This window comes from Streptomyces axinellae (assembly GCF_039532135.1).
Taxonomy (GTDB): Bacteria; Actinomycetota; Actinomycetes; order Streptomycetales; family Streptomycetaceae; genus Streptomyces; species Streptomyces axinellae.
The window spans coordinates 1-55726 of record NZ_BAAARJ010000028.1 but is presented as its reverse complement, the minus strand read 5'-3'; the positions used below and the strand labels follow the sequence as shown (position 1 = coordinate 55726).

Annotated in this window: 50 protein-coding genes and 1 pseudogene (1 of these 51 cut by a window edge); 20 read left to right on the top strand and 31 right to left on the bottom strand. The window is 72.6% G+C overall.

The window, feature by feature from the left end:
- From ABD339_RS30505 to ABD339_RS30490, 4 genes are all read left to right on the top strand, one after another.
- A protein-coding gene (locus ABD339_RS30505; RefSeq protein WP_344570395.1) for an ABC transporter permease crosses the window boundary here: on the top strand, positions 1-886 show its 3' portion. Its footprint begins 425 nt before the window's first position; the window shows 886 of its 1311 coding nt (coding positions 426-1311); the start codon falls outside the window, past its left edge; its stop codon occupies positions 884-886.
- Between the two features lie 14 nt (positions 887-900).
- The gene (locus ABD339_RS30500) at positions 901-1320 is read left to right on the top strand and encodes a cytidine deaminase (protein ID WP_344570407.1); all 420 of its coding nucleotides are present in this window, start codon (positions 901-903) and stop codon (positions 1318-1320) included.
- A 294-nt stretch (positions 1321-1614) separates the two neighbouring features.
- A complete protein-coding gene (locus ABD339_RS30495; protein ID WP_344570394.1) occupies positions 1615-2889 on the top strand; it encodes a thymidine phosphorylase in 1275 nt (424 codons plus the stop codon).
- Between the two features lie 244 nt (positions 2890-3133).
- Complete coding sequence (locus ABD339_RS30490; RefSeq protein WP_344570393.1) at positions 3134-3526, top strand: hypothetical protein; 393 nt, start codon at positions 3134-3136, stop codon at positions 3524-3526.
- 1305 nt (positions 3527-4831) lie between these two features.
- Here the strand turns inward: ABD339_RS30490 and ABD339_RS30485 are convergent.
- Positions 4832-5023, bottom strand: coding sequence for a hypothetical protein (locus ABD339_RS30485; protein ID WP_344570392.1), 192 nt, complete (start codon positions 5021-5023; stop codon positions 4832-4834).
- Here ABD339_RS30485 and ABD339_RS34045 point away from each other — a divergent pair.
- On the top strand, positions 4962-5096 hold the full coding sequence (locus tag ABD339_RS34045) for a helix-turn-helix domain-containing protein (protein ID WP_486388550.1): 135 nt from the start codon (positions 4962-4964) through the stop codon (positions 5094-5096). The genes ABD339_RS30485 and ABD339_RS34045 overlap by 62 nt on opposite strands.
- 71 nt (positions 5097-5167) lie before the next feature.
- Positions 5168-5665 (top strand): SRPBCC family protein, encoded by a 498-nt coding sequence (locus ABD339_RS30480; RefSeq protein WP_344570391.1) that lies wholly within the window; start codon positions 5168-5170, stop codon positions 5663-5665.
- Between the two features lie 6 nt (positions 5666-5671).
- Here the strand turns inward: ABD339_RS30480 and ABD339_RS30475 are convergent, their stop codons facing one another.
- The 7 genes from ABD339_RS30475 to ABD339_RS30445 form a co-directional block, all read right to left on the bottom strand.
- Entirely contained in the window at positions 5672-6136 is a 465-nt protein-coding gene (locus tag ABD339_RS30475; RefSeq protein WP_344570390.1) for a hypothetical protein, read from the bottom strand.
- Positions 6137-6177: 41 nt separating this feature from the next.
- Positions 6178-6900: a barstar family protein gene (locus tag ABD339_RS30470; protein ID WP_344570389.1), complete on the bottom strand. Its 723-nt coding sequence runs from the start codon at positions 6898-6900 to the stop codon at positions 6178-6180.
- Positions 6901-6905: 5 nt separating this feature from the next.
- Positions 6906-11417, bottom strand: coding sequence for a putative T7SS-secreted protein (locus ABD339_RS30465; RefSeq protein WP_344570388.1), 4512 nt, complete (start codon positions 11415-11417; stop codon positions 6906-6908).
- The gene (locus ABD339_RS30460; protein ID WP_344570387.1) at positions 11414-11974 is read right to left on the bottom strand and encodes a hypothetical protein; all 561 of its coding nucleotides are present in this window, start codon (positions 11972-11974) and stop codon (positions 11414-11416) included. Before ABD339_RS30460 ends, ABD339_RS30465 begins: the two co-directional genes overlap by 4 nt.
- A complete protein-coding gene (locus ABD339_RS30455) occupies positions 11971-12459 on the bottom strand; it encodes an SseB family protein (RefSeq protein WP_344570386.1) in 489 nt (162 codons plus the stop codon). Before ABD339_RS30455 ends, ABD339_RS30460 begins: the two co-directional genes overlap by 4 nt.
- A 220-nt stretch (positions 12460-12679) precedes the next feature.
- A complete protein-coding gene (locus tag ABD339_RS30450; RefSeq protein WP_344570385.1) occupies positions 12680-12916 on the bottom strand; it encodes a ferredoxin in 237 nt (78 codons plus the stop codon).
- 15 nt (positions 12917-12931) lie between these two features.
- Complete coding sequence (locus tag ABD339_RS30445; protein ID WP_344570384.1) at positions 12932-14122, bottom strand: cytochrome P450; 1191 nt, start codon at positions 14120-14122, stop codon at positions 12932-12934.
- Positions 14123-14372: 250 nt separating this feature from the next.
- Here ABD339_RS30445 and ABD339_RS30440 point away from each other — a divergent pair, with 250 nt between their 5' ends.
- On the top strand, positions 14373-14978 hold the full coding sequence (locus tag ABD339_RS30440) for a TetR/AcrR family transcriptional regulator (protein ID WP_344570383.1): 606 nt from the start codon (positions 14373-14375) through the stop codon (positions 14976-14978).
- A 174-nt stretch (positions 14979-15152) separates the two neighbouring features.
- On the opposite strand, the gene ABD339_RS30435 is transcribed toward ABD339_RS30440, so the two are convergent.
- From ABD339_RS30435 to ABD339_RS30415, 5 genes are all read right to left on the bottom strand, one after another.
- Positions 15153-19529: an amino acid adenylation domain-containing protein gene (locus ABD339_RS30435; protein WP_425576148.1), complete on the bottom strand. Its 4377-nt coding sequence runs from the start codon at positions 19527-19529 to the stop codon at positions 15153-15155.
- 202 nt (positions 19530-19731) lie between these two features.
- A complete protein-coding gene (locus ABD339_RS30430) occupies positions 19732-19926 on the bottom strand; it encodes a ferredoxin (protein WP_344570381.1) in 195 nt (64 codons plus the stop codon).
- 93 nt (positions 19927-20019) lie between these two features.
- On the bottom strand, positions 20020-21252 hold the full coding sequence (locus tag ABD339_RS30425) for a cytochrome P450 (protein WP_344570380.1): 1233 nt from the start codon (positions 21250-21252) through the stop codon (positions 20020-20022).
- Between the two features lie 99 nt (positions 21253-21351).
- A complete protein-coding gene (locus tag ABD339_RS30420; protein WP_344570379.1) occupies positions 21352-21966 on the bottom strand; it encodes a TetR/AcrR family transcriptional regulator in 615 nt (204 codons plus the stop codon).
- Positions 21967-22083: 117 nt separating this feature from the next.
- Complete coding sequence (locus ABD339_RS30415) at positions 22084-23397, bottom strand: MFS transporter (protein ID WP_344570378.1); 1314 nt, start codon at positions 23395-23397, stop codon at positions 22084-22086.
- A gap of 92 nt (positions 23398-23489) precedes the next feature.
- On the opposite strand from ABD339_RS30415, the gene ABD339_RS30410 reads away from it, so the two are divergent.
- The 4 genes from ABD339_RS30410 (at position 23490) to ABD339_RS30395 (ending at position 27084) form a co-directional block, all read left to right on the top strand.
- Positions 23490-24488: a LysR family transcriptional regulator gene (locus ABD339_RS30410; protein WP_425576147.1), complete on the top strand. Its 999-nt coding sequence runs from the start codon at positions 23490-23492 to the stop codon at positions 24486-24488.
- The gene (locus ABD339_RS30405; protein WP_344570377.1) at positions 24485-25438 is read left to right on the top strand and encodes a class I SAM-dependent methyltransferase; all 954 of its coding nucleotides are present in this window, start codon (positions 24485-24487) and stop codon (positions 25436-25438) included. The genes ABD339_RS30410 and ABD339_RS30405 overlap by 4 nt, the downstream gene beginning before the upstream one ends.
- A 162-nt stretch (positions 25439-25600) precedes the next feature.
- Entirely contained in the window at positions 25601-26473 is an 873-nt protein-coding gene (locus ABD339_RS30400) for a MerR family transcriptional regulator (RefSeq protein WP_344570376.1), read from the top strand.
- Positions 26470-27084 (top strand): hypothetical protein, encoded by a 615-nt coding sequence (locus tag ABD339_RS30395; RefSeq protein WP_344570375.1) that lies wholly within the window; start codon positions 26470-26472, stop codon positions 27082-27084. The genes ABD339_RS30400 and ABD339_RS30395 overlap by 4 nt, the downstream gene beginning before the upstream one ends.
- Before the next feature lie 176 nt (positions 27085-27260).
- On the opposite strand, the gene ABD339_RS30390 is transcribed toward ABD339_RS30395, so the two are convergent.
- Positions 27261-28139: an alpha/beta hydrolase gene (locus tag ABD339_RS30390; RefSeq protein WP_344570374.1), complete on the bottom strand. Its 879-nt coding sequence runs from the start codon at positions 28137-28139 to the stop codon at positions 27261-27263.
- 187 nt (positions 28140-28326) lie between these two features.
- Between ABD339_RS30390 and ABD339_RS30385 the strand changes: the two genes are divergently transcribed.
- The gene (locus ABD339_RS30385; protein ID WP_344570373.1) at positions 28327-29490 is read left to right on the top strand and encodes an adenosine deaminase; all 1164 of its coding nucleotides are present in this window, start codon (positions 28327-28329) and stop codon (positions 29488-29490) included.
- A gap of 215 nt (positions 29491-29705) precedes the next feature.
- A complete protein-coding gene (locus ABD339_RS30380; protein ID WP_344570372.1) occupies positions 29706-30059 on the top strand; it encodes a hypothetical protein in 354 nt (117 codons plus the stop codon).
- A 167-nt stretch (positions 30060-30226) separates the two neighbouring features.
- On the opposite strand, the gene ABD339_RS30375 is transcribed toward ABD339_RS30380, so the two are convergent.
- The 5 genes from ABD339_RS30375 to afsQ1 all read right to left on the bottom strand — a co-directional run bounded on the left by ABD339_RS30375 (position 30227) and on the right by afsQ1 (position 34716).
- Positions 30227-30424: a PspC domain-containing protein gene (locus ABD339_RS30375; RefSeq protein ID WP_344570371.1), complete on the bottom strand. Its 198-nt coding sequence runs from the start codon at positions 30422-30424 to the stop codon at positions 30227-30229.
- A gap of 136 nt (positions 30425-30560) precedes the next feature.
- A complete protein-coding gene (locus tag ABD339_RS30370; RefSeq protein ID WP_344570370.1) occupies positions 30561-31256 on the bottom strand; it encodes a VanZ family protein in 696 nt (231 codons plus the stop codon).
- Positions 31257-31371: 115 nt separating this feature from the next.
- Positions 31372-32076, bottom strand: coding sequence for a hypothetical protein (locus tag ABD339_RS30365; protein WP_344570369.1), 705 nt, complete (start codon positions 32074-32076; stop codon positions 31372-31374).
- A complete protein-coding gene (locus ABD339_RS30360) occupies positions 32073-33863 on the bottom strand; it encodes an ATP-binding protein (protein ID WP_344570405.1) in 1791 nt (596 codons plus the stop codon). The genes ABD339_RS30365 and ABD339_RS30360 overlap by 4 nt, the downstream gene beginning before the upstream one ends.
- 175 nt (positions 33864-34038) lie before the next feature.
- Positions 34039-34716, bottom strand: a complete 678-nt coding sequence (gene afsQ1 / locus ABD339_RS30355) for a two-component system response regulator AfsQ1 (RefSeq protein ID WP_344570368.1) — start codon at positions 34714-34716, stop codon at positions 34039-34041.
- A 202-nt stretch (positions 34717-34918) separates the two neighbouring features.
- On the opposite strand from afsQ1, the gene ABD339_RS30350 reads away from it, so the two are divergent.
- Positions 34919-35803 (top strand): SigE family RNA polymerase sigma factor, encoded by an 885-nt coding sequence (locus ABD339_RS30350; RefSeq protein ID WP_344570367.1) that lies wholly within the window; start codon positions 34919-34921, stop codon positions 35801-35803.
- A gap of 271 nt (positions 35804-36074) precedes the next feature.
- Here the strand turns inward: ABD339_RS30350 and ABD339_RS30345 are convergent, their stop codons facing one another.
- Positions 36075-36728 carry a uridine kinase family protein gene (locus ABD339_RS30345; protein ID WP_344570366.1) on the bottom strand — a complete coding sequence of 218 codons (654 nt, stop codon included), beginning with the start codon at positions 36726-36728 and terminating at the stop codon, positions 36075-36077.
- Positions 36729-36934: 206 nt separating this feature from the next.
- On the opposite strand from ABD339_RS30345, the gene ABD339_RS30340 reads away from it, so the two are divergent.
- Together ABD339_RS30340 and ABD339_RS30335 are read left to right on the top strand one after the other, a co-directional pair.
- Positions 36935-38023: an S-(hydroxymethyl)mycothiol dehydrogenase gene (locus tag ABD339_RS30340; RefSeq protein ID WP_344570365.1), complete on the top strand. Its 1089-nt coding sequence runs from the start codon at positions 36935-36937 to the stop codon at positions 38021-38023.
- On the top strand, positions 38023-38667 hold the full coding sequence (locus ABD339_RS30335) for an MBL fold metallo-hydrolase (protein WP_344570364.1): 645 nt from the start codon (positions 38023-38025) through the stop codon (positions 38665-38667). Before ABD339_RS30340 ends, ABD339_RS30335 begins: the two co-directional genes overlap by 1 nt.
- 120 nt (positions 38668-38787) lie before the next feature.
- On the opposite strand, the pseudogene tgmC reads toward ABD339_RS30335, so the two are convergent.
- The 3 genes and pseudogenes from tgmC to ABD339_RS30320 all read right to left on the bottom strand — a co-directional run bounded on the left by tgmC (position 38788) and on the right by ABD339_RS30320 (position 42235).
- A pseudogene (tgmC, locus tag ABD339_RS30330) lies at positions 38788-39956 on the bottom strand (ATP-grasp peptide maturase system methyltransferase).
- 93 nt (positions 39957-40049) lie between these two features.
- The gene (locus tag ABD339_RS30325) at positions 40050-40709 is read right to left on the bottom strand and encodes a response regulator (protein ID WP_425576146.1); all 660 of its coding nucleotides are present in this window, start codon (positions 40707-40709) and stop codon (positions 40050-40052) included.
- The gene (locus ABD339_RS30320) at positions 40706-42235 is read right to left on the bottom strand and encodes a sensor histidine kinase (RefSeq protein WP_344570363.1); all 1530 of its coding nucleotides are present in this window, start codon (positions 42233-42235) and stop codon (positions 40706-40708) included. Before ABD339_RS30320 ends, ABD339_RS30325 begins: the two co-directional genes overlap by 4 nt.
- A 164-nt stretch (positions 42236-42399) precedes the next feature.
- On the opposite strand from ABD339_RS30320, the gene ABD339_RS30315 reads away from it, so the two are divergent.
- Positions 42400-44634, top strand: coding sequence for an FtsX-like permease family protein (locus ABD339_RS30315; RefSeq protein ID WP_344570362.1), 2235 nt, complete (start codon positions 42400-42402; stop codon positions 44632-44634).
- 56 nt (positions 44635-44690) lie between these two features.
- Here the strand turns inward: ABD339_RS30315 and ABD339_RS30310 are convergent, their stop codons facing one another.
- Positions 44691-45902, bottom strand: a complete 1212-nt coding sequence (locus ABD339_RS30310; protein WP_344570361.1) for a pyridoxal phosphate-dependent aminotransferase — start codon at positions 45900-45902, stop codon at positions 44691-44693.
- A gap of 91 nt (positions 45903-45993) precedes the next feature.
- Here ABD339_RS30310 and ABD339_RS30305 point away from each other — a divergent pair, with 91 nt between their 5' ends.
- Positions 45994-46716: a winged helix-turn-helix transcriptional regulator gene (locus ABD339_RS30305; protein WP_344570360.1), complete on the top strand. Its 723-nt coding sequence runs from the start codon at positions 45994-45996 to the stop codon at positions 46714-46716.
- Between the two features lie 116 nt (positions 46717-46832).
- On the top strand, positions 46833-47051 hold the full coding sequence (locus ABD339_RS30300) for a hypothetical protein (protein ID WP_344570359.1): 219 nt from the start codon (positions 46833-46835) through the stop codon (positions 47049-47051).
- Between the two features lie 461 nt (positions 47052-47512).
- Here the strand turns inward: ABD339_RS30300 and ABD339_RS30295 are convergent, their stop codons facing one another.
- The 5 genes from ABD339_RS30295 to ABD339_RS30275 all read right to left on the bottom strand — a co-directional run bounded on the left by ABD339_RS30295 (position 47513) and on the right by ABD339_RS30275 (position 53806).
- Positions 47513-48391, bottom strand: a complete 879-nt coding sequence (locus ABD339_RS30295) for a helix-turn-helix domain-containing protein (protein WP_344570358.1) — start codon at positions 48389-48391, stop codon at positions 47513-47515.
- 201 nt (positions 48392-48592) lie between these two features.
- The gene (locus ABD339_RS30290) at positions 48593-49615 is read right to left on the bottom strand and encodes an aldehyde dehydrogenase family protein (RefSeq protein ID WP_344570357.1); all 1023 of its coding nucleotides are present in this window, start codon (positions 49613-49615) and stop codon (positions 48593-48595) included.
- Positions 49608-51071 (bottom strand): aldehyde dehydrogenase family protein, encoded by a 1464-nt coding sequence (locus tag ABD339_RS30285; RefSeq protein ID WP_344570356.1) that lies wholly within the window; start codon positions 51069-51071, stop codon positions 49608-49610. The genes ABD339_RS30290 and ABD339_RS30285 overlap by 8 nt, the downstream gene beginning before the upstream one ends.
- 2 nt (positions 51072-51073) lie before the next feature.
- Positions 51074-52051, bottom strand: coding sequence for a deoxyribose-phosphate aldolase (deoC, locus tag ABD339_RS30280; RefSeq protein ID WP_344570403.1), 978 nt, complete (start codon positions 52049-52051; stop codon positions 51074-51076).
- Positions 52052-52432: 381 nt separating this feature from the next.
- Positions 52433-53806 (bottom strand): FAD-dependent oxidoreductase, encoded by a 1374-nt coding sequence (locus ABD339_RS30275; protein WP_344570355.1) that lies wholly within the window; start codon positions 53804-53806, stop codon positions 52433-52435.
- 228 nt (positions 53807-54034) lie between these two features.
- On the opposite strand from ABD339_RS30275, the gene ABD339_RS30270 reads away from it, so the two are divergent.
- Entirely contained in the window at positions 54035-54937 is a 903-nt protein-coding gene (locus tag ABD339_RS30270; protein ID WP_344570354.1) for a PH domain-containing protein, read from the top strand.
- On the opposite strand, the gene ABD339_RS30265 is transcribed toward ABD339_RS30270, so the two are convergent.
- A complete protein-coding gene (locus tag ABD339_RS30265; RefSeq protein ID WP_425576145.1) occupies positions 54931-55128 on the bottom strand; it encodes an SDR family oxidoreductase in 198 nt (65 codons plus the stop codon). The genes ABD339_RS30270 and ABD339_RS30265 overlap by 7 nt on opposite strands.
- 182 nt (positions 55129-55310) lie before the next feature.
- A complete protein-coding gene (locus tag ABD339_RS30260; protein ID WP_344570352.1) occupies positions 55311-55463 on the bottom strand; it encodes a DUF397 domain-containing protein in 153 nt (50 codons plus the stop codon).
- Positions 55464-55726: the final 263 nt, after the last annotated feature.

Sequence of the window (55726 nt, the reverse complement as noted above, 5' to 3'; positions counted from 1 at the left end):
CATCGTCTCCGGTGTGGCCATCAACATCCTCGCCCTGGGCCTGGTCCGCTATCTGGCCAAGCTGTGGTTCGGCGCGGAGGGCAGCGCGGCGGCGCAGGCGGGCGGCAACGACAAGCAGTCACCGCCCATGGACGACATGCCCACCTTCACCGTCCCCGGCCTGGCCGACGGGCTCGGGTCCATCGAGAAGCACGACTGGTTCCTCGTCTCCGACCTGGCGGGCATCCTGCGCGCCCTGGTGCACGAGGTCTCCTGGGTCACGGTGCTGACGGCCGTGCTGTTCGCCGGCAGCTTCTTCGTACTGTGGCGCTCCTCCTTCGGGCTGCGGCTGCGCTCGTGCGGGGAGAACCCGACGGCCGCCGAGTCGCTGGGCGTGAACGTCTACAAGTACAAGTACGCGGCGCTGACCGTCTCCGGCGCGCTGGCCGGACTCGGCGGCGCGTTCCTCGCCGTCGGCGTGCACATCTACCAGGAGAACCAGACCGGCGGCCGGGGCTACATCGGCCTCGCCACCATGATCTTCGGCAACTGGCGGCCCGGCGGGGTCGCCATGGGCGCCGGACTGTTCGGCTTCATGGACGCGCTGCGCGTCGTCGGCGGCGGCACCACCGTCCACGCGATGCTGCTGGTGGTGGCCGTACTGCTGGTCGCCCTCGCCGTCTGGAAGCTGCGCGGCGGCCTGCGCGGCGCCCGAATCCAGGCCGCCGTCAGTGTCATGATCGCCGTCGTACTGGTGATCTGGTACGCGCTGACCGACACCGTGGCGCTGGAGTTCGTCGAGATGACGCCGTACGTCACCACGCTGCTCGTCCTCTCCCTCGCCGCCCAGCGGCTGCGGGCGCCACGCGCGGTCGGCAAGTCCTACCGCAGAGGCGAAGGAACGTGAACGTGAACGTGGGCATGTCCGAGGGCGCCGGCCGGGGATCCGGCCGGCAGCCCGACTGGGAGGCGCTGCGGGACGCGGCGCGGGAGGCCATGTCCCGGGCCTACGCGCCCTACTCCGGCTTCCCCGTCGGCGCCGCCGCGCTGGTCGAGGACGGGCGCACCGTCACCGGCTGCAACGTGGAGAACGCCTCCTACGGGGTGGGCCTGTGCGCCGAATGCGGCCTGGTCTCCGCACTGTTCGCCACCGGCGGCGGCCGGCTGACCGCCTTCACCTGCGTGGGCGGCGACGGCCGCGTCGTCGCCCCCTGCGGGCGCTGCCGCCAGCTGCTGTGGGAGCACGGCGGCCCGGAACTCCTCATCGAGGCACCCTCGGGGGTACGCCCCCTGGCCGAACTGCTCACCGAGGCGTTCGGCCCCGAACAACTGCCGCGCTGAGCGCGCTCACGCGCGCTGAACGGCGGTGGTGCGCCGAGCCGGGACGCGGGTGCCGCCACCCGCGGGCGGGCCTCAGCCGCGTCGGCGGGGTAAGGGGCACCGCGACAGGCGCGACAGGCGCGACAGGCGCGGCAGCCGGACGCGACGGCGTGCCGGCGGGTGCACCGTGGCGTCGTGGCGACCGGGGCACTGCCCCAGGCGGTGTCCCGGCGACGCGGCAACGGCGCCCCCGCAGTCCCGCAGCGCATCGAAGCACCGCAGCGCACCGCAGCACCGCTGAAAGGAAGAGACACCATGGACGCCATCTCCGTCATCCGGGCCAAGCGCGACCGGGGCGAGCTGACCGGTGAGCAGATCGACTGGATCATCGACGCCTACACGCGCGGCGTGGTCGCCGACGAGCAGATGTCCGCGCTCGCGATGGCCGTCTACCTCAACGGCATGACCCGCTCGGAGATCTCCCGCTGGACCGCCGCGATGATCGCCTCCGGCGAGCGCATGGACTTCTCCGCGCTGCCGCGCCCCACCGCCGACAAGCACTCCACCGGCGGCGTCGGCGACAAGATCACCCTGCCGCTGGCCCCGCTGGTCGCCGCCTGCGGCGCCGCCGTCCCCCAGCTGTCGGGCCGGGGCCTGGGCCACACCGGCGGCACCCTCGACAAGCTGGAGTCCATCCCCGGCTGGCGCGCCTCGCTGAGCAACACGGAGATGATGGACGTCCTGCGCGACGTCGGCTCCGTCATCTGCGCGGCGGGCGACGGCCTGGCCCCCGCCGACAAGCGCCTCTACGCCCTGCGCGATGTGACCGGCACCGTCGAATCCCTCCCCCTGATCGCCTCGTCCATCATGTCCAAGAAGATCGCCGAGGGTACGGGCGCGCTCGTCCTGGACGTCAAGGCGGGCTCCGGCGCGTTCATGAAGAACGCCGAGGACGCTCGTGAACTGGCCGCCACCATGGTCGAGTTGGGGGCCGACCACGGCGTGCGGACGGTGGCGCTCCTGACGGACATGAACACCCCGCTGGGCCTGACGGCGGGCAACGCCCTCGAAGTGCGCGAGTCGGTGGAGGTCCTGGCCGGCGGCGGCCCCGCGGATGTCGTCGAGCTGACCGTAGCCCTCGCCCGCGAAATGCTGGACGCGGCGGGCCTGCCGGACGCCGACCCCGCCAAGGCGCTGGCCGACGGCTCGGCCATGGACGTGTGGCGCGAGATGGTCACCGCCCAAGGTGGTGACGCGGACGCGGAGCTGCCGTGGGCGCGGGAGCGGCATGTGGTGACGGCTGCCACCTCCGGCGTCCTGACCCGCCTCGACGCCTACGCGGTGGGCCTGTCCGCCTGGCGCCTGGGCGCGGGCCGCGCCCGCAAGGAGGACCCTGTCCAGGCGGGCGCCGGCATCCAGCTCCACGCCCGCCCCGGCGACCACATCACCGCCGGCGCCCCCCTGCTCACCCTCCACACCGACACCCCCGGCGCGTTCGCCTACGCGGAGGCCGCGCTGGAGGACGCCATCGAGATCGGTCCGGCGGAGTCGTACGCGTCAACCCCGCTGATCTTGGACCGCGTTGGATAGCAGCCCACTCTGTCGCCGGAACATCTGCCCCCCCGGGGGGCAGATGCCCGGCGGACGGCGGCACCCGCGTCTTTCGGTCAGCTCTCCTGGGACGTTGAACCTTTCACGTCCGGTCCCCGTTGCGACACTCCGGAGCCCGCGCATCCGGTCCGGCTCGTCAGCGCGGTCTGTAGGGCGCCTGCGTCGCCTACGGCCGTGGATCGCGGACTCGTCCTGTTTCCAAGACAGTTGGAGAAACAACGCGATGCCATCCCATTCCCCTGACGACCTGGTCGCTCTTGCCCGTGAGGCTCAAGAAGCCCTGATCGCAAAGCGACTCGGGTACGAGTTGGAACCACAGCCGGCGGCGGCGAGGGAGAACCGGCCTACCGTCGACCCGGACGCCGTCGCGCGCGAAGCGCAGGCCGCGCTGATGGCCAAGAAACTTCGAGAAACGGCCGCCGACCCGAACCCCACCACCCCTGACGCCGTCGCGCGGCAAGCACAGGCGGCCATGCTGCTGAAGCAGCAGCGCGAGGCGAGGGGGAATCACACCTCGGCCACCGCCGGCGGCCCGGCAGCCGGTACGGGGACGGCCCCGACAGGCGCCGCGTGGCAGCAGGGCCAGAGCGCCGCACCGAAGCCTCCCAGCAGGTAACCCTTCGAGCGGGCCGGGCTCCGCTTCCGGCGGGCCCGGCCCGGACAGGGCAGTGGGCCCCGCTGGAACGGAAGTCCAGCGGGGCCCACTGTTCGCTCACGCGACGCTCAGGCCCGCCCCCGCCTGACGTGCCGCTGTCGGCGAGGGGCGGCGGGCGGGAAGCGCGGCCTGCCGTACACGGCGGCCGAGATCATCGGGACCCGGGATCACGAAGACCGGCGGCCCCTCAACGGCACGGGTGCGTGGGGGCCCGTCGCGGGCGAGTCGGTGCCCGCCGGATCGGCGCCCGCCCAGCCGGGGCCAGGGTGCCGAGGGCTCGGCTATCTGCCTCCGCCCCCGCCTCCACGCCCCATCCCGCCCCTTTGGGCGTTGTTCTGGTCGTTCCCGTTCCGGGGGACGTAGGAGGGCGGAGGGGTCCCTGTGCGGCCCTGGAGGTGAGCGGTGCCGCCCTGGGTCAGCTCGCGGGATGCTCGGTTCGCCGCGGCGATCTCCCTCATCCGACGGTCGATCGCTGCCTGGCTGCTTTGGCCGGGCGGAGCGCCAGCCATGCCGAACAGACTGGGAGCGCCCACTCGTGTAGTTGGGGCCGAGGCGGAGCCATAGCCGGCCGTGGCGTTGCTGCTCAGGCTTCGTGCTGTGGGGGGCTGAGCACTCGCGGGAGCGCTCTCGCTGGGGGCGCGAGGTGTGGGGACGCGTTCATCGAACTGGGACGCATCGAAGTCAGGGGCCGGGGTGCCCTGGATACTCCGCACATCGACGAACGTTGCACTCCGGGCTGGCTGTGGGCTCTGTTGCCCTGGAGGCGGGGCAGGGGCGAATTCGGCTAGGTCATCCGTTTGCTGGTTCCAGCGGCCGTACGGATGGGACTGCGGCTGGAAGCCAGAGCCGCCGGTCGTAAGATCGCCGCCGGGCTTTCCTGGTGGGCCACTGGGCCCCCCTTTTTCTGGTGGAGTAGTCATCTCCGTTTCCTTCCCGCGCACCGTTGGGGGGAAAGTGCGCATGGGATTACTACGTGGGCTCGCCCAGAACGGTTCAAAAGGGCGCCTCACCTGCGCTGCTGTGGAGGCATCCTTGGCCGGGGGACGACACCGAACCCAGCGGCAGCAGTGGCTCCTGGGCCGTCCGCCGGGATCCGTACTGACCGCGCGCGGCAGCCGCGACCGGGACCGGCGACGGGGCCGGGACCGGTCCCGGGCAGGCATCGTCCGGCCCGCGCTTGATATCGAGATACCGTGATGTGACGGGAGTACGCGGCGAGAGCGTTCGGCGAGAAGGTGCCTCATGGGTGCGGCGGAGGAATGGAATTCAGCCGAATTTGTCGAGGCGTTCAAGGCCCTCGGTAAGGCGGCCCGTTTGCAGATCATGCAGTGACTGAAAGACCCCGACGCATATTTCGCCGAGTTCGAGCCGATCGCGGACCGCCAGTCGATAGAAGTTGTGCGTCACCCGTATCCAGGCGAAGCCGGGGCTCGCGCAGCCCACCGTCTCCAGCTGCATGAGCACCCTGGCACGGGCGGGGCTCGTGCGGCACACCGGTGCGGGTGACGGCCATCGGCCGTACGACCGATGAGTTCCGGCCCGCAACGTCGTCTGTACAAGGGGAACATCCCCCTCCCGCACCTGTGGGAGGTCCGAGACGAGATGACGAGGAGCGTGCACACCGTGGACCAGGAGAACGTGAGCGCCACCCGCACTATCGCCGTGCCCGCCGCGAGGGTCTTCGACGTGCTGGCGGACCCGGCGGCCCATCCGGCGATCGACGGCACCGGCTGGGTCCAGGAAGCCGCCGACCGGGCGCCGCTGACCGAGGTGGGGCAGATCTTCCGGATGGACATGTACCACCCCGAGCACCCCGACGGGAACTACCAGGTGGCCAACAAGGTCCACGTGCTCGACCCGCCGCGCGCCGTCGGCTGGCTGACGGGGGAGGAGAAGGATCACGGCCACCTGGAGTTCGGCGGCTGGACCTGGCGCTACGACCTGGCGCCGATCGGCCCTTCCGAGACGGAGGTCACGCTCACCTACGACTGGTCGGCGGTGCCGCGGTCCGTGCGCGCATACATCCAGTTCCCGCCGTTCGGCCCCGAGCACCTCACCAACTCCCTGGACCACCTGGCCGGGCTGGCCCGTCCACAGTGACCGACGTCATGCCAGGTCGGGTCGCGGTGGCTGTGCCGGGTCGTCGATGTCGACGGTAAGGACGACGCCCGCAGCCGTGGTGAACGTCGCTGCCCTGCCCCTGAGTTGGATGCCGGTGAACGGATTGGAGCCGGTGAAGAAAACCGTCCACACCAGCGCCCGGTCGGGGGCGAGGCGGGCGAAGAACCCCTCCGACCCGTGCGAACCCTCACCTGCCCAGAGGCAGCCGCCTTCGGGCAGCTCCAGCGACTTCTGGCCGTCGACTTCGGAAGTGTCGTCGTCCGGGGCGTCCTTCAGCGACGCTTCGAGATCGAAAGGGGCGCCGATCCGCAGAGGCCCCGCCTTCCCGGCCCCGAAGGGCCTGCCGTACGACACCTCGTACGACACCGTGCGCGAGCCCCCGCCGTTGACGTGGAGGGCGTCGCGGAGGGGGAGGCGGTACCGCGCCCAGAGGCTGTCGAGTGCGGTCACTTCGCTCCGTTCTTGGCGCTGGCATGGGCCGGGGACAGGGATCACCGCAGGCGCATCGTCACTCCGGCTGCATGCAGTACTCGCAGGACATCGTCGAGGGTCTCTGGCACGTGGGCGCGGGCCGTGGCGGAATGGTGCCACGTGAGGGTGAAGGGGGCTACTGGCCCGAAGTCTCCACGCAGGCAGTCCTTGAGAGCGTCCACCGAGGCCCCGTAGTAGCCACCGGGGCCGTTCAACGCTTCGCCCAAGGCGCAGTAGAGACCGGCGCGGTCAGTCACATGGCTGCCATCGAGTTCGAATTCCTCAGGCGAGTCCGCTGCTACGGCGAGCGGATACCGCCATACGGAACAGAGCCTGGCGGCGTCCAGCCATGCCTCTCTCCCCTCCTCGGAGAATTCGGACCACGCTCCGCGCTCGATTCCCTTGGACTGTCTCCACCGGTTCCAGACTTCATCCGTCGCGGGGCGGGGGGTGTCCCACAGGTATCCCGTGATGCGGAGATCGACCAGACCGTCGGACTCCGTCTCCTCCACGATGTCCGCGCCACCGATGGTGTAGGCGGCGACAGGCTGACCGGCCCGGCCGAGTACGCGTAGTTCCAGCGTCTCGTGGGCGGACGGGACCGGAGCTTCCACCAAGCGCCTGCTACGCGGCGCACGGAAGGTCGCGTATTCGTCCTCGCTCCCGAAGAAGCCCGCCACTTCCTGAATCGCGTACAGGTCGCGTTCCAGGTCTTCGGAGTGCAGGGCATACAGGGCGTGCATTGTTGTCAACGCTGCTCCTTGGGAAGATTGGGTACGGCTCCTCCGTCTTTGTACCAGGGTCCGGGGAACAGTCTCGGTTTGGAGTAATCGTGGTTCCAGATGTAGCCGATCAAGCCGTCGGGGCGTTTCAGTACGCGGTGGGGTGTGCCGGGCACATCGTAAATCGCTGAGTCTTTCCACTGCGCCCGCTGCTTGGGCGGCAACTTATCTGCCTTGTAGTAATCCAAGCCATCGGAGGCGTCGCCTGGGCGTTGTGTGCCCCGCCCCGCCAGGACCTCTTCGTACGCTTCGCGGAGCTTCTTGTTGGGAATGGGATTTCGGTCGCTCAGCTTGGGCTTTTCCTCGCACCCGGCAAGTCCCAGTGGGTCGACTTCCGCATGCGGGTTCGCCACGTAGGTCCGCGGGTTTGGCGCCGGGGCGAGCCCCAGGGGGTCCGGGGTGAGGTAGCGGGCGGATTCCGGGTCGTAGTAGCGGAAGTAGTTGTAGTGCAGACCGGTTTCGGCGTCGGCGTACTGGCCGGGGAATCGGAGTGGGCAGTCGACGGATTCGGCAGGGGCGGGCAGGGGGGTTCCCCAAAGGGTGGTGCGCTGCTGCCACAGGACCTCGCCGGTCGGTGTCACCAGTTCGGTAGGGGTGCCAGTGACGTCGGTGACTACGGCGTACAGCCTGGCGGTGCCCAGTTCGCGGTGGATTTGGGTCACCGGGCAGTGGGTGTCCGGGGCGTGCTCCCAAGCGATGGCGGCGCCGTCGGGTGCTGTCTGTTCAGCGAGGCGGGTGCCGTCCCAGGTGAACGTCAGTGCGCGACCGTCCGGGCCCGATTTGGAAATGCGGCGGCCGAGCGGGTCGTAGGTGTAATGCCATTCCTCGCCCTGGGGATTCGTCGCCGAGATGAGGCGGTCTTCCGCGTTCCAGGTGTAGGTCCAGGTACGGGTCTGGCCGTTGAGGAGTTTGCGGGTTTTGCGGGTGAGTCGGCCCGCCGCGTCGTGTTCGTAGGTGGTGCGGCCTGCCCGGCGGATCAGGGTGCCGTTGTGTTCGCGGTCGCCCGGGGCGGGGTGGGCGGGCGCTTCCGCCTGGGACTGGTTACCCGCGGCGTCGTAGGCGTACTTCTCCGTCCAGCCGTGGGCCCGGACGCCCGTCACGCGGCCCATGGAGTCGAGGTCGAACCGGCGTGTACCGGTGGTGAGTTCGCGGATTTCGGAGACGTACCCGTCCGGGCGATAGGCGTAGGTGCGGTGCTGGAGGATTTCCTCCCGTTCTCCCTGGCCGGAGCGGAGGGTCTGATGGGTGAGGCGGTCTGTGGCGTTCCACCGTTGTGTCAGTTCCGTTGCGCCGAACCGGCGCGAGGTCTCGCGGCCTGCCGCGTCGTAGGCGAAATCGAGGGCGCCGCCGTCAGTGGTGAGGCTGGTGGGGCGGCCGGCCGGGTCGTAGGACCAGGTGGAGGTCAGGCCGGTGGGGGTGGTGCGGCTGATGCCGCGGCCTGATGGGTCGTAAACGCGCGACAGCGTGCGGCCGTTGACCGATTCCGACAGGACGCGGCCGAGGGCGTCCCGCTCCAGGGTTACCCCGGCTGCGGCGTTCGCGGCGTGGGTCAGGTCGCCCGTGGCGTCGTAGGTGTAGGTGGTCACCTCGCCGGTGGCCTCGTCATGCTGTTCGACCGCCCGGCCGAGGGGGTCGAGGGTGTAGCTGAGCCGCTCGCCCATGGCGTTGACGCGGGCCAGTAGCCCGCCTGCCGGGTCCAGCTCATAGGTGCGGGTGGCGCCGTTGAAGTCGGTCTCGGAGACCAAGCGGCCTGCCGCGTCGTACGCGTAGCGCCACTCCCGGCCCTGCGGGTTGGTGACCGTGGTCAGGCGCAGCTCTGTGTCGTAGGCGAAGGCGTAGTGGGCGCCGTCGGGGTCGGTGCGGGTGGCGGGCAGGTCGAAGTGGGTGTGGGTGTAGGCCGTGGTGTGGCCGTTCTGGTCGGTGTGGCGGGCGAGGTTGCCTTCGCCGTCCCAGTCCCAGGTCTCCCGCGCGCCGTCCGGAGTCTCTCGCCATGCGGGCTTGCCCTCGATGGTCCAGCCCTGGCGGGTGGTGTGGCCGAGGGGGTCGGTGAGGGTGGTGATGCGGCCGTGTGGGCCGCGGCGGACCCGGGTGGTGTGGCCCAGCGGGTCGGTGATCGTGAGAGGGAGACCCGCCGCGTTCGTCGTCACCTTTGTGGTGTGGCCCAGCGGGTCTGTGAAGGAACCCAGGTGGCCGGACTCGTCGTACGTGTAGCGCGTTATGGCCCCGGTCGGGTCTGTGGTCGAGGTGCGGTTGCCCCGGTCGTCGTAGGCGTGCCGCCACACCGCTCCGTTCGCCTCGCGGATCACCAGGGGCAGGCCCCAGTCGTCGTAGGCGGCGGTGACGGTGCTGCCGTCGGGGCGCTCGACCGAGGTGGTGTTGCCCTGGTCGTCGTAGGTGTAGCGGGTGGTGCGGCCCAGGGGGTCGGTGACGGCCGTACGCAAGCGGTTGGCGGGGTCCCACTCGGTGCGGGTGGTGTGGCCGAGAGGGTCGGTCTCCGTGGTGACCTTGTGGGCCTCGTTGTAGGTGTGTGTCGTCGTGTGCCCGAGGGAGTCGGTGTAGCGGGTGGTGCGGGCCGCCGGGTCGTAGTGGAAGCGGCCGGACATCATGCCGTCGGGGCCGAGGGTGCGCAGGACGCGGCCCCGGTGGTCGTAGACGTAGGCGTAGGAGGTGTTGTTGCGGTCGGTCCAGGAGGTGATGCGGTGCTGGTCGTCGTAGCGGTAACGCAGGGGCAGGCCGGTGGAGTTGATGACCTCGGTGAGGTCGCCCGCCTGGTCGTAGCCGAAGGCGATGAGCGTGGTGCTGCGTTGCCCCGCGTGGCCGTGCAGGAGGCGCAGGGCGGTGATGCGGTGGAGGGCGGGGTCGGTGTCCACTGCGATGCGGTACCCGCCTGAGTGGGTGACCTCGGCGGGGGCGCCGTGCTCGTCGTAGGTGAAGGTGATGCGGTCACCCTCGTCGGCGTGGTCGCGTCCACCCGCTCGGTCGCGTCCACCCGCTCGGTCGCGTCCACCCGCTCGGTCGCGTCCACCCGCTCGGTCGCGTCCACCCGTGCGGTCGCGCCCGCCTGCCCGATCGGTGATCGACCGGAGGGCCAGTTCCCGGCCGCCTGCCGGCAGCGGTGCGAAATGGAGGACGCGGTTGCGCTCCGGCATGGTGATCGTCATCGTGCCGTCGGGCTTGCCGTCCCAGTGCAGGGGCCAGCGGGGGCCGGAGCGGGGGAGGGTGGGCTCCTCGGGCTGCGGGACGGCGTAGGTGAGGAGCATGCCGTCGTCGGCGACGTAGACGATGCCCTGGTCGTCGAGTTCGAGGCGCTGGTCGAGGGTGGCGGCCCAGGTGGGGCCGAACCAGCCGCCGCAGGTGTGGCCGGAGACGAAGTCGCGGGTCAGGATGAGCGGTAGGGCGCCGGGCAGGTCCACGTCGGTGGCGGGCATCAGCATCTCGCCGGTGGTGACATCGACCGGGTCGGTCTTGCACACCTTGTCGGCCTTGCAGTTGTTGGTCCCCTCCGGGTCGCGGTCGGCGCGATGCCGCGCGCTGCCGTCCCGCCGAAGGGCGCGCTCGCGGGAGGCGAGGCGCTGGGCGGCGTTCTTGGCGGTGGCGGCGCCCTTGCGGACGGCGCTGCCGCCGCCGGAGGCGAGGGCGAGGAGGAGTTCGGGGGTGAGCTGGCCGGCCGCGCGGGAGGGGTTGCGCTGCCATTCCTCCCAGTTGGTGACGGCTTTGGCGAACTCTTTGGGGTGATCGACGGCGTAGGCGGCGCCGTCGATCATGCCGGCCAGTTGGAGGGAGGCACCCCCCGGGCCGTCCTCGACCATGAACTCGAACTGCTTGTACATCGACAGCCCGGTGTCGCCCATGCCGCCGAGGAAGTCCTTGCCGCGCTTCTTCCAGCCCTCCCAGCCCTTGGGCTTGTCCGGGGCCTTCTCGGCGGCCTTGTTGAGCTTGCGCACGGAGGAGGTGATGACGCCGTCGAGTTCGCTCTCCAGTTTGTCGAGCCGCGCGTAGCACGCCTCCAGGGCGGCGATGCCGGGGTCGTCCTCCGGGGGCTTCTTGGGCAGCGGGTCCTTCTTGGCGTCCACGGCCTCGCTGTAGGCGGTGAAGTCCTCCCAGTACTTCTTGGACGCGGCGCGGGCCGCGTCCGCGTCCTCGATGATCGGCTTGAGGCGGCGGTGGACGGAGCGCAGCTTGTCGGCGTAGGCGTCCAGGGCGCCTGCGGCGGAGGTGAAGTAGGTGTGGGCCGAGTCCAGTTCGCGGGGGAGCTTCTTGGTGGCGTCCTTGAAGCCCTCGGAGCCGGCGCCGGTCCAGTCCAGCAGCGACAGGTCGTCGAGTTTGGCGTTGCCGTCCTTGAACGCGCCCGCGTAGGCGCGGAGTTTGACGACCAGGTCGTCGATCGTGGAGGGCTTGCCGTAGATGACGTCCTCGGGCTTGGCGTGCGGGGGTATCCGCTCGACCGCGCCGCCTTCCATCGCGTCTTTCTGCGTCATGCGATCGTCCCGCCCCCGCCGCCGTCCACTTCCCAGCCCCCGTCGTAGCGCTTGCGCGGATTGGTGGGCACGTCGCCCGTCACCGTCGTCCCGTCGTCGTCCAGCCAGGGTTCTTGCCAGATCTGCGGCGGCGGGTCGAACTTGGGCCTGGAGCCGTTGTTCCACTCCCGCAGGCCGTGCTCGCCGAAGGGCAGTTTGGCGATGTTGTCGGCGGTCGGGGCGAAGTCCTTGATGCGCAGCAGGTCGGCGAGCATATAGGCGGCGATCACCTGGTTGAGGGTCTCGATCACGGTGTCGGTGTGCTCGGCGACCCGGCCCATGCCGAAGCCCCACTTGGAGAGCACGTCGTCGGTGGGCGTGACGATGTCCATGGTGGCCGCGTCATGGATGTGCTCGGCCATCGGCTTCCAGTCGTCCTTGATCTTCCGCGCCGCGACGACGGACTCCTCCAGCGGCTTCAGGATCCGCCGCAGCGTGGCGATCTCCACCCGGTAGCCGTCGCCCGGTTTCACGCCCTTGGTGTCCGGCGCGTCCCCGCCGTCCCCGTGCTCCGTCACGACGACGCTCCGCCGGTCCCGGGCCCGTCCGCTTCCACGTCGTGCCCGTCCGCTTCTGTGCCGGGTCCGTCCGCTTCCGCGTCGTGCCCGTCCGCTTCTGTGCCGGGTCCGTCCGCTTCCGCGTCGTGCCCGTCCGCTCCCGTCCCGGGTCCGTCCGCTTCCGTGTCCGGCTCCCGCAGCACTTCGGCGTCCAGTACGAACGTGTGCGGCCCCAGCGGGTCCACCAGCGCGCGCACGCCCTCGGGCAGCAGTTCCACCAGGTCGGCCGCCGTGGTCGAGGCCCACTCGCACGGGCCGGCGAACAGGGCCAGGGCCTCCCAGGAGGTGAAGACGGGCACCACGGGGCCGTCCACCGTCTCCGACACGAAGAAGCCCGGCTTCTCGGGCCGTTGGAAATACAGGCGTGCGGAACGCGTCGCCGCCAGCCGCTCCGCCCGGGACATGCGCGCGACCGCCTCGCCGCGGACCAGTTCACGCAACGACATCTCGTGCTCCCCCCATCCATCCGGATCCGCACCGGATGAACACCCAGCGGTCATCATCACACAGGTGATTCACCCTTGCCGCTGTGAAATGTCGCTCGTCCGACGGGGGAACCGGGCCCGGGCCTCTCCCCGAGCCATAGGGCTTCGGCCGAAGCCCTATGGCTCGGGGAGAGTGGGCGGGCGGTCAGACGACCGGTCAGTCGCCCACTCGCTCACTCGCTCAGTCCTGGGAGGGGGCGATCACGGTGTTTCCGTCGTGGACGGTGATCGCCAGGGCCGGGCAGATGTCGGCGGCGTCCAGGACCCGTTCGTCCGGTTCGACGCCCTCGACGCCGTCGGCCGCCTCCGCGCGCACCCGGGCGTGCTCACCGTCCAGGACGAAGACCTCGGGGGCGACTCCGGCGCACATTCCCGAGGCCAGACACAGCTGCGGATCGACGCGTACGCTCCACGGCATCGGATCACTCACCCCTCACCACTCGACGGGCATGACGCGCGGGCCGCGCACCAGCATCTCGGACTTCCAGGTCACATCCCCGGCCAGTCGCAGCCCGGGGAAGCGGGTGAGCAGCGCCGCCAGTGCCTCCTGGAGTTCCAGGCGGGCCAGCGGGGCGCCCAGGCAGTGGTGGACGCCGTGGCCGAAGCCGAGGTGTTTGTTGTCCTCGCGGGAGATGTCGAGGACGCCGGGCCCGCCGAAGCGCAGCGCGTCGCGGTTGGCGGCGCCGACCGCGACCAGGACGGGCGCGCCGGCGCGCACCAGGGTGCCGCCGACCTCGATGTCCTCGGTGGCGTACCGGGGCTGTCCGGCGCCGCTGCCCAGGGGGACGAAGCGCAGCAGCTCCTCCACCGCGCCGGGGACCAGCCCGGGGTCTTCGCGGAGGCGGGCGAGCTGGTCGGGGTGGTCGAGCAGGGTGAGGACGAAGTTGGGGATCTGCGAGGCGGTGGTCTCGTGCCCGGCCACCAGGATGGCCACGCACAGATCGACCAGCTCCAGTTCGGAGAGCCGGTCGCGGCCGTCCCTGGCCTCGATGAGCGCGGTCATCAGGTCGTCCTGCGGATCGGCGCGGTGTGCGGCGATCAACTCGCCCATGTAGGCGCGCAGTTCCTCGCGGCTGGCCTCGAACTCCGCGGCCGTCAGCGAGCTGGTCGAGAGCGCGTCGTCGCTCCACACGCGGAAGCGCGGGCGGTCGGCCGTCGGTACGCCGAGCATGTGGCAGATCACCGCGACGGGCAGGGGCAGCGCGAAGCGGTCCACGAGATCGGCGGGCGGGCCGGCCGCCTCCAGTTCGTCGAGGAGCCCGGCGGTCAGCTCCTTGACCCGGGGGCGGAGCTTCTCGACCTGGCGGACGGTGAACGCCTTGGCCACCAGGGAGCGGAGCCGGGTGTGGTCGGGCGGGTCCATGCTGAGGATGCCGCTGTCGCGCCGCCCCTCGGACTGCCGGGGCTCGTCGTGCGCGGCTCCGGCGGCCCGGCTGAAGCGCTGGTCACCGAGTACGAGCCGGGCGTCGGCGTAGCGGGTGACCAGCCACGCGGGCTCGCCGTACGCCAACTGGACGCGCAGCAGGCCGGGCTGGGCGCGTACGCGCTCGTACTCCTCGGCGAGCTGGAGTCCCTGATGGGTGTTGAAGGGATAGGCGTGGGGTTCGGCTTCCGCTGTCGTCATACGGCCTCCCGGTGGTGGCGGCTGCCTCCCGGTAGCGGGCAGCCGCCCTCTGTTTGTCAGCGGCTGGCAGCAGCCGTCTGTTGGGCAGCAGCCGTCGGCGACCGGCAGCAGCCGTGCGCAGCCGCCCCGCTGGTGCAAGCAGCCGCCCGCTGGTGTAAGCAGCTGCTTACAACGCTACGAGCGGCTTTCGAGGAAGGTCAACGGCGCTTTAAAGCCGTTATCCTGACGGGCCATCCGAGAGGACCCAGCCATGGCACCAGCCCCCTCCGATTCGGCGGGCGAGCGACGCCGGGACGCGGCGGCCACCCGGAAGCGGCTGCTGGAAGCCGCCCGAGACCTGTTCGCGGAACGGGGCTACGAAGCGGCGACGGTCCGCGACATCGCCGCCCGGGCAGGGGTCAACCAGGCGCTGCTGTTCCGGTACTTCGGCTCCAAGCGCAAGCTGCTCGCCGAGGTCGTCGCCCAGGGCGGACTGGAGCGCCTGCGCACGACACCGCCCGAGCAGCTGTTTGAGACGGCCCTGCGCTCGATGCTCAGCCAGAGCGCCCCGGGAGCCGACCGCACCCTGGAGGTGTACCTGCGCTCCATCGGACGGGGCGACGAGGCGGCCGGGGCGCTGCTGGGGCTGGGCCAGGAGTACCAGAGCGCGCTCGCCTCGCTCTCCGGCGCCGAGGACGGTGCCCTGCGGGCGGATCTGGCCATGGCGTGGCTGCTCGGAATCGGCTTGATGCGTACGGTCGTCGCCCGCGAACCGCTGGCGGGGGCGGAGCCGGACGCCGTATGCCGACTGGTCCTCGACGCGGTCGATCGCCTCTGGACGGCCCCGCCCCGGGGACCTGACGGGGCGGGGCTCTGACGGCGTCGGCGACGACGAGCCGCCGACGACGAGCCGCCGATGACGGCTATTGCCGGCGACGATGCCGATGACGGCGATGACGGCGATGACGGCGATGACGGCGGCGAGGTGGACGCCGGTGCCGGAGCCGCTGCCGGGGCCGAGGACGGCGCCGGTGCCGCTGACGCCGCGGGTTCAGCTCAGCAGCGGCAGCGTCCTGGTCATCGCCGCCAGCGCCGCCGGTTCCGTCATGGCGCCGTGCGTGCAGGGAACGTCGTGAACGATGACCTCGCCGGTGATCCGGTGCCGCCACGCCGCGGGCGACGGGGCCTTGGCCGACGCCTCGTTGTGGGCCGCGCGGTAGAAGACGAGGTCACCGTCGAACACGGACTCCTCGAAGGTGGGGAGCAGTCGCGAGTAGTGCGCCAGCATCGACGTCACCGCCGCCAAGTGCGCCTCCTCCAGGGGGCGGTGGCCCAGCGCCTCGGTCACCAGAGCGCGCACCGTGGCCGGATCGCACAGCTGCGCCGTGCGCTCGGCGGGGTCGATGGGGGCCGCGTCCAGCAGCGCGAGCAGGGAGACCTTCTCGCCCTCGGCCTGGAGGCGGGCCCCGATCGCGTGCGCCAGCGCACCGCCCAGTGACCAGCCCAGCAGCCGGTAGGGGCCGTGGGCCTGCACGGAGCGCAGCCGCGCGACGTACTCGCCGATCAGCTCGGCGAAGGCGGTGGCGGGACGCTCGGCCGGCCGCAGACCCTGGGCCTGGAGGGCGTAGACGGGGACGTCGTCCGGAAGGTGCTGCGGCAAAGCGGCGTAGCACAGGCCCAGTCCGCCACCGGGGTGGACGCAGAAGAGCGGGGGAGCGCCCCCGGCCGGGCGCAACGGAAGCAGCATGCCGTAGGCGTCCCCGTCGCCCGCGTGCTGCCCGCGCCCGGCGCTCCCGGTTCCGCTCAGGTCGTCCGGCCTGATTCCGCTTCCGCTTCCGCTTCCGCCTCCGCCTCCGGTTCCGGCTCCACTTTCACTTCCGGCCGGGGTGCCGTCGCCGACCGCGTTCCCGGCTTCGCCTCCGGTGGCCGCTGAGGGGGTCGCCTCGGCGAGCAGGCGCGCCAACCCGGCGACGGTGGGCGCCTGGTAGAGGGCGCTGAGCGCCAGCTCGGCGCCCGTCCTGGCGCGGAGTCGGGCCAGCAGCCGGGTGGCGGGCAGCGAGTGGCCGCCCAGGGCGAAGAAGTCGTCGTCCACGCCGACCTCGTCCACCTCCAGCACCTCCGCGAACAGGGCGCACAGCGTCCGCTCGTGCTCCCCCTCCGGCGCCCGGGCCGGGCGCTGCCGTACGGGCGTGAACCGGGCGGGCAGCGCGGCACGGTCGAGCTTGCCCTGCGGGGTCAGCGGCAGCGACTCGTGCGCGACGAACACGCTGGGCACCATCGCGGACGGCAGCCGCGCCGCGGCCCAGGAGCGCAGCTCCGCCGGGTCGAGCGTGGCGCGGGCGCGGGTACGCGGGCCGCTTCCGGCCCCGGCCCCTGACCCGCCGCGGGAATCGGCCCCGGCCCCCGGCCCCGACCCCGGTCCGTGGCCAGTTGCCGACCCGCCTCCGGTTCCGCCTCCGGTTCCGGCCCCCCTCCGGGCCTCCGCCAGGGGGTCGTCGCCGTCACGCGGCGCGGGCACGATGTGCGCGGCCAGCTGCCGTACCCCACTGTCACCGCAGTCACCGCAGTCACCGCCGCTGCCGCCGACCCCGTCGTATCCGGTGCCCCCGCCGAACCCGCCCGCGCCGCGGGACCCGTCCATGCCGCCGCCTGCCCGCGCGGCGCGCCCGGCGCCGGTCCCGCCCCCGCCGCCGGACGCGGCGAAGTCGCGGGGAGGGCCGACCCGTTGGGCCGTGACGGCGACCTGGGCGATGTGCGGGTGTTCGGCCAGTACGGTCTCCACCTCGCGTGGCTCGATGCGCACCCCGCGCAGCTTGATCTGCCCGTCGCCCCGGCCCACGTACTCCAGCTGTCCGCCGGCCGTCCAGCGCACCAGGTCCCCCGTGCGGTACATCCGCGCGCCGGGCGGCCCGAACGGGTCGGGCAGGAAGGCGCGCGCCGTCAGCTCCGGGCGCCCCAGGTATCCCCGGGCGACCTGCTCGCCGCCCAGATACAGCTCGCCGGTGACACCGGGCGGCAGCGGGCGCAGGCAGCGGTCCAGCACATAGGCGCGTACGTGCTGCCCCGGGCGGCCGATGACGGGGAGTTCGCCCTGCTGGTCCAGTCGGCACCACACGGCATCGACGGTGCACTCGGTGGGCCCGTAGTAGTTGTGGACGGCCGTACGCGGCAGTCGGCGCAGCCGCTCCCACAAGGCGGTGTCCAGCGCCTCGCCGCCGACCATGAGCGTGCCCGGGTGGTGCCCTCCCCCGGCGAACAGCCCGGCGGACATGAGCTGCCGCAGGACGGCCGGTGTGAGGTCGAGGAAGTCGATGCGCTGCTCCTCGACGAGGGCGGTCAGCGCGGCGGGGTCGTGCCGTACCGCGTCCTCGACCAGGTGCACCTCCTGGCCCGCGGCCAGGAACAGCCAGCCCTCCCAGGAGGTGTCGAAGCAGAACGAGGCGGTCAGCGCGGCCCGCAGCCGGTGCCCGGCGGCGCGTACGGCGGGCGCGATCAGGGTGCGCTCGTGGTCGTGGAAGAGGTGGGTGAGCTGCCGGTGCTCGATCACGACACCCTTGGGACGGCCGGTGGTGCCGGAGGTGAAGGCGAGGTAGGCGACGTCACCCGCGGCCACCTCCGCCCCCGCCGGGTTGGTGGTGGGCAGCCCGGCCAGTTCGGTGGCCGTCCGCGCCGCGTCGGTGACCAGCACCGGGACGCATCCGCCGGGCAGCAGCTCGGCGGTGCGCGCGGTCGCCAGCGCGCACAGCGGCCGGGCGTCCTCCAGCATCATCCGGGTGCGCTCGGCCGGGTGGTCGGCGTCCAGCGGCAGGCAGGCGGCCCCGCTCTTGAGGACGGCCAGCAGCGCCACGGCGTAGTCCGCCGTGCGGGGCAGGGAGACCGCGACGGTCGTCCCCGGCCCGGCGCCGCGCGCCCGCAGCAGGTGCGCCAACTGGTTGGCGCGCGCGTTCAGTTCACCGCGCGTCAGGCTCTCCCGCGCGCACACCAGCGCCGTCTCGCCGGGGCCCCGGCGCGCCTGCTCCTCGAAGGCGGTGTGCAGCGCCACCTCGGGCACCGGGGGCTCCTCGCCCCGCCCCCAGTCCAGCACCCGGGCGCGTTCGGCGGGCTCCAGCAGGTCGATGTCGTCCAGGCGCAGGCCGGGGCCCTCGGCGGCCAGGGTGCGCAGCAGCGTCAGGAAGCGGCGCAGGTGTCCGGTGACCTCCGCGGGCGCGTAGGCCGCCGGGTCGGCCTGGAAGTCGATGCGCAAGGATCCGTCCGAGGGCCGGTCGTAGACGTTGACGCTCATGCCGGAGACGGGCCCGTTGGACAGGTTGTGCAGCACGGCCGGGTGGCCGCCGAAGGTGATGCGCGGGTCGTGGTTCATCACGTTGATGCCCCAGTCGTCCATGGGGCCCGCCGGGCGCCGCCCCAGCCGCAGCTCCCGCGCCAGCCGCCAGAACGGGTAACGCTGGTGCCGCACCAGCCCCTTGGCCCGCTCGGCGGTGTGCCGCAGCAGCGCGCCCACCGTGCCGTGGGACGCGGCGGTCACCCGCAGCGGCAGCACGTTGGCGAGCATGCACGGCACCTCGCGGCTGGCCGCGCTGCGCCCGTTGACGGTCACATCCAGGGCCACGTCCTCCCGTTCCTGGTCGCCGAAGCGGTGGACGTAGAGCGCCAGCGCCGCCATCGCCGCGCAGGGCAGGCTCGTACGCGCCGCGCGCGCCAGTGCCCGCAGGCCCAGCGTGGCCTCCGCGTCCAGGTGTCCGCTCTCGCGCACGAAGGAGCGGCCCGGCTTGAGCCACTGCTGGGCGCTGTGGTCGGGGGAGATCCAGTCGGCCAGCTCGGCTGCCCAGTAGGCGCGGTCCCGCTCCAGCCGGGGGGAGTGGTGGTAGTCCGCGTCGTCGGTCAGTGCCTGCTCCAGCGGGCCGAGCGGGCTCGGGGGGACGGGGAGGCCGGCTTCCAGCGCCGTGTAGATCGCGGCGAAGCGCGGGAAGAACAGGGCCATGCCGTAGCCGTCGATGATGATGTGGTGGGCGCTCATGTAGAGCTGGAAGCAGGCGTCGGCCGTCCGCAGCAGGGCGAACGAGAACACCGGCGCCCGGCGCAGGTCCACCGGCCGGGCGTGGTCGGCCCACATCCACGCCTCGGCCGCCGCCTGCGGATCGGGCTCGCCCCGCAGGTCGAGCACGGGCAGCGGCCAGTCCTCCTGCGGTTCGACCACCTGCCGTACGTCTTCCTCGTCGTCGGTGACGAACCGGACGCGGAACGCCGCTGTTTCGGCGACTGTGCGCCGCAACGCCCGCTCCAGTGCGGCCACATCGACCGGGCCCCGGATCTCGACCACCTCTGCGGCCCGGAAGCAGGTGTTGTCCGGGTCGAGTTCCTGTGCGAACCACATTCCCGACTGCGCCGCTGTCAACGGCAGACCCTCTGCGCTGCCGAACCTTCCCATGCCAACCAGCTCCCGATCGCACCTACCGCTCAATGAGCGACGTCGCTCGATGAGCGACGTCTGCGGGCACAACGAGACGGCGGGGGCAGGGGTGTGCGCCGGACGGAAAATCGAGTGCTCGCCCACCCTGGCCGGTTCACGTGATCACGGCCCGGCGCCCGAGCACCCGTGCTGACGGCGCGGCGCGGTGGTGCGCCGGTCCTCAGCCCTCGGTCAGCTGGATCGCCGCGGCGGGGCAGACGGCGGCCGACTCCCGTACGTCGTCGTGGTGTTCGGGTCCGGGGGCGGCGGTGAGCAGTTCGACGATGCCGTCGTCGTCCTGGTCGAAGACGTCGGGGGCGAGCAGGACGCACTGGCCGGAGGCGACGCACTTGGGCCGGTCGACTTCCACCTGCATGGGGATCCTCGTTTCGGGTCGCGGGGCGGGGCGGAGAGGCGCCGGGGACGCCCGGGGGCGCCGGGGCGCGGAGTGTGGGGAGCGGGCGGCGGGTTACCAGGTGACGGGAAGCGCGTAGACGCCGTAGACGAAGCCGTCGTGCTTGAACTCCAGCTCGTCGATGCCGGTGGCCAGGGCGAGGGTGGGAACGCGCTTGTAGAGGGTGCTGTAGACGACCTGGAGTTCGATGCGGGCCAGCGGCTGGCCCAGGCACTGGTGCACGCCGTAGCCGAAGGCGACGTGCCGGCGGGCATCCCGGGTCAGGTCGAGTTCGTCGGGGTTGCCGGGGAAGGCTTCGGGGTCCCGGTTGGCGACCTCTCCGGCCAGGACGATGCCCTCGCCGGTGCGGATGACCTCGCCGCCGATCTCGATGTCCGCCAGCGCCACGCGCCGGCGCCCGGAGTGGGCGATGTTCAGGTACCGCAGCAGCTCCTCCACGGCCCCGGCGACCTGCTGGGGGTCCTCGCTCTCGCGGAGCAGGGCGAGCTGGCCGGGGTTCTCCAGCAGGGCGAGGGTGCCCAGCGCGATCATGTTCGCGGTGGTCTCGTGACCGGCGCCGAGCAGCAGCACGCCCATCTGGGCGGCCTCGCGCCGCGTCATCCCGCCGGTGGCCACCTGCTTGGTGGCGAGCATGGAGAGCAGGTCGTCGGCGGGCCGCTCCTGTTTGGCGGCCAGGAGGCCGTCGAGGTAGTCGGTGAGGGTGGTGAACGCCGCCAGGACCTCCTCGGGTGTCGAGGTGCGGCGCACGACGACCTGCGTGTTGCGCTGGAAGAGGTCGTGGTCCGCGTACGGCACGCCCAGCAGTTCGCAGATGACCAGGCTGGGCACGGGCAGGGCGAACGCCTCGACCAGGTCGGCCGGTTTCGGTGCCGCCAGCATGTCGTCGATCAGGTCGTCGACGATCTTCTGCACCTGGGGCCGCAGCGCCGCCATCTTCTTCACCGTGAACGGGGCGGTCACCATCCGCCGCAGACGGGCGTGTTCGGGGTCGTCCATGGTGAGGAACGTGCGGCGGACCTTGTCGCTCGCCCGCTGCGCCTCCGTACGGTGCGGGAAGCCGGGCCGGGTGGACTCGGCGCTGACCCGCGGATCGCCCAGCAGGGCCCGCAGGTGGTCGTAGCGGGTCACCAGCCACGGGGTGCTGCCGTCCCAGATCCGCACGCGGGTCAGGGGCTTCCCGGACTGCGCCGCGTGCAGCGCCGGGGGCGGGTCGAACGGGCAGCCGGCCGCCCGGGGGCTGGGGTATTCCAGGAGTTCGCCCGTCGCGTGCGCCTGCGTTCCGGTCAAGGTGTGCCTCCAGGGGAGAGGGACGGCGTCCCGTCAGTCCTAACAGCGTTAGGTGCCTCGGGCAACGATATGCGCGGAGGCGGCCCTCACCACACGGTGCTATCCGGCCAGGGCCAGGTCGAGCAGGTCGTCCGCCATGTCCCCCAGTGCCTGCCGGTCGGCGGCGAACGGCATCGCCATGACCATCGCCACCACACCGTGCAAGGAGAACCACAACAGCCGGGCCACCCGCTTGTCCCTACCCGGCTCGCGGCCCTCCTGCGCGCGCCAGGCCGACACCGCCCCGGTCCACACCTCCGACACCAGCCACAGCGGGTGCGTGCCCGCCTCCTCCCGGGGGATCTCTATGCGCTCGATACCGAACATCAGCCGGTACATCCGGGGGTTGTCCACCGCGAACCCGCAGTAGTGCCGGGCCATGGCGCGCAACCCCGCACGCGGCCCCCCGGCACCCTCCCGGGCCGCGCGCAACTCGGCGGCGAGTCTCTCGTAGGCCCGCCGGGTGAGCGTCTCCACCAGGTCCGCCCGGCTCTTGAAGTGCAGATAGACGCTGGGCGCCGCGATACCCACCTCCCGCGCCACCGCGCGCAGCGACAACTCCCCCTCCCGCCCCGACTCCGTCAGCATCCGCGCAGCCGCCCGAAGGATCTCCTCCTTCAAAGCGGCCCCCTCGCCCAACTGGCTCGGCGTGCGGCGCTTGAAGCTCTCACTCATCCCGGCCTCCGCTCCGGTCGCGTGCTCCTCGGCACCGATTGTGGCCGGAAACCGATGACGGCGACCCCCCCCGCGCGCCCCGCCAGGAGCGCGCGCCGGGACGGTGGCCCGGGTGGTTCAGGCGGCGCGGGCCAGAACGGCGGCGCGGCGGGTGGCGTACAGAGTGATGCCGGCGGCCAGGACCATCGCGCCCAGCGCGAGCGCCACCATCGCGGCCCAGCCCCCGGCGGCGAACGCGGCGGCACCCAGCGCGCCGCCCACGGAACTGCCTGTGTAGTAGGACATCTGGTAGAGCGCGGACGCCTGCGCCGAACCGTGCGTCGCGGTCTGGCTCACCGCGCCGGAGGCGACCGCGTGCCCCGCGAAGAAGCCCGCGGTGATCAGCACGAGCCCGGCCACGATCGCGGCCAGGTTGTCGGCGAGGCTGACCAGCAGTCCGGTGGAGGCCGTGCCGATGCCCAGGTAGAGCGTGCCGCGGCGGCCCAGACGCGCGTTGAGGCGGCCCGCGGTGGCCGAGGCGAGGGTGCCCACCAGGTAGATGACGAAGATCGAGCCCACCAGCCCCTGCGAGAGCCCGAACGGCTCGCCGACCAGCCGGTATCCGATGACGGTGTAGACCGAGCCGAACACCGTCATGAACAGCAGCCCGATCGCGTACAGCCGCAGCAGCAGCGGATTGCCCAGGTGCGCGCGTACCGTCGCCGCGATCCGCCGGGGGTGCAGCGGCGCGGGCGTGAAGTGCCGGGCAGGGGGCACCAGCAGCGCGAAGGCCACGGCGCACAGCAGTGAGGAGAGGGCCACCGAGCCGAGCCCGGCGCGCCAGCCCCACGCTTCGGTGACCCAGCCGGTGAGGATCCGCCCGCTCATCCCGCCGACACTGTTGCCCGCCACGAACAGGCCGACCGAGCCCACCAGGTGCTTGGCGCGCACCTCGTCGGACAAGAACGCCATCGCGGACGCCGGCACCCCCGCCACGGCCGCGCCCTGGAGGGTGCGCAGCGCGATCAGCGTCGGCAGGTCGGGCGCGAACGGGGTGAGCATGGCGAGGGCGACGGCGGCGGCCATCGACACCGTCAGCATGCGGCGCCGCCCGAAGCGTTCGGACAGCGCGGCCAGCGGCAGCACGGCGGCGGCCAGGCCGATGGTCGCGCCGGAGACGGTCCAGCTCGCCTGGGCGGGTGCGGCATGCAGCGCGGCGGAGATTTCCGGCAGCATGGCCTGCGTGGAGTAGAGGAGGGCGAAGGTGGACAGTCCGGCGGCGAACAGCGCCAGCCGGATCCGCCGGTGCCCGGGGTCGCCGGGGCTCAGCTTCGTCGCGTCGGCGTCAGTACCGGAGGCGGTGTCGGCGGGGGGCTCAACGGGGCCCGTGTGCGAACCGGCGGGGGAGGCGTCCACCGGTTCGGCGGACGCCTTGGTATCAAGAGCAGGCATGTCCTGAACGTACGGTGACCCGTATTATCCGTCCAATGCATAGAAGTGCCAGAATTGATGCGCACATGCATCACCGCAGCTAGGGGCACCCCGTGTCACCGTCTCGCAACGACAAAGACATCTCCGTCACACCCGCACCCGGCGGCCCCCTCGCCCTGAGCCTCACCCCGCGGCTGGCCCAGTTCGCCTCCGTCGCCCGCCACGAGCACGTCACCCGGGCCGCACACGAACTGGGCATCCCGCAATCCTCCCTCAGCCGCGCACTCGCCCGGCTGGAGGAGGACCTGGGCGTCGCCCTGTTCGCCCGGCACGGCCGCACCCTCTCCCTCACCCCGGCCGGCCGCACCTTCCTCGCCTCGGCCGAACGCGCCCTGGCCGCCGTCGAGCAGGCCGCCGAGGCCGTACGCTCCGACGCCGACCCGGCCACCGGCAAGGTCGCCTTCGGCTTCCTGCACACCCTCGGCTGGGAGACCGTCCCCGAACTGCTGCGCGCCTTCCGCGCCGACCACCCCCGCGTCCGCTTCGCCCTGGTGCAGAACTACGGCGACGCCATGCTGGAGCGGCTGCGCGCCGGCGAACTGGACCTGTGCCTGACCTCCCCGATCCCCGACGCGCCCGACCTGGTGACCCGTCGCCTGGACGAACAGCGGCTGCGGCTGGTCGTCCCGGACGACCACCGCCTCGCCGGACGCAAGCGGGTCCGGCTGGCCGAGGCCGCCGAGGAGTCCTTCGTCACCTTCGAGCCCGGCTACGGCATGCGCAAAATCCTCGAAACGCTGTGCGCCGAGGCCGGTTTCACACCCCGGATCGCCTTCGAGGGCGAGGAGGCGGAGACCATCCGCGGCCTGGTCGCCGCCGGGCTGGGCGTCGCACTGCTGCCGCCGCCGGTCTTCCCCCGGCCCGGGGTGCGCGAGCTGACGGTCACCGCGCCGCGCGCCGTACGCGAGATCGGACTCGCCTGGCAGGCGGGCCGCCCCGACAGCCCGCCGGTCGCGGCGTTCAAGAAGTTCCTGCTCGGCCGCAGAGGCCAACTCCTGCGCGCCGAGCCCGCACACCCCACACCCCCGCCCCCCACGCTGGAGGACACATGAGCCCGCACCCGCACGGACACGACCAGGGCCACGGACACGGCCAGGGTCACGGCCACGCGCAGAAGGACCCCTCGCACTCCCACTCCCACGGCGCGGACGGCTCGTCGGCCGAACCGGACTGGGAGGCACTCGCCGCGCACCTGGAGCGGGAGGCCGAACTGAGCATGCCGTTCCTGGAGGAGGCCGCCGCCTGGCTGCACGACCTGACCGGGCGCCACGACGTGACCCGCGTCCTCGACCTGGGCAGCGGCCCCGGCGTCACCACCACCGCGCTCGCCCACGCCTTCCCGGGCGCCGAAACCGTCGCCGTGGACGGCGCGGCCGGACTCCTGGACCGGGCCCGCGCCCGCGCCCGGCGCGAGGGCCTCGCCGACCGCGTGACCGTACGCGAGGCCGAACTGCCCGCGGACCTCCCGGAGCTGGGTACCGCCGAACTGATCTGGACCAGCAACGTCGTCCACCACCTGGGCGACCAGCGCGCCGCCCTGGAGACCATGGCCGGGGCGCTGCGCCCCGGTGGCGTACTGGCCGTACGCGAGGGCGGCCTCCCCACCCGCTTCCTGCCCCGCGACATCGGCCTCGGCCGCCCGGGCCTCCAGGCCCGCATGGACGCCGTCCAAGAGGACTGGTTCGCCACGATGCGCGCCGAACTCCCGGGGCACGTCCGCACCGTGGAGGACTGGCCGGCCCTCCTCGCCGCCGCCGGCCTCGCCCCCACCGGCAGCCGCACCTTCCTCACCGACCTGCCCGCCCCCCTGGACCCGGCCGCCCGCGCCCACGTACGCGACCGGCTCGAACGCGCCCGCGACACCTTCGCCGACGCCCTCTCCGCCGAAGACCTGGAAACCCTCGACACCCTCCTGGACGACAACTGCGCCGACGGCATCGCCCGCCGCGCCGACGTCTTCTTCCTGACGGCCACCACCGTGCACACGGCGGTGCGCGCGTAGGCGCGCGGTGCGGTGCGCGGAGCGGGGCCATGGTGTGCGGGGCAGGCGGCGCGCAGGCGCGTCGCGCGCGACCGGCACGGAGGGGGCGGGGACGGCGCCCGGGCCCGGCACCCGCGCGGGTGGCGTTGACCTTGACGCGACGGCAAGGTTTCTACTGGAGGCATGCGGATCGGAGAGCTTGCCGCGCTGGTCGGGGTCTCGCCCCGGACCGTGCGCCACTACCACCACCAGGGCCTGCTGCCCGAACCCTCGCGCCGGCCCAACGGCTACCGCGAGTACGGGCTGCGCGACGCCGTACGGCTGGCCCGGGTGCGCCGGCTGACCGCGCTCGGCCTCGGCCTGGACGAGGTGCGCGACGTGCTCGCCGACGAGACCGGCACCGAACTGCGCGAGATCCTCGGCGAACTGGACACCGAGCTGAGCCGTCAGGAGGCGGAGATCCGCACCCGCCGCCGGCGCCTGGCCGAGCTGCTGCGCCAGGCGGAGGAGGGCACCCTGCCCTCCGAAGCGCCGCTCTCCCCGGAACTGACCGGACTGTTCGCGCGCGCCGCCGCCGGCGCGGCACGCGGGCCGGAGCCCGCCATCGTCACCAAGGACCGCGAGATCCTCGCACTGCTGGAGACCTCCGTTCCGGCCGGGGCCCGCGAGCGCGTGCTGGCCATGGCCGAGTCGGTGACCGCCGACGAGGCCGCGGCCGAACGGGCACAGGCCGCCTACGCGCTCCTGGACGAGCTGGCCGACGCGGCGGCCGACGACCCGCGCGTGGAGTCCGCGGCCCGGGCGGTCGCCGCCTGCGTACCGGACGAAACGGTCCGGCACCTGCCCCCGGCCGGGCCCGGCACCTCCGAGGGCCCCTTGCCCGAGGTCTTCGCCGAGGCGCTCTACGCCGACCTGCCCGCAGCCCAGGCCGAAGCCGTACGGCGCGCGGTCGCCCTCCTCACCGACCGCGCCCGCGCCCTGGCCTCCCCGGCGCCACCGGGCACGCCGGAGACATCCGGGACGCCCGGGACAGCAGCCTCGGAGGGACGGCGATGAGGGCGCCCTTCCCCCGTACCGCCCGTGTGCTCCGGCACCTGGCCCGGCACGAGATACGGTCCCTGGCCGCCCTCGGCCTGTGGCTCGCCCGCCGCCGCGACGGGGTGCGCCCCGGTGACCTGACGGCGCCCTACGCCGCCGCCCAGGCGTCCACCCTGCTGCTGTTCGGCATCGCCGCCGGGATCGAGACCGTCGCCCTGGCGGTACTGCTGGCGCCCTGGCCGATGGCGCACCTGATCACGCTGGTGCTGGATGTCTACGGCCTCGTCTTCGTCCTCGGCCTCCACGCCGCCTCCGTTGTCCGCCCGCACCTGGTGGGCGCCGACGGCTCGCTGCGGGTGCGCTACGCGACACTGGCCGACCTGCGCGTCCCCGCCGCACTGGTGGCCTCCGCGCACGCCGTACGCCGCTACCCGGACACCGGAATGGTGGACGTACGCGACGGGACGCTGACCCTCCCGGTGGGCGGCCAGACCTCGGTCACCCTCCGCCTGACCGAACCGGTCACCTTCGTCCACCCCTTGGGCGCAGAGTCCCGAATCCGCACCATCCACCTCCACACCGAAACCCCCGAGTCCCTGGTGAAAGCCTTGACCCCCACCCGCGGCTGAAACGACGGGGGCGCCCCCGAAGGGGTGCGGGGAACTGCGCGCTCAGCCCGAACGCACCCGCACCCTGCGAAGCACAGCCAGAGGCACCCCGTGCCCAGTCCCAGGAAACGCCGCCCCGCAAGGGGCCCCGCACAGGAGCAGAAGAGAGGTCAACAGACAGGGCCGAGGCACAAGGCTCAGCGCCCGAGCGTTGCGCCGAAGCCGGTGGCCAGGGGCATGCGCAAGCCCAGTGGCGGGGGAGCGGCCAGCGCGTCGGCCACCGGCCGGCTGAAGTCGTGGCCGCACAGCGTGCCGCGTACGAAGTCCTGGGCCAGGGCGCCGACTTCGGCGGCGTGCTGGCGCAGTCCGTGCCCGTCGCTGTGCACCTCGAAGCGGCAGACGTCCGCGTTCACCTTCTTCGCCCGCTCCGCGAAGCGGAACGAAAGCTCCGGGTCGGCACGGGTGTCGTCCGTGCCGTGGACGAGCAGCACGTGACGGCCCAGCAGCTGCCGTACGGGCTCCTCCGTTTCCGTGTCCAGCAGCGGGGCCAGCGCCAGTACGGCGGCGACCGCCGGGTGTCCGCCGGTGCGCAGTGCGGCCTGTCCGCCGATGCCGGTGCCCACCAGCGCCACGGGTACGTCGCCGTAGCGGCGCACCACTTCGTCCGCCGCCCACTCCGCGTCGTCCGCGGGCTGCGCCGCCGCGCCGTTCCAGCCGTGGTGGCCGTAGTGGACGACGTGGGTGACCAGCGGCGTCACAGCGGCGCACGCCTCGGCGGCCTTCCGTGCGCTCCCGCCACCGCCGCCCCCGGCACCACCGGCACTGCGGCCACCCGCGCGGCCACTGCCACCGCGGACCCCGCCCGCACCGCCCGCTTCCCGCGCCACGTGGGCAACGCGCGCCAACCGCCGCGCCAGCGGCACCGCCGCGGCGGCGGACAGCGCGGAGCCGCCGCGTACTCCGCCGGCGGACCCGCCGCCGGGCAGTACCAGGACGACCGCGTGCGGCGCCGTGTCCACGGCCCCCCTCGGCCGCCCCAGTCGTGCTTCCCTCTCGGGCAACGCTCGCTGAGCCATGGCAGAACGATGGCACGGTCTGCGCCCGGGGGAGCACGGCGTGCGATCACCATTCCGTATCGAAGCCCCGCCGCCGCGCCGCCGGGCGTCCGTCCCGCGTGGTCCCCAAGAGGCGCCCCGGCAACGGGAGTTGACGGCACAGGGGGATACGCATGCGATCTACGCGCGTAGGAGCTACAGTGCCGTGATGGTAAGCGATTCCCTGAGCCCCGCCAGCCCCGCCCCCGGCCGGAACCAGAGCGCCGTCCCCGACGCCGAGCGGATCCGCCGCTCGCCCAAGGTGCTGCTCCACGACCACCTCGACGGCGGCCTCCGCCCGGCCACCATCGTCGAACTGGCCCGGGAGACCGGCTACGAGGACCTGCCCGAGACCGAGGCCGGGCGGCTGGAGACATGGTTCCGCGAGTCGGCCGACTCCGGTTCGCTGGAGCGCTATCTGGAGACCTTCACCCACACCGTCGGGGTGATGCAGACCCGCGAGGCCCTCTTCCGCGTCGCCGCCGAGTGCGCCGAGGACCTGGCCGCCGACGGCGTCGTCTACGCCGAGGTCCGCTACGCCCCCGAACAGCACCTGCGCGGCGGTCTCACCCTGGAGGAGGTCGTCGAGGCCGTCGATGAGGGCTTCCGCGAGGGCGAGCGCCGCGCCGCCGCCGACGGCCACCGCATCCGCGTCGGCGCGCTGCTGACCGCCATGCGGCACGCGGCCCGCGCGCTGGAGATCGCCGAACTGGCCAACCGCTACCGGGACCTGGGCGTGGTCGGCTTCGACATCGCCGGCGCCGAAGCGGGCCACCCGCCCACCCGCCACCTCGATGCCTTCGAGTATCTCAAGCGGGAGAACAACCACTTCACCATCCACGCGGGTGAGGCGTTCGGCCTGCCCTCCATCTGGCAGGCCCTCCAGTGGTGCGGTGCCGACCGGCTCGGCCACGGCGTGCGGATCATCGACGACATCCAGGTCGCCGACGACGGCTCCGTCAAGCTCGGCCGCCTGGCCTCCTATGTGCGGGACAAGCGCATCCCGCTGGAGCTGTGCCCCTCCTCCAACCTCCAGACGGGCGCGGCCCCCTCCTACGCCGAGCACCCGATCGGGCTGCTGCGCAGGCTGCACTTCCGGGCGACGGTCAACACCGACAACCGGCTGATGAGCGGCACGAGCATGAGCAACGAGTTCGAGCAGCTGGTGCGCACGTTCCACTACACCCTCGATGACATGCAGTGGTTCACCGTCAACGCGATGAAGTCCGCGTTCATCCCTTTCGATGAACGTCTCGCCATGATCAACGAGGTCATCAAGCCGGGATACGCCGCCTTGAAGTCGGAGTGGCTCTTCCGGAACTCCGCGGTCTGACCCCCGGTGACCAGCGGCTCGGCCACTCGCGCCGTCCGCTGCGCGAGGGGCTGAGGGCGGCCGGGACACCGCGGCCACGCGCCGACTCCCGGCCGCACCGACGTGTTTGCCGCGTGTGTGCCGCGTTTGCCGTGTGTGCCGTGTTTGCAACCGACCCGGCTTCCTGGCTACTTTCGCCGGGCCGCTCAAGCCCCCGTCACGAGGACGTAGTCGCCATGAACCAGCTAGCCAAGAAGAGCCTGGGCGCCGCCGCGCTCGGCGCCGCCGCCGTTGCCGCCAGCGCCGGTGCCGCGTCGGCGGTTCCCGTCGACACGCTGGTGAGCCCGGTCGCGGAGACCGCCACCGGCACCGTCGCCAAGCTCCCCGTGGGCGAGGCCACCAAGGGGCTGCCCGGCGGCACCTCCACGACGCTGATCTCCGCCCACAAGGCCGTCTCCAACGCCCTGACCGGGTCGCCGACCTCGCTGAACGAGTCGCTGACCGCCGACGCCGAGGACAAGAACACCTCCCCCGGCGGCAGCATGATCGGCGGCCTCCCCGTCGGCAAGGCCCTCCCGCTCGGCGGCTGAGCCCCCGCTCCCTCCCTCCCCGTCCCCGGGCACTCGGGCACCTGGCCTCCAGGACCGCCCCGTCCTCCAGGACCGCCGGGCCGCGCCAGGCCCGATCAGGCGGACGACAGCGGGCGCCCCCCTGAAAAGGGGGCGCCCGCTCTCGTGTGTCCTGGGCGGTCGCGCGGTCACCACGCCGACTTGCGGTCCTCCTCCGGCAGCAGGATCCACAGCGCCAGATAGAGCAGGAACTGCGGTCCCGGCAGCAGGCACGAGGCCAGGAAGATCACGCGCATCGTGGTGGGTGTGGTGCCGAAGCGGCGGGCCAGACCGGCACACACACCGCCGATCATGCGGCCCTCTCGGGGGCGGACAAGTGCGGTCATGGTGGCCACTCCTTCGCGGCGTCGATGGCACCGGCCGTTCGCGTCCGGTAGAGGGTGTCCGGCCAGCGCGTCCGGCGGTTGCCTCTGCGTCCCTCTGCCTTCGACACTAGATCGGCCCGTGCCGTCCCGCCTCGCGCTACGGTGCCATCCCGACCCTGGTCGCTCTCGGGGTAGGACCCTGAGAGCCCTCCTCCCGCAGGCGGACCCGCCCCGCGCGGGCCCGCGCCGCCCCGGTGACCACCGGCCCGCCGGAGCCCGCCGGCCGCGCGGCCCGGGAGGACCCCGGCCCCGACATGCCCCCGCTGCCCGCGGGGCCCCCGAGGCCCGCGACGCCCGAGGCTTCCCGGGCGGCGGGGGACCGGTATCCGCCGAGCCCCCCGGCGTTTCCGGCGCTCCCGACGCTCCCGGCATCTCCGCCCCGCCCGCGCAGCAAGCGGCGCAGCAGCGGGAGGAGCAGCCCGGCGGAGAGTGTCACGCCCGTGGTGTTCAACAGGACCGAGTCCACATTGACGACCTGGCCCGGCACCCCCGTCTGCACCAGCGTGATCAGGGCCGACACCATCGCCCCGGCGAAGATCGTGCGCGCCACGGTGCCGGGCAGCGGGCGGTGCAGCCGTCCGGTCGCCAGCGGCAGCAGCACCCCGAAGGGCGCCAGCAGCAGCAGTCCGCCGCCGATCCCCTCGAGGGCGGTGCGCGGCCCGCCTGCCAGGTCGGCGCGGATCGTCGTCAGCGGATGCAGGTTGGACGGGGCCACCCAGGGCACGGACAGGGGGCGCAGCGTCAGCCAGCCGACGAGGCACAGGTGCGCCGCCAGCAGGATCAGTCCCGCCACGCGGATTCGGGGGGCGGCCGTCGGGCCGCCGTAGCCAAGGCGCTGCACGTCATGGAAGACGCCCCGGTCTTACGCGCCGGTTCCGGGGCGGTGTCCTCGGCGAGTAAGGGCTGTGTCACACACGTGTTCCAGCGGTCTCGGCGGCCTCCGGGCTGTTGCGCAGCGCGGTGCCGCACTCGAACCGCTGGAGCGGCACAGGCCGGCTATCGCGCGCACCGCCGCGGCCGTCGCCCTTGTCGCCGTCGCCGCCCGGTTTCCCGTCGTCGGCAGGACCGCCGAGAACGATCCCGTTGTCGGCGTCGGCCGCGGCGGTGTCCGCGAACGTGCACACGATCTGCGCCAGCGCGAAGGACGGCAGTTCATCCAGGGGTTCGCTCAGCCGCAGCGCCTCGTCCGGGTCGCCGCGTCCGGCCCCGCTGATCGTCAGGTCCTCCGGGAGGGCCGTCTCGAAGCCTGCCGCGTCCTCCATGGCGTGCGGCTGGCGCTTCAGCTCTTCCAGCAGTTTGCGGGCGACCGGCAGCCGCTCGGCCGAGGAGCGCCCGTGCGGCATGCGCACCTCCCGCTCCACGGGTGCGACCCGCGAGCCGCACACGAGGTAGACGCGGACGACGGAGACGCCGTCGCCGTCCTCCGGGCTCTCGCGCCCGTCCGGCAGCACACAGCCGACCCGCGAGGGCGCGGCGCCCGCGTCCACGGGTACGGAGGTGGCGCGGATGCCGCAGCCGCTCAGGAGGGTGACGCCGACCAGGCCCAGGGTCGCGCACGCGAGGGCCAGGGGGGTGCGGCGCGGGCGCACCGCACCCGCTGTCGCGCGACTCATCGGCCGCCTCCGCTGCCTCGGCCCATGCCCTCGCCGCCGTTCCCGTGCTGGTGCTGGTGCTGGTGCTGGTGCTGGTCGTGCTCGTCGTCGGTCCGTCCGGACTTGCCGTGCTCGCGCTTGCCGCGGCGGAATCGGCCGAGTCCGCGCCCGCCACGGCCGCCCTGCTCGTCGCGGCCCTCGCCGCCCTGCTCGTCGCGGCCCTCGCCGCCCTGCTCGCTGTCGGGGCCCGGTGCCGCCTCTTCGGCGTCGGTGCCGCCCGGGAGGCCGGGGGTGTCCGGACGCTCGCCGGGCTCGTCGCCGCTGCCGCGTTCGTCGGCGAGCCCGCGCGCGTCCCGGGGGAGGCGGAGGGTGAAGACCGCGCCGCCCTCGGCGCCCGGGGCGTTGTGCGCGGTGATCTCGCCGCCGTGGATGTGGGCGTTCTCCAGCGCGATGGACAGGCCCAGGCCGCTGCCCTCGGAGCGGGGCCGGGAGGCGCTGGCCTTGTAGAAGCGGTCGAAGACGTGCGGCAGGACGTCCTCGGGGATGCCGGGCCCCTGGTCGGCGACCTCGATCACCAGGTCGTCCCCGCCGTCCCCGTCCGCCCGCTTCTCGGTGCGGACCGAGACGCGCACGGGCGAGCCGCCGTGCTTGAGCGCGTTGCCGATCAGGTTGGCGAGGATGACGTCGAGGCGGCGCGGGTCCAGGCGGGCCATGGTGCCCCGGTCCGCGTCCAGTTCCACCGCGTCCAGCCAGGCCCGCGCGTCGATGCAGGCGGTGACCTGGTCGGCGACATCCACGTCGTCGAGGACGAGCCGGGCGGTGCCCGCGTCGAAGCGGGTCACCTCCATCAAGTTCTCCACCAGGTCGTTGAGCCGCCGCGTCTCGCTGACGACCAGTTGCACGGCGGGCGCGATCATCGGGTCGAGGTTGTCCTGCTCCTCCTCCAGCACTTCCGTCACTGCGGAGATCGCCGTCATCGGGGTGCGCAGCTCGTGCGACATGTCGGCGACGAAGCGCCTGCTGGACGCCTCCCGGGCGCTCAGCTCGGCCACCCGGTGCTCCAGCGATGCGGCGGCGTCGTTGAACGTGCGTGACAGCTCGGCCAGTTCGTCGGTGCCCGAGACCCGCAGCCGGGTGTCCAGCTTCCCCTCGCCCAGCCTGCGGGCCGCTTCGCCGAGCCGCCGTACGGGGCGCAGCACGGTGGTGGCGGCGGCCTGGGCCAGCAGCATCGCGCCGATCAGCGCCAGCGCGGTGGCGATGCCCAGCGACCAGGCCAGCGAGTTGAGGTCGTCCCGCTCGGGCGCCAGCGACTTGAGCATGTACCCGGTCGGCGTCGGGCCCTCGCCGATGACCTTGGCGCCGCCGACGAGATAGGGGTCGCCGCTGATCGTGACGCGCTGCCAGTACAGGTGGTACGGGTAGGAGTTCGCCTTGTCGAGCGAGCGCTTGCGCGCCACGGCGCTGCGCAGCTCGCCGGGGACGTCGCCGAGGGTGAAGTCGTCCTCGTTGGAGGCGGCGGCGCACGGCCCGTTGTCGGGGGTCTTGCCGATGAGCAGCACCTGGTAGTTCTGCGAGCTGCGGGCCATCTTGCCCGCCGCCTCGCGCAGTTGCTGGCACTCCACCTTGCGCGGGAGGTTGCCCGCGTTGTCCTCCATGGCCTTGCGGAAGTCGTTGAGCGCGGCGTTCTGGGCGCGGGTGAGCACGGCGTCGCGGTTGAGCCAGTAGGCGATGCCGGAGGCCGAGACGGCGGCGGTGAGCGCGACCAGGGCGAAGACGACGACCAGTCGCAGCCGCAGCGTGGGCAGCATTCCGGCGAGGCGTGTGCGTACGCGCTCCCCGAGAGAGGGGGACTGTGTCACGCGCGGATCCCGTCCGCCACGCCGTCACCGGGTGCGGACGCGCTCCCGGCCGCCGTCACGCTCCCGACGGCCTCCCGGGGAACGCCGGCCCCGATCCCGCCGGCCCCGGTCACGGCAGCCCTGGTCACTGCGGGGCGTCCAGCCGGTAGCCGACCCCGCGCACGGTGCGGATGAGGGTGGGGGAGGAGGGGATGTCCTCGACCTTGGCGCGCAGCCGCTGCACACACGCGTCCACCAGCCGCGAGTCGCCGAGGTAGTCGTGCTCCCACACCAGGCGCAGCAACTGCTGCCGCGACAGCGCCTGTCCGGGCCGCCTGCTCAGCTCCAGCAGCAGGCGCAGCTCGGTGGGGGTCAGTTGCAGATCCTCGCCGTTCTTGGTGACCGTCATCGCGGAGCGGTCGATCACCAGCGAGCCGAACGTCGCCGCGTCGTTGGACTCGCGCTCGCCGCGCCGCATCACCGCGCGGATCCGGGCGTCGAGCACCCGGCCCTGCACCGGTTTGACGACGTAGTCGTCGGCGCCGGACTCCAGGCCCACCACCACGTCGATGTCGTCACTGCGCGCCGTGAGCAAGATGATCGGCAGCTGGTCGGTGCGGCGGATGCGCCGGCACACCTCGAAGCCGTCGATCCCCGGCAGCATGACGTCCAGCACGATCAGGTCGGGGCGTTGTTCGCGCAGCAGCTTGAGGCCGTCCTCGCCGGTCGCGGCGGTCACCACGCGGTGGCCCTGACGGGTCAGACCCATCTCCAGGGCGGTACGGACAGCGTCATCGTCCTCGATCAGCAACAGGAAAGGCACGCGCGCCATTCTGGCCCATGGAAGCCCCCTACTTCGACCGGCGGTCCCCGACGGGGAGCGACACCCCCTCTGTGCTGGGCTTCCTGCGCCGACGCGCCCCTTGTGACACCGCTGTGACAGACGGGGGACCTCGCCATGAAATCGGACCGGCAAGGTTTACGACATCAAGCAAGCGACCGGGTTGGCTCCAAGGGGGCGCGGGATGAACACACTGCACAGCACCACAACCAGCGCAGTTATTCACACGCGCCTGCACGTTCCTGCGGTTCCCGCTTCCCAGACCCGATCCGCGGAAAAGTCCGCCGCCGAAGGCGCGGCCTCCGCGACCTCCCTGCTCGACCGGAGCCGGGAGCAGTTGGGGAGCGGTCGGGGATGTGCCTGGGGCTCCGGGCGGATGCGTCCGCGTCCCGTACTCGGGGGTGCGGTCGAGGGTCTCCGGGGGGAGGCCCTCGGGGGGAAGACGGGGGAGAGCGGGAGCCGGGGGGGCTCCCGGGGGGAACAGCGGGGGAACGGCGAGTACAGGGAGGGCACGGGGGAACGGCACGAGGGCACCGCGGAGGAGGACGCCGAAGCGGCGTTCACCGCCTATGTGCGAGAGCGCCGCGCCTCCTTGTACGCCACCGCCTACCACCTGACCGGTGACCGGTTCGAGGCCGAAGACCTGCTGCAGAGCGCGCTCTTCTCCACGTACCGGGCCTGGGGCAGGATCAGCGACAAGGCCGCCGTCGGGGGCTATCTGCGCCGCACCATGACGAACCTTCACATCAGCGCGTGGCGTCGGCGCAAGCTCAACGAGTACCCGACGGAGGAGCTGCCGGAGACGGCGGGCGAGCAGGACGCGATGCGCGGCACCGAACTGCGCGCCGTGCTGTGGCAGGCCCTCGCCCGGCTGCCCGAACTCCAGCGCACGATGCTGGTGCTGCGCTACTACGAGGGCCGGACGGACCCGGAGATCGCAGACATATTGGACATCAGTGTCGGCACGGTGAAGAGCAGCATCTGGCGCTCGCTGCGCCGCCTGCGCGACGACGAAGTCCTGAGCTTCGGCCGCGACCAGGACGAGTCCTTCGGCGAACTGGTCGCCTGAGCGGCCGACGAGAACGCCCCGGCGCGAGCCGGGGACGCCCCGGCGGAAACCGGGGTGCTCCGGCGGAAGCCGGAAACGGGGGAAAGCCTCCGGGGATCCATGGGGACATCAGGGATCTCCCGGGGAACGGGGGAACAGGGGAGAGAAGGAAAACGGGGACGAGAGCGGTGCCGGCCGGCCGGGGGGTCCGGCCGGGACCGCTCTCGATTTTTTTGCGCCCGGAACCTGTGCGCGGACGCGGACGCGAACGCGGGCGGCGGCGCCCCGGATGTCAGGCGGGCAGCCGCTGGTCGGCGCCATGCCGCAGGCGGGTCACGCGAGTCAGGGCCTCGTCCCGGGTGCAGGGGGTGGCGCCCAGCGTGTGGTGGCGGGTGACGATGGCGGACTCGGCGCGCATGAGCCGCCAGCCCCGGCGCAGCAGGGTCGGCAGCGGCTTGCGGGCCTCGCGGATGTCGCGCAGGAGGCGGCGGCGGAACGTCGTCACAGGGCTGCCGCGCAGGCAGATCGCATCGGCCAGCAGCCCCAGTTCCGCGCAGCGCGCGGTGATGTCGGCGGCGAAGATGCCCTCAGCGACGAAGAAGGCGGCGCCGTCCAGGCACAGCTGCTCCTGCCCCACGCGGGCGCTGGTGGAGATGTCGTAGCGGGGCACCGTCGTACGGCCCTCGCGGCACAGGGCGGCTATCGCGCGCACCGCCGCCTCGCCGTCCCACGAGCGCGGCGAATCCCAGTCCACGGCGCTGCCGACCAAGGGGAGCGTGGGGTCGTGCCCCTCCTTGTAGAAGTCGTCGAGGCGCAGCACGGGCAGGCCGGTACGGGCCGCGAGGCGGGTCTTGCCGGAGCCGGAGGGGCCGGTGAGAAGGATCACGCGGGCGCCGTACGGTGCTTCCTGGGACACGCCGGGTGAGGGGTCGCTGGAGTCGGTCACGAGAGCCCATTGTCGGCCATGGCCCCGGGGTGTTCGAAGACATGTGCGCAAGGCCGTGGAAGCAGCCCTGGCGGGAACTGCGGGCCAGGGGCGGGGGGCGGGAAAAACTCGTCGCCCCACGCGCGGCTCCGCCCCTCCCGAACGCGCCCGTGGACAGCGAGAATGGCGCACGACAGCACTCGTGGCAGACAGGGAGGCCCCCACGCATGGCGCAGGAAGTACGCGGTGTCATCGCACCAGGCAAGAACGAACCCGTGCGGGTGGAGACCATCGTCATCCCCGACCCGGGCCCCGGTGAGGCCGTGGTCCAGGTGCAGGCGTGCGGGGTGTGCCACACCGACCTGCACTACAAGCAGGGCGGGATCAGCGACGACTACCCCTTCCTCCTCGGACACGAGGCGGCCGGTGTCGTCGAGGCCGTCGGCGCGGGCGTCACCGACGTCGAGCCCGGGGACTTCGTGATCCTCAACTGGCGTGCGGTGTGCGGCCAGTGCCGCGCCTGCAAGCGGGGCCGGCCCTGGTACTGCTTCGACACGCACAACGCCGCACAGAAGATGACGCTGGCCGCCTCGGGGCAGGAGCTGGAGCCGGCCCTCGGCATCGGCGCCTTCGCCGAGAAGACGCTGGTGGCCGCCGGACAGTGCACCAAGGTCGATCCCTCCGTCTCACCCGCCGTCGCCGGGCTGCTGGGCTGCGGCGTCATGGCCGGGATCGGTGCCGCGATCAACACCGGACAGGTCGGGCGCGGGGACACCGTCGCCGTCATCGGCTGCGGCGGCGTCGGGGACGCGGCCATCGCGGGCGCGCGGCTCGCGGGCGCCGCGAAGATCATCGCGGTGGACATCGACGACCGGAAGCTCGTCACCGCCGAGAAGATGGGTGCCACCCACAGCGTCAACTCCGGCAACACCGACCCCGTCGAGGCCATCCGCGAGCTGACCGGCGGCTTCGGCGCGGACGTCGTCATCGAGGCGGTGGGCAGGCCCGAGACCTACCAGCAGGCGTTCTACGCCCGGGACCTGGCCGGCACCGTCGTCCTGGTCGGCGTACCCACCCCCGAGATGCGGCTCGAACTGCCACTGCTCGACGTCTTCGGGCGCGGCGGCTCGCTCAAGTCCTCCTGGTACGGCGACTGTCTGCCCTCCCGGGACTTCCCGATGCTCATCGACCTGCACCAGCAGGGCAGGCTGGACCTCGGCGCGTTCGTCACCGAGACCATCACACTGGACGAGATCGAGAAAGCCTTCGAGCGTATGCACGGCGGCGACGTGCTCCGTTCGGTGGTGGTCTTCTGATGGCCGCCGCACTGGGAACGACGGGCGCGGGCGCCGCACCCGCAGCACGCATCGACCACCTCGTCACCTCCGGCACCTTCAGCCTCGACGGCGGCACCTGGGACGTGGACAACAACGTGTGGCTCGTCGGCGACGACACCGAGGTGATCGTCATCGACGCCGCGCACGACGCGGACGCCATCGCGGCGGCGGTCGGCGAGCGGGCCCTTCGCGCGATCGTGTGCACGCACGCGCACAACGACCACATCGACGCGGCACCCGCGCTCGCCGAGATGACCGGTGCGCCGATCCTGCTGCACCCCGAAGACCTGCCCCTGTGGAAGATGACCCACCCGGACCGGGCCCCGGACGGCGAACTGGCCGACGGGGATACCGTGTCCGTCGCCGGTGCGGAGTTGCGCGTTCTCCACACTCCGGGTCATGCACCTGGCGCCGTCTGCCTCTACGCGCCCGCGCTGGGGACGGTCTTCACCGGCGACACCCTCTTCCAGGGCGGTCCCGGCGCCACCGGCCGGTCCTTCTCCGACCACCCGACGATCGTGGCCTCCATCAAGCAGCGGCTGCTGACCCTGCCGCCGGAGACGGTGGTGCGGACGGGGCACGGGGACTCGACGACGGTGGGGGCCGAAGTGCCGAACGTGTGAGGCCAGGGCCCGCCCACGGCGTGTTCGGGGCCCGTAGCGCTTGAGACGGCCGGAGGCTTCCCGCGGTGTGGGTGCGGGGGGTCTTCGGTGTGCCGCCTGGCCCGTGGCTCGGGGCACCGCTCAAGTGAGGCGGTGCTCCCAGCGGAGCGATGGGCTGTCCTCGACCCAGTATGTGCGGGAGCTGTCGGTGATGTGCGGCCGTACGGCGGAGATGTCGGGGCTTCCCGCGTTCCGCCACGCGATGAGAGCCTGCTCGATGGTGTCCCAGAGGGCCACGGGCCCGCCCTGGCGGACGGTCCAGCCGTCGCCTTGGGCGGTGAACTGGGCGAAGGACTCACGCTCCGAGTCGAAGACGTACCGGAGCTGTGTGCCTTCCGGTGTCGTGGCCTGGACGAACTGTGCGCCGGGTGCGGTGAGTCGGGCGAGGAAGGCGGGCATCCACTCGTTCAGCTCGGCAGGCGGCACTCGCGTCTGCCGCTCGCTGTCGGCGTAGGCCGTGCGGGCCGACAGGTCGCCGGACACCGGAAGGGCGGCCTGGGAGCGGGCCCGCATGAACGAGGACCGGCCGATGATCCGGCCCTCGGCGGTGCCGTCTTCGCCCACCGTGACCTTCGCCAGGCCCGTGCCGTACTGCCAGGAGCCCCCGGCGGTGGCCAGAACGAGGCCGCCCGGCCTCGTCCGCCTGATCCAGGCGTAGGGAATACGACGGACAGCGCAGGTGGCGATCACCCGGTCGTACGGGGCACGGCGGGGATGGCCGAGGAGCCCGTCCCCGGTCACGGTCCACGTCTCGAACCCCGCCGCTTCCAGCGCGGAGTCCGCTCGGGCTGCCACCTCGGGATCCACCACGATCGTCGTCACGTCGTCCTCGCCGGGACGGTGACACATCAGGGCCGAGGAGTAGCCGGTACCTGTGCCGGTTTCGAGCACTTGGTGCCCGCCCGCCACCTCCAAGCTCTCGATCATGCTCATCACCGTGAGCGAGGTGGGGGAGGACGAGGTGGGGGAGCCCGTCACGAGAGCGTCGGCCTGGTCGGCGGTCAGGTGGCCGTCGAGCTGGGTGGTCAGGGACTGGTCGCGGTAGGCGATCCGCGCCCGCTCGGCCGGATCGGTGCCGGCTGCGGTGACCGGCCGCCATCGGCCGCCGTCCGCAGGCAGGAACACTCCGGGGTTCAAGAACAGCTCGCGCGGTGCGGCTTCCACCGCCGCGCGCCACTGAGCAGTGGTGAGGGCCCGGACTTCTCCAGTCGATCGGCGAGGGCCCGCCGCTCGGGCGCGGTGCCGGTCATACAGGGTCCCTGAGCCCGCACGACGTAATCGGTAGGCACCGTCAGGTGTGCGTCTCATTCCGCCCCACGGTGACGGTCATCGTGGGGCGGAATTCACACCGTCCCCGACTCCCAGGCCCAGGCCGCGATCTCGACGCGGTTGCGTGCGCCCAGTTTGCGCTGGGCGTTGGAGAGGTGGGTCTTGACGGTGGAGAGGGTGACGTACAGCTCGGCGGCCACCTCTTCGTTGGTGCGGCCACGGGCCACCAGGCGTACGACGTCGAGTTCGCGGGAGGTCAGCGGTTCGGCGGGGGAGCGTTCGGGGGGGCGCGTCGTGGGGGCCGACATGTGGCGCAGAAGGCGGACGGTGATGGACGGGGAGATCATGGAGCCGCCCGCCGCCGCCGCGCGTACCGCCTCGGTCAGGAGCGCGGGGGAGCCGTCCTTGAGGAGGAAGCCGCAGGCGCCGTCGCGCAGGGCGCGGTAGACGTACTCGTCGAGGTCGAACGTCGTGGCGATCAGCACGTTCAGGGGGTCTTCCGCCTCGGGGCCGGCCAGTTGGCGGGTGGCCTCCAGGCCGTCGATGCCGGGCATGCGGATGTCGAGCAGGCACACATCGGGGCGCAGCGCGCGGGCCTGTTCGACGGCGGTGAGGCCATCGGCGGCCTCGGCGACGATCTCGATGTCCGGCTGGGAGCCGAGGATCATACGGAAGGCCGCACGGACCATGTCCTGGTCGTCGGCGAGGAGCACGCGGATCGTCATGTCGGTCATCGTCGCAGCCTGTTGGGGAGGTCCTTCGGACGGCCCGTGGTCTCCCCGGATTCGGTGGTCTCCCCGGATCCCGGGGTCCGTCCGTCCCCGGTGGCGTATGTGTCCGGGTGCCCGTCGGCGTCCGCCGGGCCCGGCGCGTGCGCGTCCGTCGCCTCCGGCGCTTCCGCATCCGCCGGACCTGGCGCGTCCGGGTTCCCGCTCCCGTCCGCGTGCTCGGTGGGCGGCTCCTGGCGGGTGGTGCGTCCGGCGCGGGCCGTGCGTTTCAGGACAGAGGCGGGGAGGGGGAGTTCGGCTTCGACCTGCCAGCCGCGCCGGGCCGGGTCGCGCTCGCGGGGGCCGGTGGTGAGGGTGCCGCCGAGGGCCTGGACGCGCTCGGTGAGGCCGATCAGGCCGAAGCCGCCGCCGGTCCCTCCGCCGTCCCCGGCCTCGCCCGCGCCGGGCACGCCGCCCGGGCCCGGCACGCCACCCGCGCCGCGCCCTGGTTTCGCGGGGAGGCCGTCGTCGGTGACGGTCACACACAGGCGGCTGCGGTCCCGTGCGCTCAGCCGGACGTCCACGGTGACGGACTCGACGCCGCTGCCGTGCTTGCGGATGTTGGTGAGGGCCTCGCGCACCACCCGGTGCACGGTCGTGGTGACCTCGGGGGTGAGCGGCAGCGTGGTCAGGGCCGGATCCAGGGAGAGGGTCGCGGGGGTGCCGGTGCGGTTGGCGGCGTCGGTGAGTTCGCGCAGGGCGCCCAGGTCGGTGTCGGGGCGGGCCGCGCCGTCGGCCGGGGTGTCGCTGCGCAGTACGGAGACCATGCCGCGCATCGACTCCATCGCCTGGCCGCCCGCCTCCTCGATGCCGGCGAGCAGTATGTCCAGGTCGTCGGGGCCGGGGGCCTGGCCCTGCGCGGTGGCGTAGCGGACGGCCTTGGTCTGGGCGATCATCGCCGTGACGTGGTGGGCGACGAAGTCGTGCAGCTCGCGGGCGTGTTCGAGGCGCTGCGCCTGGAGGTCGGCCGCCCGCTGGCGGGTCCGGTAGGTGTCCAGCAGCCGCAGGTAGAGGCCGAGGACGACCGCCAGGAGGTAGGCCACGAAGAGCGCGGGCTCGACGTAGGAGACGACGTTGCTGTTCTCGGTCTCCGGCAGCCGCAGCGGCTCCAGCGCGGTCGCCAGGCCGCTCACCGCCACCAGCCCGACCGCCACGAACAGCCGCCGCTCGACGCGCACGACGCGGGTCGTGATCAGCAGCAGCGCCGCCAGCTCGGCAATGCCGAAAGTGACCTCCGGGCGGTGGGTGAGCTGCATGGTGACGACGGTGAGCGCCAGCGACCAGGCCGGCGCGAGCGCGGCGGTCCGCGCGAACCACCGGAGGGGCACCACCAGTGCCGTCACGCACAGCCCGCCGCTGATGACCGTCGCCACCGCCGTGGGCGGGTACCCGGTGGCCAGCCCCTCGGCGACGAGCAGCGCCAGGAGGGGGGCCGCCGCGAGCGGTATCAGCGCCCGCTGCCAGACCGGGCGCCGCGAGAATCCCTGAATCATGGGCCCCACGCTACGGGCGGCCCGGTGGCCCGGCCTCCGCCTTTCGGCCCAGCCGGGCGCCCGGACCCGGCGCCGGCCTGGCTCTTACGGCTGATCCGGCAGGCGCGTGCGGCGATCGAACATGAGGGCGTCCGGCTCACGTCCCTCCGTTCGAAGGCCCTCCGATGTTCCGAACCGCCTTGCGCTCGCTGCGCGCACACGCCCTACGTTTCGTCCTCTCGGGTTTCGCCGTCGTCCTCGGTGTCGCCTTCGTCTGCGGCGCGCTGCTGTACGGGGAGTCCGCGCGGGCCGACTCGGCGCAGGCCGGAGCCGACTCCCAGCCGGACGTCTCGGCGGTGGTGAGCGCGGGGTGGACCTCCGAGACCGAGGAGGCACCGAAGCTCGATGCCGGGCTGCGCCGGAAACTGGAGCGGCTGCCCGGTGTCGCGCGGGTGCGGGGCGTCGTCGAGGGGCTCACGTTCGTGGTGGGGCGGGACGGCGAACTCGTGGGCTCACTCGCCGACAGCGCGGGCGTCAACTACCAGCCGGGCGACGACGGCAGCGACCCGCGCTACGCCCTGACCTCCGGGCGCGGCCCCCGCGACGGGGGCGAGGTCGCCCTCGACCGGCGCACCGCCGAGCGGGCCGGCTACCGGGCCGGCGACCGGATCCGCGTGGTCGTACGCGGCGAGACCCGGCGAGTCCGCGTCGTGGGGACGTTCCACGCGCGGGACAGCAGGCTCTCCTCGGGTGGCAGCCTCACCGCGTTCGACCCGGCCACCGCGCTGCGCGACCTCGGACAGGGCCACGGCTACACCCAGTTCGCGCTCACCGCCGCGTCCGGCGTCTCCGACGAGGAGGTGGCGGAGCGCGCCGCCAAGGTGCTGCCCGACGGGCTGGAGGCCCTCACGCGGGACCAGGCGCTGGACAGCGGCGGCGGCGACGAGGACAAGCTGACCAACATCCTCGTGTGCTTCGCGGCCGTCGTGCTGCTGGTGGCCGCCTTCCTGGTCGCCAACACCTTCACCATGCTCGCCGCCGCCTGCGCCCGCGAGCACGCGCTGTTGCGGGTGGTCGGCGCGACGCGCCGGTACGTGCAGCGGATGGTGCTCATCCAGGCGCTGCTGGTGGGCACGGTGGCCTCGCTCGTCGGCTACGGGCTGGGGATCGGGCTCGGGGCCGCGCTGGAGGCGCTGTTCCCCGTCTCCCCGGAGGGCTCGGCGCAGGCCGGCGGCGTCGCCGCGCACGTCTTCTCGCCCACCGCCCTCAGCGCGGCGCTCGCCGTCGGTGTCGGGCTCACCGCGCTCGCCGCCTGGCTGCCGGCCCGCCGCGCCGCACGCGTCTCGCCCATGGCGGCGATGCGCACGGGCGAGCCGCCCGCGCCCGCGACGCTGCGCCGCCGCACCCTCGCCGGGTTCGCCGTCACCCTGACCGGGGCGCTGTGCGCGGCGGGCAGCGTGGACAGCGGGGACATGGAACTCGCCACCGGCGCGGGCGCCGTACTGCTGCTGGGGCTGGTGCTCCTCGCGCCGTGGTGTGCCGTCGTCCTGGCCGGGCTGCTGCGCGCTCCCCTGCGGCGGCTGGCCGGGGTGCGGGGCACGCTCGCGGTGGAGAACGCCCGGCGCAATCCCCGGCGTACGGCGGCCACGGCCTCCGCGCTGATGACCGGGCTCATGCTGATCAGCGCCGCCACGGTCGGCGTCAGCTCGCTCAGCCACATGGAGGAGCGGGACGCGGCGCGCCAGGCGACCTCCGATCTGCGGGTCAGCGCCGTCGATTTCGCCGAGATGGGCAAGGACACCGCACACCGCGTCGAGCGGCTGCCGGATGTGGCCTCCGTACGCGTCGAGCCCGGCCCGCGCGTCTCGAAGACGGAGGCCGGCCCGCCGCTCGCGGTCCTCGTGGACGCCGAACCCGGCCGGACGGCGGCGCTGCACCAGCGCATCACCCAGGAACTGGACAACCCCGCGCTCGTGGTGCAGGACCGCGCGGAGCTGGCGGAGGCGGCGGCCCGCCCCTATGAGCCGTTCTTGAACATGGCCTACGCGCTGCTGTCCGCGAGCGTGGTCGTGGGCGCGCTCGGCGTCGTCAACACGATGGCCATGTCGGTGCGTGAACGGGTACGCGAGTTCGGTCTGTTGCGCGCGATCGGCCTCGACCGGCGGGCCACCGCCAGTGTCGTCCGGCTCGAAGCCGTCCTCGTCTCCCTCCTGGGCGCCGTGCTGGGCGTGACCTCCGGCGCGGCCCTGGGCGCCGTCGCCGTCCTCGGCCAGGAGGGCGCGGAGTTGAGCTTCCCCTGGGTGCGGCTCGGCCTGTTCCTGTGCGTGGCCGCGGCCCTCGGCGTCCTCGCGGCGGTCTTCCCCGCCCGCCAGGCGTCCCGCGTCCCGGTGCTGAGCGCGGTGGGTGCGGACGCCGCGTGAGTCCGCACCTGGGGGCGCGCTCGGGGGGCGTGGGAGGGGCCGGGGGCGCGTGCCCGTTATTGCCGGTAGCCCTCCAGGAAGCGGCCGATGCGGGAGATGGCGGCGTCCAGGTCGTCCGCGTAGGGGAGGGTGAGGATGCGGAAGTGGTCGGGCTTGTGCCAGTTGAAGCCCGTGCCCTGGACGACCTGGATCTTCTCCCGCAGGAGCAGGTCGAGGACGAACTGCTCGTCGTCGTGGATCTGGTGGACGGCGGGGTCGAGCCGGGGGAAGGCGTAGAGGGCGCCCTTGGGCTTGACGCAGGAGACGCCGGGGATCTCGTTCAGCTTCTCCCACGCCTTGTCGCGCTGCTCGTGCAGCCGCCCGCCGGGCAGGACGAGTTCCTCGATCGACTGGCGCCCGCCCAGCGCGGCCTGAATGGCGTGCTGGGCGGGCGCGTTGGGGCACAGCCGCATGGAGGCGAGCATGCCCAGGCCCTCCAGGTAGTTCCCGGCGTGCTGCTGGGGGCCGGAGACCAGCAGCCAGCCGGAGCGGAATCCGGCGACGCGGTATGCCTTGGACAGGCCGCTGAAGGTGAGTACCAGCAGGTCGGGCGCGAGGGCGCCGACGTGGTGGTGCTCGGCGCCGTCGTAGAGGATCTTGTCGTAGATCTCGTCGGAGAAGACCATCAGGCCGTGGCGGCGGGCGAGGTCGAGGATGCCGTCGAGCAGCTCGCGCGGATACACCGCACCCGTGGGGTTGTTGGGGCTGATGATGACGACGGCCTTGGTGCGGGAGGTGATCTTCGCGGCCATGTCGTCCAGGTCGGGCAGCCAGTCGGCCTGCTCGTCGCACACATAGTGCACGGCCTTTCCGCCGGCCATCGTCGTCACGGCCGTCCACAGGGGGAAGTCGGGTGCGGGGATGAGGATTTCGTCCCCGTCCTCGACGAGGGCCTGGACGGCCATGGCGACCAGCTCGGAGACGCCGTTGCCCAGGAACACATCGTCCACCCCGGCCTCGGGGAAGCCGCGCTGCTGGTAGTGCTGGGCGACGGCGCGGCGGGCGGAGAGGATGCCGCGCGACTCGGTGTAGCCGTGCGCCTGGGGGAGCATGCGGATCACGTCCTGGAGGATCTCCTCCGGTGCGTCGAAGCCGAAGAGCGCGGGATTGCCGGTGTTCAGCCGCAGCACGCTGTGCCCGGCCTCCTCCAGCGCGTCCGCCTGCTCGATCACCGGCCCCCGGATCTCGTAGCAGACCTCGCTGAGCTTGCTCGACTGCCGGAACTCCATGCTGTCCCACTCTCCTGACGGCCCCAGTGTGCGTACTTGGTTCTACCAAGTGACCACTTGGAAAGTCCAACTCTTTGTCTACACTGGCGCCATGCCGAGCCAAGCGAGCCGATCCCGCCGCAGCTACGACCAGTTCTGTGCCATCGCCCGCGCCCTCGACTCCATAGGAGACCGCTGGGCCCTGCTCATCGTCCGCGAACTGCTCGCCGGACCGCGCCGCTACACCGACCTGCACGCCGATCTGCCCGGCGTCAGCACCGACGTGCTCGCCTCCCGGCTCAGACAACTGGAGAGCGAGGGCCTGGCCGACCGCCGCCGCCAGCCCCGGCCCGCCGCCGGATACGTCTACGAACTGACGCCCCGGGGCCGCGCGCTGCTGCCCGTCCTGAACGCGCTCGCCGCGTGGGGCGGCCCCGCGCTGGGCAAGCCGCGCACCACCGACGCCGTGCGCGCGCACTGGTGGGCGGTGCCCCTGCGCGAGGAACTGCGCCGCGCGGCCGGGCCCGAGGCGGCGGGGGGCACAGTGGTGGACGTCGTACTCCCCGAAGGCGCCTTCCATCTGCGGCTCGGGGACGGGGAAGAGGGGGGCGGTCCGGGCGGCTGCCCGGCGGGCGGCGGGAAGGACCCCGAGCACAGGGGCGGCGTCTACGGGGAGGGCCGGGCGCCCGAGCGGGCCGACGCCGAGGTGGTGCTCGACTCGGCCGCCTGCACCCGCCTCGCGGAAGGGACGGGAACGCTCGGCGACGAGATCCGCGCCGGGGCCGTGCGCGTCACGGGCGAGAGCCCGCTCGCCGCCCGGCTGCTGCGGAGCTGAGGGGAGGGCGCGGGCTGCCTCGGTACGACCGGGTACATCGACCCTGCTCATGCCCGTGGCTACCCCGGGCCGAGCAATAGCGGGAGGCCCGCCCCTGACGGAAGGGATGACTACTGATGAGCGCACAGCCCGTACACGCCCACGAGCCGGCCCCGGTGCCGCGCAACGCCGAGGGTATTGGTGCCGCGCTGTCAGGCGAGCGGCGCATGGGGTTCTACCGCGAGCTGCAGGCGGCTTCGCCCGAGGACGCCGAGGCGGTCCTGCGCCGCTGGTGGTGCGAGGCCACTCTGGACGCCGACCAGGACAGGGGAGACCGGCTCGCCAGGCCGCGCTGAACGGCACACTGCCCACCCACAGCATCACCGAGGCCATCGAGGTCCGCCGCGCGTCGGGTCGCCCGTCGAGTGACCCGCAGGGCGAGGAGAGCGAGGGCTGGCCCTGCGTCCTTTCCGGCGAAGTCGATGAACTGCTGAGGGACCTGTCCTTGCCCGCCGAGGTGTTCGGAGCGCTCGTCGCGGCCACCGTAGAGATCAACGAGACCAAGGCATGGTCCAGGGCAGCACCGCCTCCGCCCGGTGGCCGCAGCAGCTGCGCATGCCGCTAGGGTCCCGCCTCTCATTACGGGCCGGCCGCCCGTCGAGTTCAACTTGGCCGCGCCGGCGTCACCGGAACATCAACGGGCGGCCGTCGGCACCACGGCGGCACCGGCCCCGCGCCTCGTCTGCCTCGTCTGCCTCGTCTGCGCGAAGCGGCCTCCACGGGCGGGCGGGACCGGCAGGTCACCGAAGCGTGGGCCTCACAGGATGTAGAGCAGGTGCTGTACCAGCCGGTAGGAGCTGGTGGCGTGCAGCAAGGTGGAGTCGAGCGGGTCGAAGGCGGCCATGCTCAGGCGGGTGAACGTCGCCGCGAACTCCTCCACATGCGCGGGGTCCGAGATGAACGCGGAGGTCACCGGCTGTTCCACGTAGACGGTGCACAGCGAGTCCGCCCGGCCCGCCAGGATGGTGAAGGGCGCGCCGGGCGTCGCGGGCGGCATCTCCGAGCGGAACGGCAGCAGTTGGATGGTGAACTGCGGCAACTGGGAGATCTCCACCAGGTACTCCAGCTGCGCCCGGCGGATCTTGCGGCTGACGAAGTGCATATGGAACGCCGCCTCGTGGATCACCGCGTGATAGCGGGGCGGCGGATCCGCGAACAGCACTTCCTGACGACGCAGCCGGAACTCCGCGAACCGCGCCCCCTCCTCGGACGGGACGGCGGGTTCGGTGTGGGTGAACAGGGCGGCGACGTAGTCACGGGTCTGGAGCAGCCCCGGCACGAGCATCCACTGGAAGGAACGGTGCGCGGTGGCGCTCCACTCCAGCTCCGCCAGATCCCACAGCCGCCCCTTGGACAGCTCGCGGTACTCGCTCCACCAGCCACGGCCCGAAGCGGCCGACATGTCCACCAGCGTCTCGATCAAGGTGGTGTCGGTGCACCCGTACAAATCCAGCAGGGCCCGCAGGCGCGTCGCGGAGCACGCGGTACGGCCCGCTTCGATATGGCTCAGATGGGGCTTGTGCATTCCCGCGTGGCGGCAGGCCGCCTCCCTGCTGACGCCGCTCTCCTCGCGGATCCGGCGGAGTTCCTGGCCTAGCCGCTTCTGTCGCTGGCTCGGGTTCGCTCGCAGTCCCATGGAGCAACTTCCGCCACGGCGGGCGGGGGCGCGCCAGGAAATCCCGTACGAACCACTCGATGGTGTGGCCGCGCGCCCCACCGCCCGCTGGGGCCCCGCCCCCCTGCCGACCGCTGCCGGTCCGCCGGGGCGCGCGCCACCCCTCGCGACGAGGCCCCGCTCGGGCGCCGGTCTCGCTGCGATGCTCCGCTCAGGCCCCGCTCAGGCGCCGATCGGGTGCCAGACCGTCTTGGTCTCCAGGAAGGCCAGCAGCCGCCGCGTACCGGGGTCCGCCGTCCAGTCGGCGGGGGCGGACGCAGCCGCGGGCCCGGGCCCGGGCCGCAGTACCCGTTTGAGATTGTCGGCCGCCGCGACTTCGAGCTCCCGCGCCAGCTCCGCGTCCCCCGCCGCCCCGGCCAGGTCGAGCGCGTTCACGTCCTGGTGCGCGGCGAGCGGGCGGGCCAGCTCGGCGGTGTCGCCGGACAGGATGTTCACCACGCCGCCCGGCAGGTCGGAGGTGGCCAGCACCTCGGCCAGCGACAGCGCGGGCAGCGGCGCCTGGGACGAGGCGACGAGCACCGCCGTGTTGCCGGTGACGATCGCCGGGGCGAGTACGGAGACCAGCCCCAGCAGCGACGCGGCGGCACCGCGCGGGGCGAGCAGCGCGACCACGCCCGTCGGCTCGGGCGTGGACAGGTTGAAGAACGGGCCCGCCACCGGGTTGGCGCCGCCCGCGACCTGCGCCACCTTGTCCGACCAGCCCGCGTACCACACCCACCGGTCGATGGCCGCGTCCGTCTGCGCGAGGGCCTTGTTCCGCGAGATCCCCTCCGCCGAGGCGACCTCGGCGGCGAACTGCTCGCGCCGCCCCTCCAGCATCTCCGCGATCCGGTAGAGGATCTGCCCCCGGTTGTAGGCGGTCGCGCCCGACCAGCCCCCGAACGCCTTACGGGCCGCGACCACCGCGTCCCGCGCGTCCTTGCGCGAGGCGAGCGGCGCGTTGGCCAGCCACCGGTCCTGTGCGTCGGTCACCTCATACACCCTGCCGCTCTCGGACCGGGGGAACTTGCCCCCGACGTACAGCTTGTAGGTCTTCAGCACACCCAGGCGCCCGGCCCTCCCGGACTGCCCCGGCCGCTCCGTCCCCTCCGACTGCCCCGGCTTCGCTGACTTCTCAGACCCCGTTGACTTTTCAGGCCGCGCTGACTTCTCAGACCGCTCGGACTTCTCGGACCGCTCAGACATCGAGGTACGCCTCCAGACCGTGCCGGCCGCCCTCGCGCCCGAAGCCGGACTCCTTGTAGCCGCCGAAGGGTGAGGCGGGGTCGAACTTGTTGAACGTGTTGGCCCACACGACCCCGGCCCGCAGCTGGTTCGCCATCTTCAGGATGCGCGACCCCTTCTCCGTCCAGATCCCGGCCGAGAGCCCGTAGGGCGTGTTGTTGGCCTTCGCGACCGCCTCGTCCGGCGTACGGAAGGTGAGCACCGACAGCACCGGGCCGAAGATCTCCTCGCGGGCGATACGGTGCGCCTGCGTGACGCCCGTGAAGAGCGTGGGCGCGAACCAGTAGCCCTCGCCGGGCAGTTCGCACGCGGGCGACCAGCGCGCCGCGCCCTCGCGCTCGCCCGCGTCGGCCAGTTCGGTGATGCGGGCCAGCTGCTCGGCGGAGTTGATCGCGCCGACGTCGGTGTTCTTGTCGAGCGGATCGCCCACCCGCAGCGTGGCCAGCCGCCGCTTGAGCGCGTCCAGCACCTCCTCGTGCACCGACTCCTGGACGAGCAGCCGCGAGCCGGCGCAGCACACCTGGCCCTGGTTGAAGAAGATCCCGTTGACGATGCCCTCGACGGCCTGGTCGAGCGGGGCGTCCTCGAAGACGATGTTGGCGCCCTTGCCGCCGAGTTCGAGGGTGAGCCGCTTGTCCGTACCGGCCACCGTACGGGCGATCTCCTTGCCCACCGCCGTCGAGCCCGTGAATGCCACCTTGTCCACGCCGGGGTGCCCCACCAGCGCCGCGCCCGTCGAGCCGTCCCCCGTGACGATGTTGACGACGCCCCTGGGCAGCCCCGCCTGCCGGCAGATGTCGGCGAAGAACAGAGCCGAGAGCGGCGTCGTCTCGGCGGGCTTGAGCACCACCGTGTTGCCCGTGGCCAGCGCCGGGGCGATCTTCCAGGCCAGCATCATCAGCGGGAAGTTCCACGGGATGACCTGCGCGGCCACCCCCAGCGGACGCGGGGCCTCTTCGCTCGCGCCGGTCACCGGGCTCCGCCCGAGGGCGGCGTGGGCGAGCTTGTCCGCCCACCCCGCGTAGTAGAAGAAGTGCGCCGCCACCAGCGGCAGATCCGCATCCCGGGTCTCCCGGATCGGCTTGCCGTTGTCCAGCGTCTCCAGCACCGCCAGCTCCCGTGAGCGCTCCTGGACGATGCGGGCGATCCGGAACAGGTACTTCGCCCGCTCGGCGCCCGGCAGCGCCGACCACGGCCCGAACGCCGCACGGGCCGCGCGCACCGCCGCGTCCACATCGTCCGCGTCCGCCTGCGCGACCTCGCTCAGCACCTCCTCGGTGGCGGGCGCCAGGGTCTTGAAGACCTTGCCGGCCGCGGCCTCGCGGAACTCCCCGTCGATGAACAGCCCGTAGGACGGCGCGATGTCCACGACGGCACGCGACTCGGGCGCTGGCGCGTACTCGAACAGCTTCGTCATGCTCAGTCCACCGTCACGTAGTCGGGGCCGGAATAGCGGCCGGTCGTGAGCTTCTGCCGCTGCATCAGCAGGTCGTTGAGGAGACTGGAGGCGCCGAAGCGGAACCAGTCGGGGCTGAGCCAGTCGTCGCCCAGCGTCTCGTTCACCATCACCAGGTACTTCACCGCGTCCTTGGCGGTACGGATCCCGCCGGCCGGTTTGACCCCCACCTGCCGTCCGGTCGCGGCCCGGAAGTCGCGGACCGCCTCCATCATCAACAGCGTGTTCGGGGGAGTGGCGTTGACGGCGACCTTGCCGGTGGAGGTCTTGATGAAGTCGGCCCCCGCGAGCATCGCCAGCCACGAGGCGCGGCGGATGTTGTCGTAGGTGGACAGCTCACCGTTCTCGAAGATCACCTTGAGATGCGCGGCCTCCCCGCCGGGCCGCCCGCAGGCTTCCCTGACGGCCTGGATCTCCTCGAACACCTGGAGATACCGCCCCGAGAGGAAGGCCCCCCGGTCGATCACCATGTCGATCTCGTCGGCCCCGGCGGCGACGGCCTCCCGGGTGTCGGCCAGCTTGACGGAGAGCGCGGCGCGCCCGGAGGGGAACGCGGTGGCGACGGACGCCACGTTGACCTCGGCGGCCCCCGCCTCGGCCAGCGCCCGCTTGGCGGTGGCCGCCATGTCGGAGTACACGCAGACGGCCGCGACCCGCGGCACCGACCGGTCACCCGGATCCGGCCGCGCCCCCTTCGCACACAGCGCCCGCACCTTGCCCGGGGTGTCGGCCCCCTCCAAAGTGGTCAGATCGATCATCGAGATCGCGAGGTCGATCGCGTACGCCTTCGCTGTCGTCTTGATGGAACGGGTCCCCAACCCGGCGGCCCGAGCCTCCAGGCCGACCGCGTCGACTCCGGGGAGCCCGTGGAGATAGCGGCGGAGAGCGGCATCGGAGGTCGCCACGTCGGAAAGACCACGACCGGCCGCATCGGTAGGCATGCTCACCAGGGCACCATATCTACGCGCGTAGCCGATGTCACCCCCAGGAGTACCGCGCAGCCCACCGCGCACCATCCTCTTGGCGGCGCCGTCGTGGCCGTCCCGCCTCGGGAGAGCCCGCCCCTGTCCTGTCCTGTCCTGTCCTGTCCTGCCCGGCCCAGCGGCGGCCGTCCTCGCACAACAAGCCCCCGGCCCCCGGCAGTTCCGGGGCCTCCCACGCGCGCGAGGGGCCGTCGGCAGGAGACCCCCGACCGCCCGCACGGGCAGAGAGAGCACAGGGCTCGGCCGTGGTCGCCGTGGCTGCTGTGGCCAGATCGGCCGATGGGCGAATACGGCGAGGGCCGTCAGTGGCCGTCAACAGCCACCGGGCCCCCTCGGCGGTCAGGAACGCACCGCGCCCTGGCCCCGCACCGCCCACGCCGCCCGCAGCACCGTCCCCGGCCGGAGCAGGGTGCTCGCGGGGGCCAGCATGTGCGTCACTTCCATCAGGCGCAGGTTTGTCACCGGGTCGGTCACCGAGGCCCGGAGGATGACGTCGCTGATACGGGAAGCGACGGCGAAACCCCGGGGGCGTGGCTCCATGACGTGCGGCATCTTCAGGTCGTTGAGGGCCGAGGTCTGCCACGCGTCGTCCACGACCGCCCGCGCCCGCCGGAAGTACGGCCAGGCCGGCTCGTGCGGTGACGGGCGGGTGGCGAGGTGGGCCGCGAGGCATGCGGCGTGCATCGCGGCGGAGGACATGCCCTGGCCGTAGACGGGGTTGAAGGAGGCCAGGGCGTCGCCTACCGCGACGAGTCCGGCGGGGAAGCGGTCCAGCCGGTGGAAGTCGCGGCGCCGGTTGTCCGGGTGCCGGTACAGGAACGGCTCCCCGATCGGTTCGCCGTCCTCGGCCAGTTCGTGGAACGGCGCCGCCGGGTCCTGCTGGCAGCGGAGCTTGAACTCCGCCGAGGTCCGGCCGGGGCGGTCGTCCGCGTATCCGGCGACCAGGGCGATCCACCGGTCCTCGCCCTCGACCCGGCCCAGAGTGCTCAGCCGTATGCGCCCGTCGGGAAGGGTCGTCAAGGACTGTGCGACGGTGACGCCGCTCGCCTCCGGGGGGCGGCGGAAGAGCGCGGTGGCGTAGCCGAGATCCACGCTCATGCGCCTCAGCCCGGGCTCCGGCCAGCCGCCCTCGCTCAGCCAGGCCCCGATCCGGCTGCCCCGGCCGGTCGCATCGACCACCAGGTCGGCGGCGAGCACGTCCTCGTCGCACGAGCTGCCTCCGGCCGGATCCCGGCTCTCGCCGGGGCCCGAGCAGCGCACTCCGCTCACCCGGTCGCCGGTGAACACGAGCCCGTGCGCGCCGCCGCTGACGGGGCGCACGTTGCCGAGCGCCCACACCCGGCGGCGCAGGTGCGCCTCCAGGAAGGGCCGGGTGGCGCTGATGACCTCCATGCCGTCCACCAGCACCTTGCACCGGCCCTCCAGGAACCCGTGCACCCCCTCCCCCGTATCCGCGCGGGCGGCGCCGCCCGCGACGAGTTCGGCGGCGAAGCCGGGGAACAGGTGGTCGATCTGCCGGCGGCCCCCGTCCAGCAGCGCGTGCATCTGGGTGCCCTGGGGCACGCCCTGCCGGGGCTCGTAGCGGTGGATGGCGTCGGGGGACATCGCGGCCTCGTCACGTTCGAGGAGTACGACGTCATCGGCGTGGTCACTGAGCACCCGGGCGGCCAGTAATCCCGCGATGCTCCCTCCGATGACAACGGCCCTGCGCATGCGCACCTCCGGTTCGTGGCCCCGGTTCTCGGCTCCGGTTCCCGGGTCCGCTTCCTGCTCCGTTTCATGACCCGGTGCACGGCCATCCGGCGGTCGGCCGTGCGGGAACCCGGACCGTCCACTTATGGATCACCACCGGATGTCCGCCGCATACCTGCCTCCGCATCTGGCCGCATCGATGCGGTACCGCAACGTCCGTCATCCGGACGGTCCGGCACAATCGGTCGCATGACGAGCGAGCACGAGCGCGGCAGCGGCGAGGACCGGACGGCCGAGGGAGCGGACGGGGCCGCCGAGGCTGCTGGGTCCGCCGAAGCCGCCGGGACCGAAGGGAACGCGCCCGCCGCCGAGCCGATCGGCCAGCGCGCCGGGCACGACGGACCCGAGGCGCGCGACGGTCACCAGACGCGCGACGCGCTCGACGGGCATGACGGGCATGACGGGCGCGGCAGTCATGACAGAGGCGAGGGGCGCGACGGCGCGGACGAGCCGCGCTTCGCCGACCGGGTCTTCCGCTCGCCCGCCGGCATGGCGGGCGGCGTGGTGCTGCTCGCGCTCGGGGTCTGGCTCGTCACCGACGCCGTGATCGGCGGCGCGGGCCGCACCCCCTGGCTCGCGCTCGCCGGACTGCTGTTCGCCGCGCCGCTCGTCGTGGCGTTCACCCTGCGGCCCGCCGTGTTCGCGGGCGAGCACCGGCTGCGGGTGCGCAACCCGTTCCGCACGATCGAGATCCCGTGGGGCACCGTCGAGACGATCCGCGCCGGGTACTCCAGCGAAGTGGTCGCGGACGGTGCGAAGTACCAGATGTGGGCCATCCCCGTCTCGCTGCGCGCCCGTAAGAAGGCGACCCGGCACAACGAGCGGGTGGCCGCGGGCAAGTCCCCGACGGCGGGCCCCGGCGGGCTCTTCGGCGGCCGTCAGATGCCGAACGTCGCCGTGGGCGAATCGGAGCTGACGGAGAAGCGGGCCGCCTCGGACCAGGCGATCGCCGAGATCCGCGATCTTGCCGAGACGCACGGGACGAAGGAGGCGGCCCAGGGCTCGGTGGCCGTCCGCTGGTCGTTCGAGGTCCTCGTTCCCGTGCTCGCCGGAGCGGTTCTGCTGGCCATCCTCTTCGCCACCCGTCAGTAGGCGAGTGCCCCGATGCCGCCGTCCACAAGCAGCACGGTGCCGGCGGCGCGGGCGGACTCGTCCGAGCCGAGGTGGACCGCTGCCTTCGCCATCTCGGTGGCGCTCCCCAGGCGGTGGAGTGGCACGGTGCGGCGAAGTTCCTCGCCGCTGACCCTTCTTGGCGACCCCCAGGTGCTGACGAGACGAAACACGCAGGTCAACCGGGCCGTTAGGCTGCCAACCCGTCTTGGCTACCCCTCGACACCGGGGACAGAACCGGAAGGCAAGCGCGCGGGCCACACACTTCGGTGACGTGTGGTGCTGCTCCGTGCGCCTCCATGACAGCGGCCCCCGCCGTGTGGCGAGGGCCGGTCGGTCGGGGGCCTCTACGGACTCAGGCGGGGAACTCTCCGCCCCTGACGGCGCCGACGAAGGAAGACCAAGCGGCCGTCTCGAAGATGAGCGCAGGGCCGCGCGAGTCTTCGGAATCACGGACCGGAACGCCACCGGGATACCGCGTCTGACACCTTCGCACAACCGCCCGCATTGTTCTCGCTGCAGCTAGCTAGGCGAAAGGAGGAGGGGCAAGGCACGCTGCTCGGCTTCGCTGCCCTCACAGAATGACTGACCGGCTGGGGCGTGTAGCAGAGCGCTTACGGAACACCTAGTCTGCTCCGTCCCTAGCTTGATCTTTAACCTGTGCGCCGTGGGCGAGGGGTGGTTGATGTCTTCTTCTTCCGTTTCGCAGTGTCCGTTTTGCGGACTGTGTGGACGTCGTGGCGTGGGGTGGGGCGGGTGTTCTTGCGGCCT

What these genes read in the sequence shown, in the direction of transcription:
- ABD339_RS30500 (WP_344570407.1), top strand. Translation starts at nt 901, where the DNA reads ATGTCCGAGGGCGCCGGCCGGGGATCCGGCCGGCAGCCCGACTGGGAG.
- ABD339_RS30495 (WP_344570394.1), top strand. Translation starts at nt 1,615, where the DNA reads ATGGACGCCATCTCCGTCATCCGGGCCAAGCGCGACCGGGGCGAGCTG.
- ABD339_RS30490 (WP_344570393.1), top strand. Translation starts at nt 3,134, where the DNA reads ATGCCATCCCATTCCCCTGACGACCTGGTCGCTCTTGCCCGTGAGGCT.
- ABD339_RS30485 (WP_344570392.1), bottom strand. Translation starts at nt 5,023, where the DNA reads ATGCAGCTGGAGACGGTGGGCTGCGCGAGCCCCGGCTTCGCCTGGATA.
- ABD339_RS30480 (WP_344570391.1), top strand. Translation starts at nt 5,168, where the DNA reads ATGACGAGGAGCGTGCACACCGTGGACCAGGAGAACGTGAGCGCCACC.
- ABD339_RS30470 (WP_344570389.1), bottom strand. Translation starts at nt 6,900, where the DNA reads ATGCACGCCCTGTATGCCCTGCACTCCGAAGACCTGGAACGCGACCTG.
- ABD339_RS30465 (WP_344570388.1), bottom strand. Translation starts at nt 11,417, where the DNA reads ATGACGCAGAAAGACGCGATGGAAGGCGGCGCGGTCGAGCGGATACCC.
- ABD339_RS30455 (WP_344570386.1), bottom strand. Translation starts at nt 12,459, where the DNA reads ATGTCGTTGCGTGAACTGGTCCGCGGCGAGGCGGTCGCGCGCATGTCC.
- ABD339_RS30450 (WP_344570385.1), bottom strand. Translation starts at nt 12,916, where the DNA reads ATGCCGTGGAGCGTACGCGTCGATCCGCAGCTGTGTCTGGCCTCGGGA.
- ABD339_RS30445 (WP_344570384.1), bottom strand. Translation starts at nt 14,122, where the DNA reads ATGACGACAGCGGAAGCCGAACCCCACGCCTATCCCTTCAACACCCAT.
- ABD339_RS30440 (WP_344570383.1), top strand. Translation starts at nt 14,373, where the DNA reads ATGGCACCAGCCCCCTCCGATTCGGCGGGCGAGCGACGCCGGGACGCG.
- ABD339_RS30435 (WP_425576148.1), bottom strand. Translation starts at nt 19,529, where the DNA reads ATGGGAAGGTTCGGCAGCGCAGAGGGTCTGCCGTTGACAGCGGCGCAG.
- ABD339_RS30430 (WP_344570381.1), bottom strand. Translation starts at nt 19,926, where the DNA reads ATGCAGGTGGAAGTCGACCGGCCCAAGTGCGTCGCCTCCGGCCAGTGC.
- ABD339_RS30420 (WP_344570379.1), bottom strand. Translation starts at nt 21,966, where the DNA reads ATGAGTGAGAGCTTCAAGCGCCGCACGCCGAGCCAGTTGGGCGAGGGG.
- ABD339_RS30415 (WP_344570378.1), bottom strand. Translation starts at nt 23,397, where the DNA reads ATGCCTGCTCTTGATACCAAGGCGTCCGCCGAACCGGTGGACGCCTCC.
- ABD339_RS30405 (WP_344570377.1), top strand. Translation starts at nt 24,485, where the DNA reads ATGAGCCCGCACCCGCACGGACACGACCAGGGCCACGGACACGGCCAG.
- ABD339_RS30400 (WP_344570376.1), top strand. Translation starts at nt 25,601, where the DNA reads ATGCGGATCGGAGAGCTTGCCGCGCTGGTCGGGGTCTCGCCCCGGACC.
- ABD339_RS30395 (WP_344570375.1), top strand. Translation starts at nt 26,470, where the DNA reads ATGAGGGCGCCCTTCCCCCGTACCGCCCGTGTGCTCCGGCACCTGGCC.
- ABD339_RS30390 (WP_344570374.1), bottom strand. Translation starts at nt 28,139, where the DNA reads ATGGCTCAGCGAGCGTTGCCCGAGAGGGAAGCACGACTGGGGCGGCCG.
- ABD339_RS30385 (WP_344570373.1), top strand. Translation starts at nt 28,327, where the DNA reads ATGGTAAGCGATTCCCTGAGCCCCGCCAGCCCCGCCCCCGGCCGGAAC.
- ABD339_RS30380 (WP_344570372.1), top strand. Translation starts at nt 29,706, where the DNA reads ATGAACCAGCTAGCCAAGAAGAGCCTGGGCGCCGCCGCGCTCGGCGCC.
- ABD339_RS30375 (WP_344570371.1), bottom strand. Translation starts at nt 30,424, where the DNA reads ATGACCGCACTTGTCCGCCCCCGAGAGGGCCGCATGATCGGCGGTGTG.
- ABD339_RS30365 (WP_344570369.1), bottom strand. Translation starts at nt 32,076, where the DNA reads ATGAGTCGCGCGACAGCGGGTGCGGTGCGCCCGCGCCGCACCCCCCTG.
- ABD339_RS30360 (WP_344570405.1), bottom strand. Translation starts at nt 33,863, where the DNA reads ATGCTGCCCACGCTGCGGCTGCGACTGGTCGTCGTCTTCGCCCTGGTC.
- ABD339_RS30350 (WP_344570367.1), top strand. Translation starts at nt 34,919, where the DNA reads ATGAACACACTGCACAGCACCACAACCAGCGCAGTTATTCACACGCGC.
- ABD339_RS30340 (WP_344570365.1), top strand. Translation starts at nt 36,935, where the DNA reads ATGGCGCAGGAAGTACGCGGTGTCATCGCACCAGGCAAGAACGAACCC.
- ABD339_RS30335 (WP_344570364.1), top strand. Translation starts at nt 38,023, where the DNA reads ATGGCCGCCGCACTGGGAACGACGGGCGCGGGCGCCGCACCCGCAGCA.
- ABD339_RS30325 (WP_425576146.1), bottom strand. Translation starts at nt 40,709, where the DNA reads ATGACCGACATGACGATCCGCGTGCTCCTCGCCGACGACCAGGACATG.
- ABD339_RS30320 (WP_344570363.1), bottom strand. Translation starts at nt 42,235, where the DNA reads ATGATTCAGGGATTCTCGCGGCGCCCGGTCTGGCAGCGGGCGCTGATA.
- ABD339_RS30315 (WP_344570362.1), top strand. Translation starts at nt 42,400, where the DNA reads ATGTTCCGAACCGCCTTGCGCTCGCTGCGCGCACACGCCCTACGTTTC.
- ABD339_RS30310 (WP_344570361.1), bottom strand. Translation starts at nt 45,902, where the DNA reads ATGGAGTTCCGGCAGTCGAGCAAGCTCAGCGAGGTCTGCTACGAGATC.
- ABD339_RS30305 (WP_344570360.1), top strand. Translation starts at nt 45,994, where the DNA reads ATGCCGAGCCAAGCGAGCCGATCCCGCCGCAGCTACGACCAGTTCTGT.
- ABD339_RS30300 (WP_344570359.1), top strand. Translation starts at nt 46,833, where the DNA reads ATGAGCGCACAGCCCGTACACGCCCACGAGCCGGCCCCGGTGCCGCGC.
- ABD339_RS30295 (WP_344570358.1), bottom strand. Translation starts at nt 48,391, where the DNA reads ATGGGACTGCGAGCGAACCCGAGCCAGCGACAGAAGCGGCTAGGCCAG.
- ABD339_RS30290 (WP_344570357.1), bottom strand. Translation starts at nt 49,615, where the DNA reads ATGTCTGAGCGGTCCGAGAAGTCCGAGCGGTCTGAGAAGTCAGCGCGG.
- ABD339_RS30285 (WP_344570356.1), bottom strand. Translation starts at nt 51,071, where the DNA reads ATGACGAAGCTGTTCGAGTACGCGCCAGCGCCCGAGTCGCGTGCCGTC.
- deoC (WP_344570403.1), bottom strand. Translation starts at nt 52,051, where the DNA reads ATGCCTACCGATGCGGCCGGTCGTGGTCTTTCCGACGTGGCGACCTCC.
- ABD339_RS30275 (WP_344570355.1), bottom strand. Translation starts at nt 53,806, where the DNA reads ATGCGCAGGGCCGTTGTCATCGGAGGGAGCATCGCGGGATTACTGGCC.
- ABD339_RS30270 (WP_344570354.1), top strand. Translation starts at nt 54,035, where the DNA reads ATGACGAGCGAGCACGAGCGCGGCAGCGGCGAGGACCGGACGGCCGAG.
- ABD339_RS30260 (WP_344570352.1), bottom strand. Translation starts at nt 55,463, where the DNA reads ATGCGGGCGGTTGTGCGAAGGTGTCAGACGCGGTATCCCGGTGGCGTT.